This is a genomic window from Corynebacterium sp. KPL1986 (genome assembly GCF_000477975.1).
In the GTDB taxonomy this organism is placed as follows: Bacteria; Actinomycetota; Actinomycetes; order Mycobacteriales; family Mycobacteriaceae; genus Corynebacterium; species Corynebacterium accolens.
In genome coordinates, this window is record NZ_KI515719.1 from 2,168,995 (window position 1) to 2,225,622 (window position 56,628).

The window sequence follows — 56,628 nt, forward strand, 5'->3', positions numbered from 1 at the left end:
GGTTCAGTTCTCATTACCCCTGATAGACTTCGGAAAGCCCCTGGAAGAGGCCGCAAACAGCTGGGGTTCAGTTCTCATTACCCCTGATAGACTTCCCACACGCTCACGACGCCCATCACCCCAGCTGGGGTTCAGTTCTCATTACCCCTGATAGACTTCTCGTTCATCGTGTTCTGATTGTGAGACCGCTGGGGTTCAGTTCTCATTACCCCTGATAGACTTCGTGATAGCTTCCGGATTGGCTCCGGATCGCTGGGGTTCAGTTCTCATTACCCCTGATAGACTTCCCCCCGCGGTGGTGGGGCCACTATAGACGCTGGGGTTCAGTTCTCATTACCCCTGATAGACTTCCTCAACGCGGTCGACACTGCGCAAGGAAGCTGGGGTTCAGTTCTCATTACCCCTGATAGACTTCCGATGCTCGGTCGACACTGCGCAAGGAAGCTGGGGTTCAGTTCTCATTACCCCTGATAGACTTCAGATGCTGGGGCCGATGGCTAAGGAGGTGCTGGGGTTCAGTTCTCATTACCCCTGATAGACTTCAGATGCTGGGGCCGATGGCTAAGGAGGTGCTGGGGTTCAGTTCTCATTACCCCTGATAGACTTCAGTGCGGCCCAAAAAGGCCGTTTAACTGGAGTTTATTGGTGATCCTGCTTCAAAAAATTACGAGTTGGGACGGTTTTTCCTCTACTCCAGCGGGCTCTGCCTTAGAAAATCTGATGGCTTTTGCCCACTGATTATCAGTGACGGAAATTATCCTGATGTCGCCACCTTCTGGGAGAGCTGTCTTTATTTGTTTGACGGTCGAAGCGATTCTAGAAGACAGTGGGAAGTACTGGACATAAACGCTTAGTTGAGACCTGCAGAATCCGAGATCTAAGAGATGGTTTCGGAATTTGTTCGCTTCACTAGTTTGTTTCTTAGATTTAACAGGCAGATCGAACATCACCACACACCACATTGGTTCACTATCCTTCGCTGGCATCGAGGATTCCTTCCCAACGGGGTACGCTTAGATCACGAACTGCTCCCTCGACATACAGGCCATAGTGCTGGCCAAATTCATTAAAAACGGTGCTTAATGATTTTCCATCAGCTTCGAAGGCCCAAGTTAGAGCAGTGGAAATTGCTGTCTTTTGAGAAGCAGCTAATTCATCTCCATAGTTGATGGTTGTGAATACGATCTGGTCCACCATGGGGCGGAAGGGTTCCATGAGATCGTCCACAAGAGCCCAGTTATTTCCACGGCCATGATGAAACACACCGAGTGTTCCAGAGAGTCCAGCACCGGCGATGGCACGAATCCCATAGCCACGCAAAAGCGTGTAGCCGTAATCCAATGCGGAATTCCAACCAGGATCGCCGGCACCGGGTAAGCGCGAGAATGCTTGGTCATGCGATAAGCAGGACCAGTATTTTCGGGCTGCTTGAGCCTCCCGATTCTCGGGATCCCCGGACTTTACAGTGCGAGATAGTTTAACCAGTTCATTGGCACCGTTCTTTTGTAGAGCTTTCAATACGGACGCCTGACCGTGGATTTTGGCAGCGACTATCCGAGTCCAGGCCTGTTTCTTTTTAGGAACAGAGAGCTGCGCTTGTGCTTGCTGTCGTGCACCCAACCGTGAGTGCTGATTCCATGGGTAGGCCCCAGACACTGGAACGCCCCGCCAATCGCAAACTAATAATGCGATGTCATAGTCACCAAACTTCTGAAGCACGGCACCACTGATTGAGCTCTTGGATCCGATCAGAACTACTGCAATTTGGGATAGGGGTATAGCGACATCGTCGGCATCGACCTTGCTGATGACGAGTTGGCCCCGAGAATATCGAAGTGAACCGTGAAGATTTAGACAGTCTATTACTCGCCATCCAGCATTCATTTTCTTACTCCGCCTTCCACGAGATTGGAAGGTGCGCATTGCTGGTGAGCCTTGCTCTGCCCAAAGCATCACGCCTTACCACCGTAACGTGTCCCTCACCAAAGAGCTTATTTATAGCAGGCAGCCAACCTGGTCGGTCAATAATCTTCTTAGCACCTATCGAAGTATCTTCACGCAGACCTTCTGCGCTCATTTGGAGTGGTCGGAGCCTTAACGTGGATGGGGAGTAAAATCCGTCCAACCGCCAACGTCGGACTTGACCGAGCTCGCTTTGCATCTCCGCGATTTGGCCGGTATTGAAGTTAGACGTATCAATGACCAGCTCGTCATCGGTGACGAGCCAACCTAGGTACTCTGCTGTATTTTCTGCCAGTGCCTTTCGCAGCTTTGGTTCTGCTTGTCGGACAGACATGGTTTGCGGCTTGATTTCAACAGAAAACAGGTCTTCGTGACGGTGTCGAATGAGATCGGCGTTATAGACGCGAAGCATGCAGTAAACCGGCGCTTTCTTACCGGGAATCTTGTAAATGCGTGCATGGTGGAAGCGGCTCAGCTCGGCATAGCCGCCACGAACCTTGATGGCTCCCGCACCTACAGGGAAGACTTCAATGTCATCTTCTGCGTCATACCAAGTACCGTGAATGCGGATCCGTCGATCTGGGTTTTCTGGAAGTCCGTTATTTTCATCGAAGTCCGGTTCTCGGGTAAGCGCACACCACAAAGCTTCACTAGAGGCACGGTCGATATCGGTGACGGAGATGGCGTCGCCGACTCGGATGGTCTTCAATTCGCCAATGCTATCTTCGTGTGCACGCCCATTTCCTAGGCGTAAACGCAAGTTGGAGGTGACGGCGATGCGATCTTCATCCAGTGCCTTTTGCAGCAGGACAGCCAGTTTTTGCATTTTGGGAAGCCAAGCATTCCACGCAGCGCGGTGCTCTGCATCGGATCCGGTGAATTCTTTCCATTGTTCGGCAGCCTGTAGAAGCTGAGCTTCACGCTTTTTATTGGAACGAATGGCTAGAGTTTCCGCGACATAGTTTTGGGTAAACGCAACGACTGCCGCATCGACTGCATGGTGACGTCGGTCGAGTCGGGACTTTCCAGTTCCGTCAATAAACCGTAGCTTGTCGGAGATACCTGCAGCTCGGCGCGCTTCTGCAGTAAGCTCACCACGGTAGACGTTGACCACAGTATTTTCTTCCTGGAACCGTTGCGCCACTCGGCCGCGCAGCTCATTTGCCATCCACGCTACTGATTCCATGGAACGAGCATCTAAAGGTTCATCGACAACGGTGCGTTTTAACCGGTCGCAGACGTTCTTGCGGAATTTCTTGAAGTCTTTTGAAGTCATTCCGGAGTCTTCTGACCAGTGTCGTGTCCTATCAAGTGCCTCTTTGACGCTGACGCCTGGAATATTGGTTTGCGCAGCCCACACAGCAAAAGGAATGTTCTTTTTTGCCAAGTTGCAGCGATGACAGGTGGCAACCAAGTTGTCCCTGGTATTTGTAGAGCCTTCGCCCGCACGCGGAACAATATGGTCCATCTCGCAGGTTGTGTAGGTAATAGGAGAACCGCAGTACGCGCATTGGCAGTTCTGTCTTTGCACGGATTGGTAGCGCCACAAATCCGAACTGCGCAGTTTTCCGTCGATTCCTAGGTTTTCCTGCATTTGCTTGAAGAGCTCTCGGTTCCGCTTGTGGCGGGCGTTGTTAGCTCGGTCAATTTCATTGGCTTTGGATTTGCTAATGAAGCCATCGCGAACGTGCTCGATCACCACAGATTTGGGAGCGCCCCATTCATCTGCTGCAGCTTCTAACCACCGTGCCACTCCTTTAAGGACACGGTCTACGGCTGGATTGCCAACGGGTTCACCAATTCGAGGCGCGGGAGGTGCCCAGTCTTTGGGGATATCAAACTCAGCTAGGCGGGCTTCATAAAGATCCAAATTTTCGTCGAGCATTCGGCTAGTCAGACGCATCAAGGTGTCTTCGCTGTAGGCAGCACGCCCAATTGGGAGGTGAAGGGAATCTAGTTTCTCTTGTTCAGATTCATCTAAATTGGCGAAGAATGCTTGAGTTTGTGCTCCGGCTGGGGAGTCGAAGTCTTCCACCTCGGAGTTGGATAGGGCCTTCAGCATCGCAGCACGCTCATCGTCGTTGGCGCCTTCCCACCAGTGCACGAGGGGTTTTATCTTGCACCCCAGGATAGTTCTGTTGGTATCGTGCACCGGGGGTGCAGCTCCGGCGCGTTCACCATCATCGGTCATCGTGGCAGTGCCGTGGAGCTGGCCTCTGTCGATGTTTAAGACCTCGGCAACTTTGAGCCACGACGGCTCCTCTTTATGCGAGAGGTTGATCAGGTAGTTAAAGACGATGAGTTTTTCGTCTCGGTCGAGAGGAGTAGAAACACCGTCGCGGTAGATACGCAGGTTTCCAGCCAAAGCGACGATTCGGTATTGCTGAAAAGCGTCCGAAGCTTTTAGAGCACGGGGTAGCTTTGGTTGCAGCGGGTCTTTTCCTACGCGCCCAATTTGTGCGCCCTTGGGAGATTCTGCGGCGAAAACAAGATCCAAAATCTGCTTTCGGAGGGCGTCATCAATTTTCTGCACTCGGCAGATTTCGTTGATTTCACGAGCGTGATCAATCTGATGAAGACGAGCCGAGATTACTGCTTGGTTAACCTGCTCCTGTGGTTTCTTTTCATCCTTTTTCTTCCCGCCACCGCGCAGCCTGTCCTTGCCAAACTGCGCAAAGGAAATTAGCTGGCCAACGGTAACGGTTTCCGGAATCTTGTGGCCAGTGGACTCCTCGAGTTCTTTGCGGATCTGTTCAAAGGCATCGCTCGGTTTGTCGGGAGAGTACAAGCTCGATACTTTCCAGTACGGATTCCGCCAGCCACGGTGGTTGGCTATATGGCGGAAAGCGATGGAGAGGTACATTCCTCGTTGGGCATCGTCGGAGATATATCCATTGACCAACGCAACGCGTGCGTTCCAGGGGAGATAGGGATCGGAGTAATGCTCAAAGGGGCGAGTTTCCCATCCTTGGGAGGTGAGAAACTTTTCCAGATTTATCATGCGGCGACGACGGCGACGATAAAGGCGACGAGTTCGTCGAGCTACGCCAGAAGAAGCAAGCCTCGTTACCGCCCGCTTTTGCTGGTCTGGATCTAGTCCAGAATCGTGAATAAGCGATACCGAGCTCAGGATATTGACTGGCTGGTCATTATCATCTACTTCAATGGCGGTGCATCCCAGAGAATAGGTGCCAACATCGATGCCAACGCGGTAGGAGAGGGACACGAGGAAAGTCCTTTCAGATATAAGAAAAGCCGAACCCGAAGGTTCGGCTGGAGCATTCAACGCCGGAAACGAGCCGACGCTTACTGAGGTTCAGTTCTCATATAAGAATATAACTTATTATCCGGAACATTTGTAGATCAGGCAGAATATATCCACCTATTGGGGGTAAATATTAACCCTGCTGAGTGGCTCCGATGAGCAACTGTGGCCATCCCAACTTAGGTAGGGGTAAATAATGCCGGATAGTATGGCTCTATGAACATAGATGACGTTCTCGACCGCGCCCACGTAGTCTCCCTCCCACTGGCCGTGAAGTTTCGCGGCATCACCACGCGGGAGGCACTGCTTATTGATGGGCCTGCCGGTTGGGGTGAATTTGCGCCGTTCCTGGAATACGGGCCCGCGGAATCAGCCGCGTGGCTGCGCGCCGGGTTGGAGGCTGCTTACGAGGGCTTTCCTAAACCCGTCCGCGAGTGGGTAGAGGTCAATGCCACCGTTCCCGCCGTTCCCGCCAGCGAGGTCCCGGCGATTGTGGATCGCTACCCCGGCTGCCGGACGTTCAAGATCAAGGTGGCGGAGAAGAGCCAGACGCTTGCCGATGACATCGCGCGCGTCCACGCCGTCCGCGAACACGTGAGCGCCCGGGGCGTTATCCCGGTGCTGCGCGTGGATGCCAATGGCGGCTGGAGCGTGGCAGAGGCGGTAGAGGCCGCCCAGGCGCTCATGCCTCTGGACTATATGGAACAACCCTGCGCCAGCGCGGAAGAACTGGTGGAGGTGCGCAGGCAGCTCATGCGCAATGGGCTTTTTGTGCGCGTGGCCGCGGATGAATCCATTCGCAAGGTTGAGGATCCGTACCGCGTGGCGGATCTGCAGGCAGCCGATGTGGCGGTGGTCAAACCCGCGCCGCTGGGCGGGGTGCGCCGCGTCCTCGACGTGGCACAGCACCTGCGCGAACGGCACATGGATATTACGGTGGCCTCGGCGCTGGATACTTCCATTGGCATCAATATGGGCTTGGCTGCGGTGGCGGCGTTGCCACAAATCTACGACGACGAAGATATCGACGTCACCCCGGCCGCAGCGGGCCTTGCCACGGGCAGCCTCTTCGAAGAAGATGTCACCGCGCCCCGCCAGCTACACGAAGGCCACCTGCGCGCCGAGATCCTCGCCCCAGAACCGGACCGCCTGTCCGCCTTGGCCGCCCCGGCTAGCCGCCGCGAGTGGTGGTTCGAGCGCCTGCGGGAATCGTGGCAATTCCTGTAGTTGCTCCTAAAGCATAAGAAAAGCGCCTGGCACTTGCCAGGCGCTTTTATCTATCTAAACCTTAGACCAACTCGTGGGTGAGGTTGGCCGGGCGGGTGTAGGTATTAACAACCGGGGACCACTTGATGGCGTCGTCCACGATCTTCTGCAGGGTTTCCTGGTCGGCGTCGCCGTCGATGTTGACCTTAACGTTGACGTCGGAAACGCCTGGGCGCTTGTCCTCGCTCAAGTCACCAACGCCCCAGGTTGGGGAGAGGTCGATGTCACCGACGATGTCGAGCTCCAGCTTGGTCAGGGTAACGCCGCGGTGCTGAGCGATGGCTTGGATACCAACGTTAATGCAGGCGCCAAGACCAGCCTGGGCGACCTCGGTGGGGTTGGGGGCGGAGTCATCGCCAAGCAGCGGCAAAGGCTCGCCCACCTTGATGGTGTGGTCGCGCACGGTGGTGTTATTGCGGAAGAAACCGTCAGCCTCGGTGTGGGTGCGGACGTGCTTCTTGGCACCCTCAGGGTTGTCGATGTTCTTCTGTGCTAGGTCGTTGAGCTTCTCGCCATCAATGGGCTCGAGAGCGTCGCCTTCGTTGTGGTTTGGGGTGAGATCAGACATTAAATTGCTCCTTGTATCAGATGTTTATTAACTGATGGCGCCATGGTAACGCGAAGGCAAATATAAATCTAGAACAAGGGGTCTATTTTGTAGAGAATGCCAGGTCTAGAGTGAATATAAATGTGTGCACCGCATTTGCTGACCTGTGAATTTAGAAATTGACACCGTAGTGCGCCTAGCCTAGGTTTGTTCTGAACAAACCACTTGGTCTAGTTAAGAAAGAACGCATGGTTCACGATCTGAAGCTGTCGCGACGGCAGATACTGCGCAGTGCAGTAGCAATGGGCGGAGTAGCAGTGGGCTCGCAGGTGCTCTCTGCGTGTTCCTCGCCGCGACAGGAGGACAAGGCTCAGTCCGGGACATCCGGGCGGGGCGGGGAAACCCTCACCATCGGATTCGTGCCCATCGCGTGCGCGTCCCCGCTGGTCGCCGCCGACGGGCTGGGCGCCTTTGCAAAGCAGGGCCTCAACGTTGAGCTGCGCAAATTCGCGGGATGGGCAGATCTCTGGACCGCCTATGCCACCGGCGCCTTAGACGTGGCGCACATGCTCTCGCCCATGCCGCTGGCCATCGATGCCGGTGCCACCAATGCCTCCCGGCCCACCGAGTTGGCCTTTACGCAAAACACCAATGGGCAGGCACTGACCTTGTCCACTTCCCACCTGGATACCGTGTCGCGGCCCGCGGATCTGAAGGGCATGGTCCTGGGCATACCTTTTGAATACTCCGTGCATGCCCTCTTGCTGCGCGATTACCTCGTGGCCGGCGGGGTCGATCCGGTCTCCGATGTGGAGCTGCGCCTCTTGCGCCCGGCCGATATGGTGGCGCAACTTTCGGTAGGCACCATCGACGGCTTCATTGGCCCAGAACCTTTCAATCAGCGCGCCCTGACTACCGGATCGGGCCGGGCCTTTGTGCCCACCCGCCAGATGTGGGATAACCACCCGTGTTGCTCGGTGGCCGTGGCAAAGGAAGTGGACCGGGGCGTGCGCGACCGCGTAGTCGCGGCGCTGCACGAAGGCGCGCAGTACGTCGATAGCCCGCACCACGTCCACGATTCGGCCTCCATGCTGGCCAAGGAGAAGTACCTGAACCAGAAGGAAGAGCTGATCTCGCGGGCGTTGGCCGGAAATTACACCACCTGGGACGGCAAAGAACTGGTGGATCCACAGATGATTAAGTTCGGCGGCAGCACCTCTGCCACCGCAATTACGTGGATGGCCGCCCAAATGGCCCGCTGGGATCTGGGCGGAAAGGCAATGCCGATGGATGATCAAGCGCTCATAGACGTCACAAAATCCGTCTTGCCGCGCGAGGCCGATCTCACTACGGACCCAGTGGAAATCAACGGCCATACCTTCGATCCCCTGCACCCCACCACCGGATACCAGCGTTAAGGACCCCCACGCTTATGACCACACTGAAAAATCACAGCACTAGCACCAGCACAGCGCACTCCACTGGCACTCACACCGCAGCGCTCCATTCGGGCCGCACCGCCAGCCGGAAGAAGCGGCGGGAGAGCCCGTGGAAGGCAATAGGCCTGGGTATTGCGCTTTTCATTGCCTTCATCGCCATCTGGCAGGCGGTCGCAGCTGCGGGCTGGCTTTCAGATATCGCCCCCACTCCCGCGCGCACCTGGGATAGGGCTGTAGAGATCCTTTCTGATCCCTTCTACCGGGATGGGTCGGCCTCGGTGGGCATCTTTTGGCACATGGTGGCCTCCCTGCGCCGTGTGCTCATCGGGTTTGCCATCGCCATGGTGATAGCCATTCCGCTGGGCTTTTGGCTGGGGTCCTCGGCTACCTTCCGCCGCGCGACCGATCCCTTTGTCCAGATCCTGCGCCCCGTATCCCCGCTGGCATGGCTGCCACTAGGCCTGGCACTGCTTCGCGATGCCGAGAATACCGCCGTCTTCGTCATCATCCTCTCCGCCCTGTGGCCGACGCTGCTTAATACCATCGAGGCGGTTCGCGGGATTCACCCCACGTATAAGAACTTGGCGGCCACGCTCGGCACGAACCGGATGCAACAGCTCCTCTACATCGTCGGGCCGGCGGCGCTGCCAGGGATTATCACCGGCATGCGGCAATCGCTATCGACCGCCTGGTTAGTCATCGTGGCTGCGGAAATGCTCGTCGGCGGCCAAGGCGTCGGTTTCTTTGTCTGGAATATGTGGAACCGCCTCGATATTGACGCCATCGTCGTGGTCATCGTGCTTATTGGTGTCATCGGATTGGTCCTGGATTACCTCGTTGCTTCCCTGCAGAAAGTGGTGCGCTATGACTAATGCCCATATCGAATTTGCTGGTATTACCAAAAGCTACGGCCCAACCAAGATCATTGGGGATACCTCAGTTTCCATTGGGGAGGGCGAATTCGTATCCCTGCTGGGGCCATCGGGTTCGGGCAAATCCACCATGCTGAATATGATCGCGGGCCTCGCATTTCCCTCTACCGGCGAGGTGCGCGCGCGAGGCGAGGCCGTGACCGGCCCAGGTCCAGACCGCGGCGTGGTATTTCAAAATCACGCGCTCCTGCCGTGGATGACGGCGCGTGGGAATATCGAATTCGGGCTGCGTTCGGCTCGCCCGGAGCTATCCAAAGCAGAGCGCGCCCAGATTGCGCAGGACTTCCTCGACGAGGTCAGCCTAGGCCATGCGGCCGACCGCCGCCCATCGCGGCTATCCGGTGGCATGCAGCAGCGCGTCGGGTTGGCGCGCGCCTTTGCCATCGGCTCGGATATTCTTTTGCTCGATGAGCCCTTCGGCGCGCTCGATGCGCTTACCCGCCGCCAGCTGCAGTCGCTGCTGCTAAACGTATGGGAAGAAAACCGCCGCACGGTGGTCATGGTCACCCACGACGTGGATGAGGCGGTGCTGCTCTCGGACCGCATCTTGGTGATGTCGCCGGGGCCAGAGGCCACCATCATCGAGGACATCGAGGTGGGGTTGCCCCGCCCGCGCAGCGGCAGCGAAGACTCCGCGGTGGTGGAGCGGAAAAATGAGCTGCGCGAGCGGCTGCTCGGGCTGCTCGAAAACGGCTAGAGCGAGAGGATGTTCCTATATAGGTTGTCAACTTCGTGGGTGGGCTTGCTGGGGGTGTGTTGACTTTAGGTTGCTGCGGCGTTGAGTCTTTTGCCTTCTTTGCGTTTTCGTTCATAGAATTGCCGGGAACGCTCGTGGAATCTGATCGATGCAAAAGACGATTGCCATAGGGCGTTCTTTAATTTTTTGTTGCCAGCCCGATTGGGCGAATTCGGCATAAGGGCCTGACCCCCGAAATGTGGACACGTCGGGGGTAGCTATGCTGCTTTAGTTAGTGTAGCTGAAGTCTCGGCTTCAAAGACATCAGGAGCTACAAGATTGCACCAGGAGTGGCGCCTTCGGGTGTTGTAGCCCATGCACCACCGAAAGACTTCCTGGCGGCAGCTGATTGGACTTTCAAAGAGTTTCCTATCACGCAGTACTTCCCGCTTTAAGGTGGCGTTAAATGATTCTGCCAGGGCATTATCGGCACTCGTTCCAACCGCGCCCATGGACTGGCGTACACCTAACGATGAGCAGTAGTTTCTAAATGCTTGTGTGAAGTGTCCTAGGTTTTGTTCCGTTTGAGTAGATGGGAAAATCTGGAACGTGCCGAGAAAATTTGACCAGGATGCAAAGGATCGTGTGGTCCGTCTCGTGGAAGATCGCATCGTGGCGGAAAATATGTCGATGCACCCCGCGTGCCAGGCAGTAGCTCCAAAGCTGGGGGTTTCATGGCACACAGCTCGTCAATGGACTTAAGCCTGCTCGCCGTGCAGGAAGAACCCCAGAACCTGTGCCTGAAGATGTGGCTGCCGAAAACGCGAGGCTACGTCGTGAAAATCAAGAGCTACGCGATACTAATGAGTTGTTGAAGGCTGCCTCGGCTTTTTTCGCGTCGGAACTCGACCCGAAACGTTAAGAAATGATCCGGTTCATCGATGAAAACCGGAATCGTTTCACTGCCCGAGTTCATCTGCAAGACGTTGAAAAATAACCGGGCTGGTGGGTTTATCACCTCGCGTGGGTATCGCCAGTCCAAGGCTCGCGGGTTAAGTGCTCGTCGCCTTCGTGATACTGTTCTGGTTGAACGCATTAGTGCTGTTCATCGGGATAATTACGGTGTCTACGGTGTGCGGAAAATGTGGCATGCGCTTTACCGTGAAGGAATCGATATCGGTCGTGAACACGCTACCCGGCTGATGCGCCTGGCTGGCGTTTCTGGCAAAGGCAAAGGCGGATCACCAATCACAACCCGAAAAGCTAACGTGCCTGATTTGCGCCCGGACTTGGTCGAGCGTGAATTCAAAGCCCGGGGCCCGAACAAGCTGTGGGTGGCCGACATTACCTACGTGCGCACGAAGAAAGGCTTTGTGTATGCCGCGTTTGTCACCGACGTTTACTCCCGGCGGATCGTTGGGTGGGCGCTGTCAGATTCGATGCGGACCGAAGCTTTGCCGCTGCAAGCACTCAACCAAGCGATTGTGAGCGCGAGGGAAACAACAGGTCTCATTCACCATTCGGATCACGGATCGCAGTATGTCAGCGTTGTCTACAACCAGCGACTTGCCCAACACGGGATCACTGCTTCCACCGGAACTGTCGGCGACTCCTATGACAATGCTCTGGCTGAAAACGTTAACGGCTCCTACAAGAACGAGCTAGTCCATACCCGCAGGTGGAATGATGTTGTCGAGGTAGAAATTGCGACATTCGAGTGGGGTGTCATGGTGGAACGAGGTAAGGCTCCACCAAAGCTTGGGATACCGAACCCCGGTCGAGGTCGAAACCGAGTTTTGGAAGCAGAACCCGCCACAGGCAATAATAGAAATCAAGGCAAATGCCTAGGAACAAAACTCGGGGCACTTCATCGCTGCTCTCCGCCCAACTTTGCAACAACACCTATTAAGTTAACTTTACGGATTTTGAGGGTAAGGTTTTATGATCCAGTCCAATAAACCAGTTGTAGGGGCGGTTATCGTAGCCCTAGCTGTCCTATGGCAAGGAATCGGCACTGCGATAGTCGGAGCCCAAGTAGACCCAGAGCTATCTACTTTTACTACGTTTTCAGCGTTTCTTATCGCGGCGATTATCTCCACAGTGGTCTATTTAGCGTTTTATCGTAGAAAATACCGAGCTACGGAAACACCGCATCCCCCCATGAAAATGACAACTGCAGCAAGCCTCAATCTGTTTACTGCGGGCGCTTTCTGCTTATTCTATGTTTCCACTACTTTGATGCAGCCCACTGCAGCAAGTGTCATCGAAACAGGAGTCGGCCCTTTTATTGTCGCAGTAATAATGACTTGGTCGGCCAGAAGGCTCAGCAGTTCATTGGTGTCAACAACTGCAGTAGTGGTTCTGGCTCTATGTTTTTTCTTCCTAGGAACGGGAAGCAGTTCACCCCAGTCTTATCTGGGTTTCGCTCTAGCTGTAGGCGCAGGAATTTCTGCGGTAGGAGTGCTTTACTCCTCGCGCTGGGCTACTGAACAAGGGAACAGCGTTCTCACGATTGCAGCAGTGAGGTTTCACTTAGCTTGGATTATTAGCGGTCTCGTGGCTTTCTTTTCCGTGGAAGCGGAGATGCTTCGAGGCTCTACCCTGTCAATCGTCCTGCTATCGGTGATGTGCATTACTTTTCCTATCCTGCTCTTGCAGTGGGGAATTACCTTAGCGCCGCCTTTCATCTCGGCACTGATCATCGCGGCCCTTCCGGCCGTGGTGATGGCTACCGAGGTGGCATTGGGCTCTCAAGTCGAACCAATTCAGTTAACTTTGTTGATGCTCATTGTGGCAATAACCATAAGCCAAGCAATGTGGGGAACACGGAAAAATGAAAATATTAGTAGTTGATGATTCTTCAAGTGGCGCCGATCTGGTGGCAACCCTGCGCCAAAAAAAGGGACGTAGAGGTTGCTACTGCTAACCCGCCGTATGCCATCTCAGCTAACGAAGACGGGAGCATTTCCGATCCATGGGCCCTGGCCCTACTCCGGGAATGTAGCCAAGAAAAATTTGACCTTGTTGTGCCGGGAAGCGAATCAGGAGTATCCATAGCTGAGTGGGTTTCAGCTGAGTTAGGACGGTAGAGAGAAGATCTGGCACCGTCGCCATAAGCAAGGAATGATTGAAGTTGCTCACCAATATGGACTGCGTGCCCCAAGGTCTGTTACCCTATCCCCCGCTTCTGCACAAGACAGCCTTTATCTAGACCCGTCCCTGGTCAAGGATTGTGTTGTCAAGCCTGTGGGAAGCGGGGGCAGTGACCATGTCTATTTCTGCAAAACAGAACCCGAGACTCTTCAAGCGATTACTACCATTCAAAATTCTACGACTTTGCTAGGAGAAAAATCACCCTCCGTGGTTCTTCAGGAGTACGTAGACGGACCTCAATATTTTGTGAACACGGTGACAGCCGAAGGGCGTCATATTGTGACCGAAGTTTTCCGATACGGACTTACGGAGGAATCTGGAGCTCCCCACATATATTCAGCTATCACAGTAGGACCGGAGGACAACCACTATTCCGGTGCCGTAGAATATACCTTATCGCTCCTTGACGCTCTGGAAGTAAACTTCGGAGCCTCCCACGTGGAACTGAGGTGGTCTAAGGGGCAGTGGGTACTTATTGAATACAACGGTCGCTGTATGGGCCCCGAAGTACCCGACGAGGTCTATTTCCCGACTCGCGGTTTCAGCCAGATCAGCGTTCTCGCCACGATGCTAGTGGATGGTTTACAAGCTGCCGAACAGGAAGTACTCGCCGGAAATCTTGACGGGTGTGTCGCCTGGCTCATGCCTATCCCGCAGTCAAACGGTGTGCTTCAACAGTGCCACTGGGATCTTGTCCAAACTCGCCCGACCGTTCAGAGAATCTCGCGGCGACCAAAGATCGGCACTTATATCGATAACTCGAATCGCGTAACAACTGGTGCGTTTGGCATGGTTCTTCTTGGCTCTTCTGACCGTGCTGCTGTTGAGACCGATCTTCAATCTCTTGAGTCTTTCGACGCCCATGGTGATCTGTTTACTGTTGCCCCCGGAAAGGATGCGTGATGACGACCCGAATTGCTGTTATCGGCGCAGGGGTCGCTGCTGCAGCGGTCGCACGACGGGTATCTTCTACTTTCCCGCATATTGAACTCACTATCTTTGACGCGACACCTCCTCAGAAGCACCTTGCTTTTGGCCATGTTGATAAACGCTTGCTATGTAACACAAGTACTTCAGTAATGTCGCTGGATGTCGAGGAACCACATGATTTTGCGGAGTTCCTGGGATAGAATAAACAAGAGTCCAGTTCTGTATTCTCTTCAAGAAAAAAGTACGGATCTTACTTGCAACAGGCTCTACCCTCTGAGAGCGGCAGCTGCGATGGCCGTCTTCAGTACGTACTCGATTCGGTCATTTGTGTAGAAGATTCTGCAGCCCCTGTCCTCATTCATACTGCGCGTCACGGGCTCTTTAAAGCCGATTTCGTCATCATCACAGGTGGCCGAAAACAGCACGGGTCCCTTCATCTTGCCAGTCATACCGTGATACGGTCCCAGTTTTCCCAGCCCCTATGACCCCAGTTTTTCACACTGGCTAGAAAACCATCCCACTTCCCGCATCGGTATTTTAGGTACTGGCCTCTCTGCCGTGGACGCCGCACGATTAGCGTTATTTGAGGGGGTGGAGGCAGTTATGCTTAGCCCCAGCGGCCAGCTTCCCGGGGTACGTACTTCGCTTCAGTTAAACGCCCCAAAGGAAATGCCAGCAGAGGAGTTCCGTGCACACTCCCGCAGCGTAGAGGATTTTAGACAATACGCCATTCAGCACGCCACCTCCCTCGGCTGGTATCCGGGACGTCTTAGGGAGCCCCTCCCCAGGAATGGCACTGATCGTTTTCTGCTGGACTATGAATTAGCTGAAAATGGTTATTCTGTGTGGGAAAAAATGATCGGTCGCATGGTGGACCTAGCCAATCAGACCTGGTCACCTCTAAAAGTCTCCCTAAGGCAGACTCTCCTCAATGGGATATCAGATTGGATACATCGTTACGTGACCGCCATGCCTGTGCAAGGCGCGAAAAACCTACGAGAAGGTTTTCACGCAGGGAGCCTTGTCCTAGCTCGTGGCCAGGGATCAGGGGAACAAGCTCGAAACGCTGTGGACCTAAAAGATGCTTCGGGTAATTCTCACCGAGTCGAAGCGGTAGTTTGCGCCTGTGGCTATGAGGACCCCGGATGGATCAAATACAACAAAGGAATTTTCCCTGGTCAAATAAAGCCAAACGCTTCTCGCTGGGTCGGTGCCCCTTTAAATAATGGTTGGGGCACTGCGCAGGCCGGTAACAGAGTTCTATTTGCGGGGGAAGCAGCAGCACCGACCACCGCCATTCCAAGCTACGCCCGCACTTCAATCATGCAAGCCAATTTTGCCCTTGATTGGATTAACTCCCACGCATAGGTTGATGCCCCGGGGAGATCGGTCACATCCTCGGGGTGAAAACTGCCTATTAGCAGGCTCCGTGCCTTTCCCGAAAGACAAAGGTGCTGTTGCAAAGTTGGGGCAGTAGGAAGAGCGAGGTGAAATAATCACAGCCATGGGTATCTTCTCCGGTCGTCATTTCCCCGTGACATCATTCTGTGGGCAGTGCGGTGGTACTGCCGCTACGGGGTGAGCTACCGCGATCTGGAGGAAATGATGACCGAGCGGAGCGTGCCGGTCGATCACACCAGGATCTACCGCTGGGTCCAGAAATGCGCGCCTGAGCTGGACAAGCAAACACGGTGGTACCGGCAGGTACCTGACTGGCAAGCTAGTTCCTGGCGGGTGGATGAGACCTATGTCCGGGTCGGCGGCAGGTGGTGCTACCTCTATCGGGCGATCACCGCCGGTGGCCAGACCTTGGACTTTTACCTCTCTCCGAAGCGGAACGTGGCCGCAGCGAAGCGTTTCCTGGCCAAGGCCCTCAGATCCAATGCGTCAGCCGGGTACACCCTATTAATAAAACGGAAGACTCCGTGCTAAACGGAACTTACTGCGCTTTATTGGGTCAAGATCCGGATTCTCATTCCGAAATTATTGCCCCCCACATTGAGTGCTTAATAAGCAACCTCTTAAAAAGTGGAACACAATTACTGGACATTAGGGTACAGCGCGACAAACTGGAAACCGCTAGTAAGAAACGCGCAAAAGCTGCGAGGAGTGTCCGGCTGACTATCGCGGGTGTTTATTCAAGCAGAAGCGGAGATAGGTAGGTGGCTGACTATTCAGAGCGAGATGAAAGAGTTTGGAGTATTGAGGCAGACTATTAATCGCGCGTTAAAGGCAGCGGGGATCTCCCCTAGGGGACGCAGGCGAAAGCCGGACTAAACGTATCAGGACGTTATTCGAGGAGCTTGCTGTAGCGCGGGCGAGCTTTCATCACATGGATTAACAGTTCGTCCCCATCGGAGGCAACAACAACGACGGTTTCCAGCAGTCGAGCATGGGTATCAAAACCGAGGCGGAGTTCCCTCCACTGGCCAGGGTTATCATCAAGAGGCTCTATCCACAGCGGATAGGAAGCTGCATGGATTCCATCGGCTTCTGCGATACCGTGCTTAGTGGCAGATTTGGCTGCTTTCATGCCGCCGTGAGCGTGCTGATTGCTTGACGAACAAGCTCAGATCGGGTGAGATTCTTTTCCGTAGCTAGGCGATCTAGAGCGCAAAGTTCATCGACAGTGAGACGTACAGCAACGACCTGAGCAGGCTCCGCCCCGCGACCGGGGCGTCCGCGTCCGCGCTTTTTCAACACTTCTGGATCGTAGCCTTCTTCCGCTTCGGAAACCCACGTGTCGAGTTGATCTTGAGTGATGTTCACAGGCATGAAAATATCGTATAACGAAAATTGTTTACTGTCGATACATTCCGCATTAACACCCGGCGGGAATCAAACTCCCACAGGAGCGACGTAAGGGGGCAATCCCGGAGCAGGGGTCATGCCATAAGCAATATACGGTTCCCTGCCGCCAGGCAGTTAGATAAAACTCTTTAAGCGCTGTCTTGAAGCGTACTAGAGACAGAAGCCCATTACGTTGTTAGCAGTTCCGCCTGAAGGAGCCCAGGATTCGTACTCCTAGCCCCATGCTGGGGCAGGTTATGTTTAGCTGCGTTCCTTCTGCCTTGGGGCAGTGGAACTAGTCGCTGGCTTCGGTATGGCTTATTTTCGTCCCTGTCTGAAAATGATCCGGGGGGTGGTGCCGCCGAAAGCAGTGACATACTCCAGACTGCTAATAGGAACCTGACCCGCACAGAATGTGCGAGGTCTCAAAGTAATGTGGATGCCAGCGTGAAGTATGTCCGACCACCAGCGATGAAATAAGTCCCATACTCATTCAACTCGCTAGGAGGTCTGGCATGACCTACGACTATGTCATCGGCATGGATGTTGGCAAATACTTCCACCACGCTTGTGTCTTAGATATCGACGGCGCCCAGGTGCTATCTAAGCGCATCAACCAAAACGAAAAATCCCTGCGCACACTCTTTTCAAATTTCTACTCTGGTAACAACAAGGTCCTTGTCGTTGTTGACCAGCCAAATAACATTGGTCGACTAACTGTCGCGGTAGCCCAAGACCTTGGAATTGATGTGCGCTACCTTCCTGGTTTGGCTATGCGTCAACTCTCACGCATCCACGCTGGTAATGCCAAAACTGATATCCGGGACGCCTATATCATCGCCCACGCTGCAAAGAACCTTCCGGAATCCCTCCGCAGCGTCGACCGCGTCCAAGAAGCCTTCCTCCAATTGAAGGTCCTCAACGGTATCGACGAAGACCTAGCACGCTCCTACACCAGGCTCATCAACCAGATTCGAAGTGCGCTAGTAGGCTGCTACCCGCAATTCGAACAAGCCCTTCGCGGTCAGATAATCCACCGCAAGTGGGTTCTGCACCTACTTGCACGCTACGGCGGGCCCACCAAGATAAAACGCTTAGGTAAGGCCAAGGCAGCTGCCTTTGCTCGACGATATAAGGCACGCAAACCCGAACCTGTCCTCGATGCCATATTCGCTGCCATCTCTGAGCAAACAGTCACTATTGCAGGTGCACACTATGCCGAAATGGGCGTAGCAATGTCGGCGAAGGACGCGCTTTTAAAGCTCGAGCACCGCCAACAAATCGAGCAGGAAGTCATCAAGCTCATCAACGACATCCCCCACACTCAAATCCTGCTATCCATGCCGGGAATCGGACCAAAGACGGCAGCACAAATTCTCATGACCGCAGGCGACATGTCCGACTTTCCGTCAGTTGGGCGCCTAGCCTCTTACGCTGGTTTATCGCCCCGAACGAATCAATCCGGAACCTCGATCATGTCGAACTCACTGAACCGAGCCGGCAATAAAAAATTAAAGAACGCCCTATGGCAATCAGCTTTTGCATCCATCAGATTCCACGAGCGTTCCCGGCAATTCTATGAACGAAAGCGCCGTGAAGGCAAGCGACATAACGCCGCAGTAGTAGCACTAGCCTGCAGACGACTCAACGTCCTCTACGCCATGATGCGCAACCACGAGTGCTACCACGATCCCGCACCATCACAGGAAGACCTAGCAGCCTAGACACTAAGAGCAAAGATAGCCGACCGGGTAAAATCCCAGTCGGCTAGCTGTCATGCCCGAAAACAACACGGCCAAACAACCCCGGCTGAAAAATCAACCCCGGCTAATCCACCCGCGAGGTTGACAAACTATATAGGAACACCCCCTATTTGACGTGTTAAGTCTGATAAAAATCCGGTTCGCCTACTCGGATGAGTGACGAACCGGAGCGAATGTAATATTCTACTTATTTGAAAACAAAACTCGAAGGCCTTTTCCTTGGAGCTTTGGATTATCTTCCATTCGCTTTTTTAGACCAAGGGCATAGCCAATGCTGCCCCCAGCAAAAACTACAATTGCGATGATCCACAGTGGCATGAGGTTCTCCTTTTAGCAGTGGGTAGATACCCATGTCCAGAATACGGTTTCACCTGCAAATGCTAGTCCAGCAATCGCGGGGTTGACAGCTGCTAGAGCTAGTACTTTGCCCCAAGATGCAGCATGTCCTGCACCGACTAGGCCAACAACGTAAGGGCGTACCTGTTCTTTGGAGATGCGCTCTTCCATGGAAGCCTGTAGGCCGGCGATCTGTTCTGGGCTTGCTTCATTAAGACGAGCTCGAAGTGCTTGTGCGCTTTCCTCTGCGGTGATTGTTTTGGCTGAACCGTCAGGGTAAGTAGTAGTCACTTCTCCGGTGTCATTATTGATGGTTGCGGTAACTTCACCGTATTCATCAACTGACAGTGTTTGAGTTGTGAGTCCATGAAGCTCGCCGCCGAGGAAAGCGGGAGTTTCGGCAGGATTTTGACTTACTGCACGTGTTTCTGTGAACGTTTGTGATGGTGGGGCTTGGACTGCCATCGCTGGTGTTTGAGCTGTCGACATAGATACAGCAATAAAAGCTGCCGCTAGGCCTTTCGCTACTTTATGCATTTTATACTCCTTGGGGAAAGATGATGTCGCTGTTTCCAGCACTTTTAGGATAGCGCGCTTTACACCTGGATACATAGATTAATGCCTATGTTAATTATCATAGTTTTGAAATTAATGAGTCAGGCTTGTGAAGAACAAGGTACACCCTATTGTTACGCCGGTTTGGGGCAGAATGTTTGCTGTAAAATAGGGCCACTTCGGCCATTGTTTTACACTTGCATAGTGGGATCTAGACTTTAGATTTGCAGAAAGTAGTGAGTGTGATGTCGGCGAGTAAAGATTCCGGTTCATGTGGGCAGCGGGTGGGCTATATCTATGTCTCGACGGGACCTGACCCCATTTGGTGGACACCTGATTGGGGTTGCCCGCAAATCGTGGACACGTAGTGGAGCTACCTAGTGGTTAGGCAGCGATTTTTTCTTCGTTTCTGGTTTGGGTGATGTGGTTTTCGAAGTCGACGGGGCTGACCATCCCGAGAGCGGAATGCCGGCGTCGACGGTTGTAGACGACTTCAATCCAGTAGGCAACGGCCTTGCGGGCGACATCGCGGGTTGGCCAGCGCTTCCGGTCGTAGAACTCGGTTTTCAGCGTCGACCAGAACGACTCGGCCATCGCGTTATCGAAACACACTCCGGTACGCCCTACAGATTGAGCAATGCCCAGGTTGCGGCACACCTCCCAGAGCTTCTCGCTGGTAAATTGCGTCCCACGGTCGGCGTGAAACACCAGCCCGTCAGGAACGTCACCGCGCAGTGTATGCGCCATCCGTAGGGCTCGTTCGACCAGGGAAGTATCTTGCACGCTATCCATAGCCCAGCCCAGTACCCTGCGGGAATGACCATCGCGGACCGCACATAAGTACAACCAGCCCTCGCCGGTGCGCAGGTAAGTAATATCTGACATCCACACCCGGTTAAGTTCACCGGTATCAAACATGCGCTTGACCAGGTCAGGAAGACTTGACTTACGCTTAGCTTGGATCGTTGTCACCGGCACAAAAGCACGCGGTGAAATCCCTTCAATTCCCATCAGACGCATCCGCTTAGCCACAGTCTTGCGATTTACACTGATCTGGTAGCGCTCGGTGAGTTCTGCGGTAATCCGCGGGGCACCATAGACCTCGTCGGAGTCTTTCCAGATCTGATGAATCTTGCGATCGACATCATCGTAAAAAGATGTCCGATCATCTTTACCGGATAAGCGTTTCTGCTGCATATGGGCCCATTTGTAGTATCCAGACCGAGATACCTTCAAAAGGCGTGCCATGCGCTTGATACTGAAATTAGCCTTGCTCTGGCTGCATCAATTCGAACTTTTCTGATCGCGTTGCTGTGCGGCGAAGAAGGCTGTCGCTTTTGACAAAAACTCGTTATCCATCTTGGCTTCTGCCAGCTCACGACGCAGACGAGCATTCTCAGCACGAAGATCCGCCTCACTTAGCCCATCGAAGGATCCTCGGCGTTGACGCTCATTTTTCACCCACCGACCTAAAAGGCCAGGTGCGACACCAATCTCCTTAGCCACATGAGCAATCGGGCGTTCTGACTCGATTACCAGGTTCGCGGCTTCACGCCGGTACTCCGGCGTGTATTTCTGGCGTTGTTGACTCACAATGAACATCCTCTCTTACGGACACAAAATCCGCACTAATCGGGTGTCCACCACATGGGGGTCAGGTCCGAACGCAGATAAACATAACCTGCCCCAGCATGGGGCTAGGAGTATGAATCCTGGGCTCCTCCGAACGGAACTGCTAACAGCGTAATGGGCAGGCGGTTGCCTGCCCCTCGCTGCTAGCTACGCTTGCCCCGCGAAGGCTACCTGGGCCGCGTGCACGGCGGCCTTATCGGCTTCCTGGATGAACCACGAATCCGTGCCGGGAATCGGCGGGGCCAGGGTGGTATCTGGGTACTCGGCGTGGGCGGGGATTCCTACGAGGTGTAGGCGCTCATCCACGGTGCCGTCGGCGTTGTGGACCTGGCGGGTATCGGGGTCCTCGGCAGGCGAGCCGGTAGGTACCTCGATGCCATCGCGCGCGGTTTCCGTAAATGCGCGCACACGCCCGGATTCCACGAGGGAGTGCATAAAGGAATCGTGCGGGGTGCGGCGGATATCGGGCTTGTGCACCCAGGCATCGAGAAGCGTCGTGCCCGGAATGCGCTTGCCGCCAGAGGCGCTGGAGCTGATGGTCCATTCGCCGGTGTCGGCATTCGTACCCAAGACGGGATTGCCGCCGACGAAGCTGACAATGCCGGCATCGACAAGCGCCAGCAATTGCTGCGTGCGGAAGGGCGGCGGGCCGGAGCATGTGGTCTGACCCAAGGAAATGGCCTTATCGAACATGTGGTGGCGCGACTCCAGGGTATAGCGGCCCTCGGCGCCCAGGACCTGGGTGGGTTTGCGGGAGAAACCGACCGACCACAAAGCGGCGCGCACCGGGCTATCCGGGCCCTTCTGGGCCTCTGCCAGGTCCTCGCACAGGCTCTGTGCGATGTGCTCGGTGAGCTCTTGTTGGCTGGAAAAGTCCTCCGTGAGCAGGTGCATCCAGCGCAGTAGGCTGAAATCCTTGGTGGTGTGGCGGTGAATGACCTCATCGAGCTGGGCCAGGCCGTTATAGGCCACACCAGCATCTACCGGGGTGGCATCGAGGTCAGTGATGATCTCCTCGCGGGAGGTGCGCAGGCTCTCCGGCTCGACGCGGGCGAGGGTATCGATATAGGCCTGGTAAGCATCGCGGGCGACCGCAGGCCACACCTCGGTGTCATAGTTAATGGAGCGCGCGCCCGTGCGGTGGGATAGCTCGGCGACTACCTTCTTCAAGCGCGGGATTTCCGCGGCCGGCGGCAGGGAGCCTTCATCGGATTGCGGTAGGAAGGGGTACCCGCGCCGGGAAGCAGCCGCAAAGGTGGGCTCGGTGCCGGTGGCCTCATAGCGCATGCCCCAAGGCTTGGAGGAATCCTCGACGAACTTCCCGCCGCGGCCCACGGTAGACAGGATGAGGATATCGAAAAAGCCCATGCCAAGCCCGCGCACGAGGACCTTTTCATTGTCCTTGATGGAGTCAACGCCCTGGTCAATGGGGTTATCTGCGCGGATCCAGCGCAGGCTGGGGTTTTCTTCCAAGGTCTTTAAGATCCACCGCTCGTTTTCGGTATAGCCCTGGTTCTGCCAGCCGGTGACCGCCAAGGTGGAGCCGGCCTCAACGGTGGTGTCGTTATTAAGGTGCAAAATATCCGCGCCATCGCGGGATTCAATATCCACCACGCGGGCGTGGTGTTGCTTGACCTCTACCCATTCCGGTACGTCCTGCAAGACGGAGTGGAAAACCCACAGGATGTAGTGACCGTAGAGAGCGCGCGGCAGATAGGATTCGGGGCGCAATTTCTCCAGCTCTGCACGGCCGAATTCCTCAAGCGCCTGTGGATCGAGCGGGTGGGTAGCGGCGTAATCGCGGGCGCCGGCGGGCACGTTGGCATCGCCAAGCGTCAGGCGGATCCACTCGTAGATGGTGGGGCCTTCAACCACTGGGGCCTCCACGGTGGAGCCGGGTTCAGAAAACAGCGTCATGCCGTGTGCGAAGGTATTCATGCACAGGTACTTGGGCTGGTTGATATCCCAAATCTTGCCGCCGCCGTGCTGGGCATCATCGATGAGATGAAGCGTCAGCTTTTCTGGCGGGTGAGACACAGTATTGAGTTGTGCCACGAGGCGCTCGAGGACGGAAATGCCGCGGGGGCCAAGTCCAATCAGCGCGATGGATGAAGTGTTATCGGTCAACGCGGAGCCCTACCTTCTAGCTTATAGACCAAGCGGAATCGTCATAATAGACAATGAAGTCTATCAGTTGGGGCGCTGGCTAAATATGCACCGCCTGTGGCTCGGTGGCGGCAGGGCGCGCTCGCCAGCCGGAACACTCCGGGCGGGCGTGAAATTAATTTTTGGCAGGCGGAGCGGTAGACAGATCGGTAGGCAATGCGCGGCGGGGGTGGCGGGCCGAAGCGTTGCCTTAGGAAGCTGGTGCGCGGGTAGGATTGTGGTCATGACAATCAAGGTTCGCGATGCCCACTTACACAACCTGCGCAACGTCGATGTGGATATGCCGCGCGGCCAACTCGTGGCGGTGACGGGAGTCTCCGGTTCCGGAAAGTCCTCCCTGGCCTTTGGCACCATCCACGGGGAAGGGCAGCGCCGCTACCTGGAATCGGTGGCGCCGTTTGCGCGCCGGCTCATTAGCTCCGCGGTGGACCCACAGGTAAGCCAGGTGGAGGGCTTGCCGCCCACGGTGGCGCTGCAGCAATCCACCTCTGGCGGCGGGGCGCGCTCCACGGTGGGCACGGTCTCCGCGCTATCTAATAGCGTGCGCTTATTGTACTCGCGCGCCGGGGATAACCCTGAGGGCCTTTACTCTGATGCCTTTTCCCCAAATACCCCAGAGGGCATGTGCCCGCAGTGCCAAGGCGCGGGCGTGGTGCACGAGCCCACCGAGCAATCGATGGTGCCCGATCCCACCTTGTCCATTGAGGAAGGCGCCATTAAGGCCTGGCCCGGTGCGTGGGCGGGCAAGAATTTTCACGATATCCTCATGAACTTGGGCTATGACCTGGATTCGCCCTGGCAAGACCTGCCGCAGGAAGATCGCGACTGGATCCTATTTACAGAAGAACGCCCCGTGGTTACCGTAAAACCGCTGCGCGGCGCGGACCAGATTCAGCGCAATTATGAGGGCACGTGGCGCTCGGTGGCCAGCTACCTCACCAAGACGCTGCAGGAGACCCAATCGGAATCGCTGCGCAAGCGCACGTTGTCCTTCATGGAATCCCGCGAGTGCGATACCTGCCACGGCCGGCGGTTGAACCCGCGGGCGCTCAAGGTGACGTATGCGGGAATGAGCATCGACAAGCTGGGCGCGCTGCCGCTGGACCAGGTCTATGAGGTGCTCAGCGCGCAGGAGCCGGAGGAGAATTCCGCGGAGGATCTACTGCTCAAGCAGGTCCTGCCGGCGCTTACCTCCGCCCTGGAGCTGGGGCTGGCGCACCTGAGCCTGGACCGGCCCACCCAGAGCCTCTCGGCGGGTGAATTGCAGCGCATCCGGCTCGCCGCCCAGCTGCGTTCCGGCCTCTTCGGCGTGGCGTATGTGCTGGACGAGCCGTCTGCTGGCCTGCACCCCGATGAGCGCGGGGCGGTGCTGGACATGTGCCGCCGGTTTATTGACGCCGGCAATTCGGTGCTGCTGGTAGAACACGATATGGATCTGGTGGCCCAGGCGGATTGGCTCGTGGACGTTGGCCCCTACGCCGGCGAGGGCGGCGGCAAGGTGGTCTATTCCGGTCCGGTCGAGGACTACGACGCCGATACCCCCACCGCCCGCGCCTTGGCGCAGCGTGAGCTCGCGCTTGCCGATGCCCCCCGTACCCCCTCCAACCACCTCCGCCTGCGCGGCATTTCCGCGCGCAGCATCGACGAGCTCGATGTGGACTTTGGCCTGGGGCAATTTACCGCTGTTGCCGGGGTCTCGGGTTCCGGCAAGTCGACGCTGGTAAGCACCGTGCTGGCAGAAACCCTCAAGGAATCCGCCACCGCCGTGGCGGATGAGGATAAAGATGATGCAGACGAGGGCGGCCACGAGTTCTCGCTTGCCGGGGTAGAGGGCCTGGATAAGGTCTCCCGTCTGGTGCAGATTTCCCAAAAGCCCATTGGCCGCACCCCGCGGTCCACGCTGGCCACCTATACCGGCCTTTTCGATAACGTGCGCAAGCTCTTTGCCTCCACCCCGGAGGCCAAGGAGCGCAAGTGGACGGTCTCGCGCTTTTCCTACAACGTCAAGCAGGGCCAGTGCCCCACCTGTGGTGGCGCAGGAAAAATCGAAGTAGAACTGGTCTTTTTGCCGGGTTCCTATACCACCTGCCCGCAATGCGGCGGTGCCCGCTTCAACGATGAGACCCTCGAGGTGACCTGGCACGGGCGCAGCATCGCAGAGGTGCTGGAGCTTACCGTGGATGAGGCCGCAGAGTTCTTTGCTGAGGAACCAAAGATCCATCGCGCCATCGCCACGCTGCAGGCCGTGGGCTTGGGCTACCTCCGCTTAGGGCAGGGCGCACCGGAGCTTTCCGGTGGCGAGGCGCAGCGCATCAAGCTCGCCACGGAATTGCAGCGCTCCCGCAACTCGCGGCGCGGGCACACGGTCTACATGCTGGATGAGCCCACCACCGGCCTGCACCCGGCCGATATTGCCCTGCTCAATGCGGAGCTGCACAAGCTTGTCGATGCCGGGCATACCGTGATCGTCATCGAACACGATCTCAACGTTCTGGCCAGCGCGGACCGCATCATTGAGATGGGCCCTGGCGCCGGTGCAGACGGCGGGCAGATCATCGCTGATGCCACCCCAAGCCAGCTGGCTGCTGAAGATACCGCGACCGGTAGGGCGCTGCGGGCGCGCCAACCTCAGGGCTAGCACCCTCTCCCTCGGTTCGGCGCTGGCATCGGGGAGATTCCCTGGGATCTCACAGGAAAATGATGTACATCTGGTAGGCATGACAAATAATGGCTTTGGTGAAAACGGTTCCAATGGCCGAAAAGGCTCTCATGATGATGGCCGCGGCACTGACGAGACCCGCCAGTGGTCTGGCCCGGCCGAGGATGCCACGCGCCAGATAGGCCGCGTCCCAGATAATGCGGCCGGTAACGCCCGCAACCAGCGACCACAGCAGTATTTCCCGGGCGCGCAGCAGCCGCAGAATGAGACGCGGCAATTCGACGCGAACGCCGATTACCAGCAGAATTACCAACAAAACTACCAGCAGCCCGGCGGGCAATATGGCCAGCAGCAGTACGGCCAACAACAGTATGGCCAGCAACAATACGCCCAGCAGCAGTATGAGCCGGTGCCGTCGGACTATGACCCGGACCAGCGCGGCAGGGGAAAGAAAAACGGCGGGATGGCCGGGGTCTTTGCCGCCATCGCCGTGGTTGCCATCTTGGCGGCGGGCGCCCTGTTTTTCTTGTGGCGCAATGCCGCGAGCGATGCCGATAAGCCCGCGCCAGAACCGGTGACGGAAACCACGACCACGCAGGTGCCCACCACGGTGACTGAAACCGAGGATGCGGGCCCCGGCATCTCTGAGCGCTTGCGCAATCTGCCAAAGCTGCAGGACGAACTCCCTGAAGATATTCCTACCGAGCTGCCACCGGAAATCCAGGACCGCCTGGAAGAAGGCGATGACCTCGACGTGGAGCGCCTCTTGCGGGATCTCTTTGGCAATAGCGGCAACCAGCAGCAGGGCTAGGCAGTAGTAGCGGCGGCTTGGCACGGCGGCTCGGCGGCGCGGCAGGGCGCGGCGCGATTGCCGATTCCCAGCCGCTGCGCCGCAATAGGTAAAATCTGGCAGCATGAATGAATCGATGCAGCTGGCTGAACAGGTGGCCGCCCAATTGGCGCGCCACCTTACTGATGTGGTGCTGTGCCCGGGATCCCGCAACGCACCGCTGTCCCTTGCGCTCTTGGCGCGCGAGGATATCCGGGTGCATACGCGCATTGATGAGCGCGGCGCTGCGTTTACCGCCTTAGGCATGGCGCGCGTGCAACACCGCCACGTCGGGGTGGTGATGACTTCCGGCACGGCCGTGGCCAATACGCTGCCCGCGGTGGTTGAGGCGCACTATTCGCATACCCCGCTGGTCATAATCAGCGCGGACCGCCCGGAGCGGTTGATCGGCACCGGCGCCTCCCAAACCATCGTGCAAGATGGCATCTTTGGCGTCTATGCGGATACCACCCAGGTCAACGCGGAAGAGGATATCGCCGCCCTTGCGGAGCGGTTTGAGCGCGACCTCCAGGTGCATATCAATATTGCCTTTGACGCACCCCTGGTAGGAGATAGCCTGCCGGAGCGGGTAGGCGGCGATGGCACCCGCGCGGCCACCCCGCGGTTTTATGACCACGGCGAGGTCGCTGTGGACTTGAGTAAAAATACCCTCGTCATCGCCGGCGATGAGGCCTGGGAGGTCGAGGGCTTAGAAGACGTACCGACCATCGCGGAGCCCTCCGCGCCGGGACCGTTCCACCCCGTGCACCCGGCCGCGGCGCACATTTTCCGCAAGGCGCAGGTCTCTGCGAATGACTACGTGGTCAATACCAAGGTTGAGCAGGTCATCGTGGTGGGCCACCCCACGCTGCACCGCGGCGTGCTCGCGCTGATGAATGACCCGGATATCGACCTGGTGGTGCTCTCGCGCACGGCGGACTTTACCAACCAGCGCGGGGATAACGCGCGCCTTGGCACCACCGTCAAGGTCACCGGGGAGCCAAGCCGCGAGTGGCTCAAGATTTGCGAGGGCGCGACCGACATGGCCAGCGAGGCCGTGCGCGCAACATTGGAGGAAGAAGAGCTCGGGTTTACCGGACTGCACGTAGCGGCGGCGGTAGGCGATACGCTTGCGGTCAATGACGCGGTGGTCCTCGGCGCCTCGAATCCGGTGCGCGATGCCTCCTTCATCGGTATGCCCTTTGACGGCGTGGATACCTACGCCCCGCGCGGGGTGGCCGGCATCGATGGCACAGTGTCCCAAGCCATTGGCGTCGCCCTGGCCACGCAATCGCTGGATCCCACCAATTGGCGCGCCCCACGCGTGATGGCCCTGGTAGGGGATGTGACATTCCTGCACGATGCCAATGGGCTGTTGATCCCGGAGGACCAGCCGCGGCCGGAGAACCTCACCATCGTGGTGGCCAATGACAATGGCGGCGGCATCTTCGAGACCCTGGAGCAAGGCGCGCCCGCGCTTCGCGATGCCTTCGAGCCGGCCTTTGGAACGCCGCATGGGGTGGGCATCGGCAAGCTGGCAGAAGCCTATGGTGCAGACTACCGCCTGGTGACCACCCCGCAGGAGCTGCTGGATACCCTGGCAGAGCTCAAGGAATACTCCACGGGCATTACCATCGTGGAAGCGCAGACCACCCGTGCCACGCGCCGGGCGCTGCAGGATAAGCTCACGCAGAAGGTGGGCCAGTAAGTGTCCCCGCGCTATAGGCCCGCGGTTTTTCGGCGCCGGCTGCACCAGCTCGTGCTGGCCGTCTATGTGGCGCTGATCGTGGGCTCGGTGGGCCTGGTGGTAGGGCCCTTCCTCAATGACCGCGCCATTTCCGCGCAGCCTAGCCGGGCCTTAGCAACGGTCAAGGACGTCGGCGCGCTGCGCACCACCGTGGATTTTCAAGATAGCGACGGGATCTATCATTCCCCGCGGCAAGGATTGCTCTATCCCACGGACCTGGGCGAGGGCCAGCAGGTATGGGTGCAATACGCCGAGGATAACCCGGATTTGGTGAAGGTAGAAGGCCGCGAGTGGACCTTGGCGGTCATACCGGCACTGTCCGTGGCGGTTGTGTCTACGCTTGCCGCCGTGGGTTTGTGGCGGCTTATTACCGTGACCACCCGCCGGGCTGAAAATCGCGCTGAAAAATAATTTACCCAGATTTTTCATTGGATTCACCAAAGGCCAAGAAAAATAGGCCATTATGGTGGCATGCGAGTTGCAATCGTGGCCGAATCGTTCCTCCCCAATGTCAATGGCGTGACAAACTCGGTGCTGCGCGTTTTGGAGCACCTGCACGAAACCGGACACGACGCGATTGTCATCGCTCCCGGTGCCCGCGAGGGGCAAGAAGAAATCCCCGATTACTTGGGCTTTCCCATCTACCGCGTGCCCACCGTGCGCGTGCCGCTGGTGGATTCGCTGCCGGTGGGCGTGCCGACCACGGCCGTGGATGACGCGTTGCGGAAGTTCAAGCCCGATATTATCCACTTGGCTAGCCCATTCGTGCTGGGTGCGGCGGGCGCATTTTCGGCCCGCCAGCAGCGCATTCCGGCAGTGGCGCTTTACCAAACCGATGTCGCAGGCTTCGCCACCAAGTACCATGCCTCCGCCTTGGCCTACGCCGTGTGGGAGTGGCTGCGCACGATCCACAACTCTTGCCAGATGACCTTGGCGCCATCCTCGCTGACCATCCGGGATTTGGAAAAGCACCACATCAAGCACGTGCGCCACTGGGGCCGCGGCGTCAATGCCGAGCTTTTCCATCCCCAAAAGCGCTCTGCTAGCCTGCGCCGCAGCTGGGACCGGAGCGGAAAGAAAAACATCGTCGGCTTCGTCGGCCGCTTAGCCGCGGAAAAGGGCGTGCACCGGTTGTCCGCCCTCAATGGCCGCGAGGATATTCAGCTGGTTATTGTTGGTGACGGCCCAGAGCGCCCTCTGCTGGAGGCACAGCTTCCTAGTGCCGTGTTTACCGGCGCGCTCAGCGGTGAGGAGCTGGCGCAGGCCTATGCCTCGCTCGATGTTTTTGTGCACGCCGGCGAATTTGAAACCTTCTGCCAGTCCATCCAGGAGGCCCAGGCCTCTGGCGTGCCCACCATCGGCCCGCGGGCAGGCGGGCCCGTGGACCTTATCCAGGAAGGCTATAACGGCCTGCTTTTAGACGTAGATAGCTTTGTTGAGGACCTGCCCAATGCCGTCGATGCGCTCCTCAACCCGGAGATACATGTGGAGTTGCGGGATAATGCCCGCGCCTCCATTTCTTCGAAGACGTGGACCGCGCTGTGCGAGCAGCTGGTGGGTTATTACGAAGAGGTGTTAGAAGATACCCGCCGGGTGCCGCTGACCATTTTGGGGCAGCGCCCGGAGCTGCCGCGGTGGGCGGCTCGTGCCCTTGGGGCGCGCGTAGCCTAGACTAGGCATTTGTGTCTAAGGCAGATCTGGATAAAAAGCCCTTCGACGTCGCGCGCATGTTTGACGCCGTCGGCGAAAAATACGACCTCACCAATACCGTCTTGTCCTTTGGGCAGGACAAGCGCTGGCGCAAGCGCACCCGCGAGCGCCTTAACCTGCAGCCGGGGGAAAAGGTCCTCGACCTCGCGGCCGGGACCGCGGTGTCTACAGAAGAGCTGTCCAAATCCGGTGCGTGGTGCGTAGCCTGCGACTTTTCGCGCGGCATGCTCGCCGCCGGAAGCGAGCGCGACGTGCCCAAGGTGGCCGGCGATGGCATGAAACTGCCCTTTGCGGATAATACGTTTGACGCCGTCACCATTTCCTATGGCCTGCGCAATATCCACGATTACGAGCTGGGGCTGCGGGAAATGGCGCGCGTGACCAAACCGGGCGGGCGCCTGGCGGTGGCGGAATTTTCCACCCCCATCGTCCCGGTATTTGGCACCGTGTACAAGGAATACCTCATGCGCCTGCTGCCCCCAGTAGCGCGCGTGGTTTCCTCCAACCCGGATGCCTATATTTACCTCGCGGAATCCATCCGCGCTTGGCCTGGACAAGAGGAGCTGGCGGCGGCCATCAACCGCAATGGCTGGGCCAACGCGGGCTGGCAAAACCTCACCCTGGGCATCGTCGCCTTGCACTCGGCAACGAAGCCGCTTGCCGATGCCCCACAGTAAACCTCTTGCAGCCCTCCTAGACCGCCGCGGTGGAGGCCCACAGGGGCGTATCGCGCCGGACGGCCCCTACGGTGCGGCCGGCCGTGCGCCACAGGCGGGCGATAAGGTCGCGGTCCTCCTCCGTGATGAGGTTGCCCATGAGGCGGGCCGCCGCGGGCATCAGCAAGCGGCCCACCGGCCCGCGCAGCGCCAATGGCCCCGCCACGGGCAGGAATTGCGGGTAGGTCAACAGGCGGGCGGCCGTGTGCGCGAGCAGGAAGGATTCGCCGTAGTGCTCGCGCAGGGTGGCCGGCCACGCGAGGGTGAAATCCTTCGGGCCGAGCATGGCTACTGCGAGCGCTGCCGTCTCGAGGCCGTAGTCGATGCCCTCGCCGTTTAAGGGGTTGACGCAGGCGGCGGCATCGCCAATGAGCATCCAGTTGGCCCCCGCTACATCAGAGACCGCCCCACCCATGGGCAGCAGGGCAGAGGTGACGTGTTCGATGTCCCCAAGGCCCCACTCCGCGCGCTGCTGGGCGGCGTAGAACTCTAGCAACTTTTTGGTATTAATCTTGGCCGGCCGCTGCGCGGTCGATAGCGCGCCGACGCCGATATTGACCTGCCCTAGCTCTGCACCCAACGGGAAAATCCACCCGTAGCCGGGCTGGACTGCATCATCTTCATCTTTTAATTCCACGTGCGAGTGCATCCACGGCTCGGTTGCTTGAGGGGAGGCGGCATAGGAGCGCGCGGCGATGCCATAGACCTCGTCCCGGTGCCAGGTGCGGCCCAGTTGCTTGCCAAAGGTAGAACGCACGCCATCAGCCACGATGAGCCATTTCGGCCGAATAATCTGCTTGCCAATGCGAAACGAGGTCACGCGGTTGCCCTCTATGACCGGGGCGCTCGCGGGGGTACCAGAGATAAGCGTGGCCCCGGCGGCGGTGGCGGCCTCTACCAGCTGCGCATCGAGCCTAAAGCGCGGCAGGGCGGTGCCCACCTGGGAAGGATAGGTCTGCGGCCACGGGGCGGTGACGTCCCCGCCGTAGCCGTGCAATTTAAGTCCGCGGTTGCGGTAGGCGGCGTTAACCGTGATGCCGAGCTTGTCTAGCTGGTGCATTGCCCGTGGGGTGAGGCCATCGCCGCAGGTTTTATCGCGGGGGAAGGTGGCTGAATCAATGAGGACAGTCTCATAGCCAGCGCGGGCGGCGTGGATGGCCGCGGCACTTCCTGCGGGTCCTGCACCGATGATGGCGACTTCGACAGGGCGGGGGGAATCGATCTGTTCCGACATAGGGACTATCATTGCACTAGTTCAACCCCTCAAGTGTGTTAAGGGGGCTGGTTTGGACTACGGTAGATAAACGATTATCTCTGGCTTTTAATTGCAAGGAACGCTATTTAATGACTCACGGCCACTCGCATGCCACTCACGTGGATCTTGGTGATCCACAGCTTAATGAACGCATTGGCGCGGGCATGGAAGCAGTAGAAGAAAAGCTGCGCAGTGAAACTGACCGCGGCCAGGACTTCTTGAAGGACAAGGTAAGCCATCTGTCCAAGGCAGGCGGCAAGCGCTTTCGCCCGATGATGGCCCTGCTTGCCTCTGAGTACGGCACCAAACCGGGCTGTGAAGAGGTTATTAAGTCCGCCACCGTTGTGGAGATGGTGCACGTTGCTACCCTGTACCACGATGATGTGATGGATGAGGCGGACCGCCGCCGCGGCGTGGAATCCGCCAACTCTCGGTGGAATAACTCCGTAGCCATCCTTGCCGGCGATGCCCTTTTGGCGCACGCCTCCCGCCTGATGAGCCAACTAGATACCCATACCGTGGGTCACTTTGCGGATACCTTTGAAGAGCTGGTGACCGGCCAGATGCGCGAGACCATCGGTGCCGGCGAAGCCAACCCCGTGGACCACTACATGGCCGTTATTCAGGAAAAGACCGCGGTGCTTATCGCCTCTGCCGGCTACCTCGGCGCGTATCACTCGGGCGCCTCGGCCGACCACGCTGCGGCCCTGTATCGCATCGGCGGCGCCATCGGCATGATCTTCCAGATCGTGGACGATGTCATTGATATCTTCTCCGACCCGAAGGACTCCGGAAAGACCCCGGGAACCGACCTGCGCGAGGGTGTCTTTACCCTCCCCGTCCTCTACGCCTTGGAAGAAGACGGGGAGGTGGGAGACCAGCTGCGTGAGCTGCTGACAGGCCCCCTAGAAACCGATGCTGAGGTCGAGCGTGCCATCGAGCTCCTGCGCCAGTCTGGCGGCCGTCAGAGGGCGCTAGAGGACATTAACGCCTACCTGCGCACCGTAGAAGAACAGCTTTCCGTGTTGCCGGAAAATTCCGCTAGCCAAGCGCTGCGCCAGCTCGCGGATTACACCGTTCGCCGCGTGGGCTAGCTGCTTGTTGGTGTCCCCTCCTACACACCCCATTTCTCCCCGCTGCGCTGGCGATTTGGAGGTAGGTGGGTGCTTCATAGTAAAGTACATACACGCACCACAGAGTGCATGCCAGGTTGCCCGAGCGGCCAAAGGGAGCGGACTGTAAATCCGCCGGCATTGCCTTCAGAAGTTCGAATCTTCTACCTGGCACAACACAGAGCCCCACAAGCACAAGCTTGTGGGGCTTCGTCGTGGTTAGCGCGATGGAGTGACTCCATCGGCTTGGGCCAAACGACAAAAGGGAATATTCCAGTTATGTCTTGCGAAGGGCAATCGAATTTTTTATCATTTACCTGAGTTTCTTCCTATTTGGGAATTTAGAAGGAGGTTTTCCTTATCAATGAAACTGATAAGAGTGGATACTCCGCTGAAGTAGTAAATAGTATTGATCGTAAAGAAGCAGACACGGTGTTTGTAGAAAGCCCGAATAGCGGAGAAGAAGCTCTGCTCACTTCAAAGACTCTCAACACTGGAGGGAAAGTAAACATCGAATACTCGGTTGGGGGGCGACCAGATCACTGCAAAGTACTCGACGAATGTTGATCCAGAGTTGGTTGGCGTAACTCTCATTCAGGCTCGGTCTGCTGCTGGGTGTGCGGGGGCTGTCCTTCTAGGGGGCGCAGCAACTGTGGGATCCGCACTCGAAGTCGCGTCCGCGCCGCTCACAGTCCCTATTGGGCCTACGATGGCTGCGGCTACCATGGCAACCGGATCTGGTCCTATCGTAATAGCCGCTGACCGGTGCGGATAAATATAAGTAACACGAAAAAGTAAGGGATAAAAATGGGTCTTGGACGTAGAATGCTGATCATTGCGTTGAGTACAAACGTTGCAATGATGTGCTTTGTGAGTGCTGTTCTAGAGATAGTTCTGCCGAATGATATACCGCAGTGGATCATCTTTGGAAATATTGTTGTATTCGTGGCATGTGTCTACTACACATACAAAGCAGTGACGGTATGGCCGGATAATGAGGAAAAATGATGTATTAATCCTCAATGGTTTAACATGGAAAAGGGCTTGGACTAAAAATTATGAGTCTCAAGAAATGATTAGCCGTGATTCGTTAGCGGAATATAAAGCTCTGAGTCTTCCTTTTTGTCTGCTTTCATCCTTGTCAATTCCATAAAATGCTGAGGAACGTTGTTGCTAGCTTTCCCGAGCCACTCGATTTTATCTCCTGAGTCGTAGTCCAAATCCCCGGCGAAGTACTCGCCAGCAAGTTTATCTGCCCAACCTTTTGCAGCGGTATCTTCCTCCGAAGAGACACCTCCAGTACTCGGTATCGGGGGCAATTCCATACCAAGATACGCAATCCCTCGGGTGGATTTTACAGAAAATACGCAGTAGACGAACCGGGACGTTCTCCAGGCTGCTCTAAGCTCGACAGCCTCGGGGGGAAATTACGTTTTTTTCGGCGAAATATCTTTTCAAAAGAGAATTCATATAGCCCCCGAAAGCTGATGAGCTCCACTCAGTTTTCATACTCCACACTCCACTTTTCAATGAGTGGCAAGATTTTTGCCCTGCACCATTTCGCAGCATCTTACATCAAAGAAATAACTGGGGTTTATTCCCAGACTTGGGCTCTGGCTTTTGTTATCTCCTAGGGCGCGCGTGTCAAGTTGTGTGTGAGGTTGGGTTTACAGGTATTTGTCGAAGCAGTTGGTAAAGTCCACGGCCATTTGGTTGATGGTTTGTTTCCAGCCGGATACGGTCAAGTCCTCTCTCCCCGCGGAGGACCACCTATCCTCACAAAAGGTCGCAACAGGACCAATAGCGCCAGTTCAGCCCCTCTAACGAGGCAAAATCAACAACATATTCTGTCATTAAGTCCTAATCTGGAACGATAACTGTGCGCCCTTGGCGTCCAGCTCTGGTGACCTCGACGGGTAAGCCATAAAGTTGTTCAATCAACTCTGCGGTAACGATGTCTTCAGGGTTGCCATGGTCCACCAGCTCACCACCTTGCATGGCAACTATGTGGTCTGCGAATCGTATCGCTTGCTGGAGGTCATGTACTACGGCAATGACTGTTTTGTGCTCGTTTTCGCTGAGGTTTCTCACCACAGTGAGCAAGTCATGCTGATAGCCCAAATCCAAAAAGGTTGTGGGCTCATCTAGTAAGAGCACCGGGGTGTCTTGGGCTAGTGCCATAGCCAACCAAGCGCGTTGGCGTTGACCGCCTGATAATTCATTCATTCTGCGGTCAGCCAGTGAATCCAGTTCCACCGTCGATATTGCTTGGGATACCTTGTCGAAGTCCTGGCTGCTGCGTTGTCCCAACGTTCCCAGGTGTGCGAACCGGCCACGCGCTACCAGTTCCGTCACGGTGAGATGCTCAGGGGCTATTGCATCTTGGGCCATGAGTGCGATGCGCCGCGATAATTCCTTGCGGCCGAAAGAATCAATCTCTTTGTTTTCTAAGGAAATAGTGCCTGCTTCTGTGGGCAATACTCGCGCCATAGCGCGCAGAAGCGTGGATTTGCCACAGCCATTGGGGCCAATAATGCACGTAAACTTTCCGCGTGGGAAGTCCACGCTTACGTTGTTTACGGCGGTGAAGTCACCGTAAGTGATGGTAGCGCCCTGTACTGCTACCGCGATGTCTCCATCGCTGTCTGAATCTGGGAAAGCCATTATGGGAAAAGTCCTTTCAAAATTACCTGCGGTAGGTGCGGTGCGCGAAGAGCATGAGGATGATCAGATACGTGCCGCCCAAGGTGACGGTTACGACGCCAACCGGAAGCATGGTGGGGTGGAAAAGCTGTTGCCCTATGATGTCGCAGACCAATAGCAAGGTGGCGCCGATAAGTGCAGCAGCAGGGAGGCTGACTCGTTGGCCACCGGTAAGGAACCTTGTCAGGTGTGGTGCCGCTAAGGCTACGAAAGAAATCGGACCGGCCAGCGCGGTGCACAGTGCTGTTAAAAGGGCAGAGAGGAACACTAGAACAAGGCGGGTGCGGGTTACATTTAGGCCGAGGGAGTAGGCGGTGTCATCGGCAAGCTCTAGGGCCTCGCAACGCGACCTCAACGTGAAAGCTAGCACGATGATTAGTGCCAGCACGATGGCCGCTGGGCCGACAAAAATCCATTCAATGCCGTTGAGCGAACCAGCAGCCCACGTGGCCGCAGCCATGGCCGTGTCCAAATCTGCGCTCAAGATGAGGTAACGGTTGACCGCGGAGAGCGTAAGGGAGACTCCGATACCGACCAGGATGAGTCGCATGCCGCTTACCTGTCTGCGCAGGGCCAGGACGACGATGATCAGCGCGGTGATCCCGCCTCCGATCACCGCTCCTAATGCGACGTTAATAAAACTGCTAAACCCTAAGTAGCTCACCACGATCACCCCGGTATAGGCACCGGTGTTAAAACCAATGATGTCGGGCGAACCCAGTGGGTTGCGGGTTACGGTCTGAAAAAGTGTGCCGGCGATAGCGAGGCCAGCCCCTACCACGATGGCAGCGGTGACTCTGGGCAAGCGCCATTCGTAGATTACGGTGGTGCCGAAGCCGGAGTCGGGGTGAATAAGCGCCTGCCAGGCCGACACGCGATCTAGTCCTGCGCCAGGGTACGTCAGCGCTACGACGGCAGCGAGAAGGACAGCGGCGATGCCCACAAAAAGCACAATTGTTTCGCGGCGGCGGTATCGCGCAGCGATGGTGCGTACCGAGGTGGTAGCGGTCCTCGTGGCGTCTAGTTCTGTGGGCCTCATAGAACCACCTGCTTGCGTTGTGCAAGGAAAATGAGGAAAGGAGCACCGATTATCGCGACGGTTACTCCGGCGGGTAATTCGCCGGGCAAGATAAGCCGCCCGATGATGTCGGCGAAGAGAAGCAGATTTGGACCGATTAACCCACTAATCCAAATCTGATCGCGCTCATTGGTGATGCCCACTTGGCGGACCAAGTGGGGGACAAGCATGCCGACAAATGCTAATACGCCGACTGCGGCAGTGGTTGTTGCGGCGAGCAAAGATACAACAAAGAGGGCCAGCGCGCGGGTTTGGGCTACGTTGATGCCAAGTGCTTCTGCAGCGTGTTCACCTAGCGGCAGGACGGTCAGGCGGGGTGCTAGGAAAAGCAGCATCACTGCGGCGATAGCCAATCCACACCCCATGAGATAAAGCGGGGTGGTAGCGGCTATATCCATGCTGCCCACCATCCACGCCTTGATTCGGGCGAAGGCTTGCGGATCTAGGAGCGACATGCCTTCAGAAAGGCCTTCGAACACAGCGCTTAACGCCACGCCGGCAAGGACGATACGGAGCGGATCAATGGCTCCAGACACGTCACGTCCTAGGCGCGCAACTAATAGCATGGTGCCACTCGCGCCGATCAAGGCGGCGGCGGTAAAAGCTATGGGCGAAGATAGTCCGAACACGCTAAGTGCGAGCGCGGCCGCAAAGGCGGCGCCGGCGTTCATACCGAATACTCCGGTATCTGCCAGCGGGTTTCGGGTGATGATTTGGAGAATGCAGCCGGCGACCGCGAGCCCAGTACCCGCAAGGATGGCGGCGACGGTGCGTGGGATTCGTCGCTCGTAGAGGATATCTCCAGCCGTGCTGCTGCCGGGGCCACCGCGGAGGCCTGCGACTATTTCAGAGGGACTAAAAGACTGCGCGCCGATGAATAGGCTGAGCACAATCAGAAGCACCATTAGCAGAAGTGCAAGTGCAAGGAAGGCACCGACCCGCCACCTGCGGTGACGAGCATTCGGTACACCCATTGGGGGGAGTGTTGATTTGGTATGCGTCATATTATTTTCAACAAATAAGTAAGTTAGCTTAGGCTAACCATTATGTCAGAAATAGTGTTCAACAAAAAGCGCCTGCTATCAAGCATGGCTGCCGCCGTCGCCATTGCCTTATCACTGTCTGCCTGCAGTGCCGCCGAAAATGACGACTCCAAGGGCGGTCCGGGCAATGAAAGCGTCTCCCATAGTGGTGAGCGCTTTGGTACCGCAGATGAAGAAACCGCCAAGTTGGGAACTGACGCTGAGCCGGGCCAATTCCCGCGCACCATCAAGCACGCCAATGGTGAAACTGAGGTTAAAGAGAAGCCAGAGCGCGTAGTGGTGCTGGATATGGGTGAGCTCGACTCTGTGCTGTCCTTGGGGATTAAGCCGGTAGGCATGGTTACCTCTAAGGGTGCGAATCCAGTGCCGGATTACTTGGCTGACAAGGTGAAAGACGTACCTTCGGTTGGCACCATTCAAGAGGTGAACGTCGAAAAAATCGCGGAGCTAAAGCCTGATCTCATTGTGGGCAGCCAGCTGCGCGTGGACGATCTCTACGGGCAGCTTTCCGATATCGCGCCGACCGTGTTGGCTATTCGCCCAGGATATCCATGGAAGGAAGACTTCCGGCTGATCGGTGACGCGCTCGGTGAAGAGGAGAAAACCGTCGATATCCTCAACGACTATGCGGATACCTTGGCTCAAATCAAGGAGAAAATGCCGAAGGACACGACGGTCTCCATGCTTCGATTCATGCCAGACAAGATCCGCCTGTACGCCAATAAGTCCCTTATCGGTGTCATTCTGCGCGATGCAGGACTGGCTCGCCCAGAAAACCAGGACATTGATGAGCTGGCAGCGGAGATTTCTCCAGAGTCCATTTCTGAAGCAGACGGAGATTACCTGTTTTACTCCAGCTATGGTGATCCATCGGCCACTGGTGAGGATAAAATTGTCGAATCCGAACAATTTAAGAATCTATCAGCGGTGAAGGATGGCAAGGCCTTCCGTGTCAGCGATGACCTCTGGTTCTTGGGCCTTGGCCCAACGGGTGCGAAAAAGATCGCGGAAGAACTAGTCGAATACTTGGATGTTAAGTAATCGACCTGATGGCACCAGGGCTCGCCCAGGTTGGGCGTTTCCCGCGTAGGGAAAGAAGAGCCCTTGTGCTCTAGACCGCCTTATAAAGCCGTATGGGCCAGCAGATTCGCACTATGGTGGCGAAATCCTGCTGGCCCATAAAACTGTCTTCAGTAAGCGGGCGGATTAGAGCCCGAAGTAATCGCGCAGATCGGCCGCGATGGCATCGAGGCGACCGGCGTCGGGGGACTCTAGGTAGCACTTGAGCTTGGGCTCGGTGCCGGAGGGACGAACGATGACGCGGTCATCATTCTCGGTGAAGAACTTCGAGCCTTGTGCGAACTTTTCCACCTTGGATACCGGGGAGCCAGCGAGCTCGGTCGGTGGGGTGGTAGAGACCTTGTCCATTGCTTGGGTAATCAGGCTCAAGTCCTCGACGCGGAAGGTCAGCGGCTGGGTGTGGAGGGCGCCAACCATGGCGTAGATATCATCCAAGCGGTCCAGGAGGCTGCTTCCGGCTGCCTTGCATTCGGCGGCGAGGCTGGCGAGCACCACGGAGGTAGAGATGCCGTCCTTATCGCGCACAGCGTTGGGATCGGGGCAGAAGCCAATGGCTTCTTCGTAGCCGAAGGCCAGCTCCGGGGTGCGGGCGATCCACTTGAAACCGGTCAGGGTTTCCTCGTGGCCGAGGCCGTAGTGCGCGGCGATGCGCCCGAGCAGGCGGGACGATACGAGGGAGTTGGCGAAGTTACCGGTAGCGCCGCGGCGGGCGAGGTAATCACCAAGCAAGGCACCGGTTTCATCGCCACTGAGCTGGCGCCAGGTGCCATCGGTAGGCACAGCGGCTGCGCAGCGATCGGCGTCGGGGTCGTAAGCGATAAGGATATCGGCACCGATTTTCTCGGCATGCTGGATGCCAAGGTCTAGGGCGCCGGGCTCTTCCGGGTTGGGGAAAGAAACCGTGGGGAAATCTGGGTCAGGAGCGGCCTGTTCTGGCACCAGCGAGACGGTAAATCCGCAGCGAGACAGCAGTTCCTTACCCAGCTCGGCGCCCACGCCGTGCATGGCGGTCAGCGCAATGGTGATATCGGTATTGTCACCGACCAACGCGGCGGTGCGGTCGAGGTACTCCGCGCGGGTATCGACGTCCTCGATGTGATCGGAGGTGAGCGGGACCTCGTCGGCATAGGGGGCCTTAGCAATGGCGGCGGCGATTTCCTTATCGGCTGGGGAAATAAGTTGCACGCCCTCGTCCGGGCCGGTGGCAACGCGGCCACCCAGGTACACCTTGTAGCCATTATCGGCAGGCGGGTTGTGGGAGGCGGTAACCATAATGCCGGCGTCCGCGCCCAGGGAACGGACCGTGAAAGCGGTCAGCGGGGTTGGGTTCTGTGCAGGCAGGACCAGGGCCTTGCCACCGGCGGCGGAGATAACCTGCGCGGCATCGCGCTGGAACTGTGCGGAGCCGTGGCGGGCATCGCAGCCGATGACCACGACCGGGGTATTGACTTGCTGCTTGAGCCAGGTAATAAGCCCGTAGGTGGTGCGGATGACCACGGCGCGGTTCATACGGGATTCGCCCGCGCCCACGGCAGCGCGCAGGCCCGCGGTACCAAAGTTCAGGGGACCCGCGAAGGCGGCGGCGAGTTCTTCGGAGTTATTTTCTTCAATCCAAGTCAGCACTTGGCGGGCGGTGTCCGCATCCGGATCGTGTTCGGCCCAGGTGCGGGCGTACTCGATATCGAAGGTCTTATCCACAGACATGGCTTAAAGCTCCTCGAGGATCTTGGCGGAGGAGGACAGCCCCAGGCGGCTGGCGCCGGCCTCGATCATGGCGAGGGCATCCTCGGCGGTGCGAATGCCACCAGAAGCCTTCACGCCCAGCTTGTCGCCCACGGTCTCGCGCATGAGCTTGACCGCGTGGGTGGAGGCACCGCCGGCGGGGTGGAAACCGGTGGAGGTCTTGACAAAGTCCGCCTGAGCGGCAGCGGCAGCCTGGCAGGCGAGGACAATGGCGGCATCGGAAAGCGCGGCAGACTCGATGATGACCTTGAGCACCTTGCCTGGGATGGCATCGCGCACGGCCTGGATTTCTGCCTGCAGCTCCTCGGCGCGGCCCTCGATGGCCAGCGGGATATTGATGACCATGTCTACTTCTTCGGCGCCATCGGCAACCGCGCGGGCGGCCTCAGCGGCCTTGATTTCCGGCTTGACGGCGCCGGAGGGAAAGCCCACGACCGTGGCGACGTGGAGGGACTCTGGGGTCTCGAGCGGCAGGGCGGAAGGGGAGACGCACACGGCGTAGGTGCCAAGCTCGGTGGCCTCTTCTACCAGGGCGCGGAATTGCTCCGGGGTGGCCTCCGGCTTGAGCAGGGTGTGGTCGATATAGGAAGCAACGTCAGTGCGAGAAGTCATGATTTTCTCCTTTAAGAAATAGCAGCGGATTCTTTACGGGCCATCTTGAGGTCAGAGACCACATAGAGGCCAGAGCCGATGGCGGCGATGAAGGTGAGGACCAACAGCGTGGTGGTGTAGCTGGTGGATTCCTGCAGCTTGGCGGTATAGGCAATGCCCAGGGGCACGGCGATATTGATGGTGAGGTTGTAGAAACCAATGGCGATGCCAGACTTGGCTGCGCTGATATTGCGCAAAGCGGTATTGACCAGAGGGGCGTACATCAGGGCAAAGCCGCTGGCAAAGGCCACGATGGCGATGATGAGCACGGAAACGTGAACCTGCGCGAAGAACGCAGCGAACAAGAGTGCGCCGGCAACCATGCCAAAGGCGGTGTAAATGGTGGCGCGAGAGGACATGACCTTGCCAATCTTGCCGGAGAAGATGCCGACGAGGATGGCACAGATATAGCCGGGAACCATCAAGAGCGAGGCCTGATCCAGGCTCATGCCGTGCATGTCATGGGCTGCGAAGGGCAGCAAGAAGATGAAGCCCAGCTGCGTGGAATAGACAAAGAGCACCATGACGATGGTCCACACATAGCGGCCGTTGGTGAAGAACTCCGGGGTGACCACGGGGTTCTTCGCGTTCTTGATGTGCACGATGAAAGCGGCAACACCAACGATGGCAAGGATAAGCCAGTACCACGTGTATTCCTGCATAAACAAGATAAGGGCGCTGGCGAAGAGGGCAACGTAGAACAGGCCTAGCGCGTCCAAGTGGCTCTCCACGGCCTCATCTTCCGGCACATTCTTAATGATGGGTGGAATGGTCAGCAGGAGGATGAGCGGGATGAGGAACATTGCCGTCCAGGACACGTGGGTGGAGATGAACCCAGAGGTTAGCGCGCCAATGAGCAAGCCGGCCTGGAAGGCGGCGGTGGAAAATCCGAGGTAGGTCTTTTGATCATCCTCGCTCAAGTGCTTGGTTACGTAGATGACGTATAGCGTCTCAGCGGCGGCCAAACCGGTGGTCTGAATCAGGCGGCCGGTTAATACCATGGCCCACGAACCGGAGAAGACGAAGGCCAGGATGGAACCCACGGCCACAAAAACGATGCCGGTAAGCATCAATTTCCGGATAGAGATGGAGTCCGCCAAGGCGGCGTAGACGACGGCGCCGATACCAATGATCACGCCGGCCAGGGAGGCCTGCAGTGACGCGGTCTTATCGGAAATTTCGAGCGCTTCCGCGATCGGCATGGTCATCGTCTTGAAACCATTGTCAATGATGAGGGAGAAGACGAAGACGAACAGCAGGATGGGGACGGCGGCCTTGGGGTTTACCTGGGTGCGCTCACCCGGGGTGGCCTTAACTTTTTTCAGCATGGCGGCGGGGTCCTTATTAATCCAGCGCGTTGAGTGGCAGAGCGAGCTCCACCATGGTGCGGAAGGCGGTCTGGCGGTCTTCAGCGGAAAGCTGCTTGCCGGTGACGATGTTGTCGGAGACGGTAAACAGGCCCAAGGCATCAACGCCGGCCTCGGCGGCGGTGGCATAGAGCGCTGCGGATTCCATCTCCACGCCGAGCACGCCCATGTGTGCCCAGCGGTCATTGACGGTCTGGTCCATGTTGTAGAAGATGTCCGAGCTCAGGATATTGCCCACGTGGATGTGCTGGTCCTGCTTCTCGGATTCATCGACCAACGCCTTGAGCAGCTTCCACGATGCGGTGGGGGCGTAGGTACCTGGCAGGTCATACTGAGACAGGAAGTTGGAATCGGTGGAGGCAGAGGAGGCAACGATGACATCGTGCAATTCGATGTCCTCTTGCATCGCGCCGATGGAGCCGACGCGGATGAGCTTTTTCGCACCGAACTTGTGGATGAGCTCCCAGGAGTAAATGCCGATGGACGGGATGCCCATGCCGGTGCCCATGACGGATACCTGCTTGCCGTTATAGGTGCCGGTAAAGCCCAGCATATTGCGGATCTCGTTGAATTGGACGGTGTCTTCGAGGAAGTTATCAGCAATGAACTTCGCGCGCAGTGGGTCACCGGGCAGCAGGATGGTCTCTGCGATTGGTGCGCCGTGCGGGTTGATGTGCGGGGTGGAAATGTCGGTGGCGGACATTGACGTGCTCCTCCATGTGAACTTCGGGTGTGTACATGGGTTAGTCTAGTCCGCCCGGAACCAATGTCAATGGGATGGTTAACAAATGTTCCCTCAGTGTGACGCGTTTTATGTTAATTATGCTCCAATAGCCTGTGAGCTGTGGATTGATCGGTTACAAGGTGGGTGGCCAAGCCCATCTCAAGGGCTACGTTGATGGCGCGGGTTTTGGTGTGTCCGCCGGCCACGAGTACGCGAGTGGGGCGTTGGGTTAAATCGTCCAAGCCGATGCCGACGGTGCGCGCATCCACGGCGGGGGAGGCGATGGCGCCCTCGGCGGTATAAAAGCGGGAACAGACATCGCCTACGGCATTGGTGAGAAGTTCCTCACTTTCTTCCTCGGTGAGATAGCCCAGGTTCAGCGCCAGGGACTCCTTTTCGATGGCCCCCGCGGTAAATACCGCCACGTCCACGGACGCCCCCATATCGAGGATTGTGGAAATGTGCCGGTCGCGGACGACCCACTCCTTGGCCTCGACGGAATCAAAGATGACCGGGAGGGGGAGTAGGTGTGCCTCGGCATTAAAGGCCTGGGTAAATGCCTGCATAGTCTGCAGATCCTTGGTGGAGCGCTCCGAGTGGGAGTGTCCACCTTTGAGCTGGACGATGTCCACGCCCTCTAGCGGACGCTTGCGTAAATGGGAGGCCACCGCGGACATGGTCTCGCCCCAGGAAAGGCCTACCGAGGTGTGATCGGTAATGAGCTCTTCCAGTAGGGCGGCGCCAGCGCTGCCTAGATCAGCGAGCAGGGATCCGCCGGGAGGGGTGGCGGTGACGCGGGCATCGGCAAGCGAAAAGCGCTCGCAGAGCGCAGAAACCAGCTCATCGGACTGCTCGCGGGGATCGGTAATACTCACGGTGACAAAGCCGCGCTCGGCGGCGTGGGTGAGCAATTTGGAGACCGTCGGCCGGGAAATTCCCAGGTGCGCCGCCACCTCCGCCTGCGAAAAACTGGAGTTGTAGTAGAGCTTCGCGGCGTCGAGAGAAAGACAGTCTTTATGATCCAGCATGTCTTTCATTCAAGCACACCGGGCGGGCAGGACCACCATCGTCTAAGCCCCAGAAATTTGCTCACTTATGGGCGCTGACGTGGCGATTTGTGCAAAGTGGAGGTGGCAGGTTACATTATTGAAGTCCGCAACGGAGAGCACAACGAAATATTGACGTGCTTGATGCTGGGATATGCCCCCTTAGCTCAGTCGGCAGAGCGTTTCCATGGTAAGGAAAAGGTCGACAGTTCGATTCTGTCAGGGGGCTCCATTCATGTCTGGAGGAAATATCTTCCTGCAGGATGAAGGTGTTCACCATGGCGGTGTAGCTCAGTGGTAGAGCAAGCGACTCATAATCGCTGTGTCGCGAGTTCAATTCTCGCCATCGCTACCGGGAAAGAAAAGCGCCACTGCGGCGCTTTTTTACTACCGTGCCTATGGCCTTAACGGAGCACTGGTTTCCGTGCGGAATTAGGGATCTGGTAAGGTCATCGGCGCGTGACGTTCAAGCGTCACGGATAACAAAATAGGGGCGTGGCGCAATTGGTAGCGCAACGGTCTCCAAAACCGTAGGTTGCAGGTTCGAGTCCTGTCGCCCCTGCAAGAATCCCCGTCACCAGGTTTTCCAGGTGGCGGGGATATTTTTGTCACAGATGTGGCGTACCCGCCTGGCGTGCTTTCCTGCCCGTGCAGCTTTTGCTAGGGTTGACAAAGTTATGTCTGGGCGGAGATTCATGCCTAGAAAAAGAATTCATTTCCCAAGGAGGGTTAGCTGTGAGCGATGAGCAGCAGCCGAACGGCTCGGCGGCCCCGCGTCCCACCGGTAAGCGTCAGCTTTCTGGTGCGGCTTCCACGACCTCCACGGACTCGGCGAAGAAGAACGTTGTCCGCGTTGAGGATAAAAACCGCACCGACAGCCCGGGTGGCGGCATCGCCGCATTCCCCGGGGAGGTTGTCTCTGAAATGAAGAAGGTGGTCTGGCCCACTCGTGGGGAGATGCTGCAGTACACCCTCATTACGTTCGCCTTCTTGATTGTCATGACCGCGCTGGTTTGGGGCGTTGATACCCTGGCTGGCCTCGGAGTTGAGAAGATTCTGACTAATTAGCTAGAATGACCCCATAATCTTTTATCCCGCTGTTTCCGCACTCCGGAACGGCGGGATACTTTTTGCCCACACGCGCCGCGGGTAGGCTGGTTCTACAACACGCGCCGATGACATTTTGGAGTACCACTCATGAGCGACGAGAATAACGTCGAAAACCCAGGAACCTCCCTAGAGGAGGCCATGCAGTCCAACGTGCAGGAGCAGGCTGCAGAGCACGCCAGCGCAGTCGAGGACGCCCAAGAGGAGGCCGCAGCGCCGGCTGAGGATGGCACCAACAACGCAGACGCTGCGCTTGCCGATGCCCCCGCGGCAGAAGCCGAGTCCGCCGCGGAGTCCGCAGAGGCTGCCCCAGCGGAGTCCGCCGAAACCGAGGAAGAGGCCGAGGACGCCGCTTACCGCAAGCGCCTGCGCGACTTCACCCGCGAGCTGAAGAAGCAGCCGGGCCAGTGGTACATCATCCAGTGCTACTCCGGCTACGAGAACAAGGTGCGCACCAACCTCGACATGCGTGCCCAGACCCTTGAGGTGGAAGACTCCATCTTTGAGGTCGTCGTCCCCATCGAGCAGATCATGGAAAACAAGGACGGCAAGAAGAAGATTGTTAAGCGCAAGCTGCTGCCGGGCTACGTCCTGGTGCGCGCCGAGCTTAACGATGCCGCCTGGTCCGTCATCCGCGAAACCCCCGGCGTGACCTCCTTCGTGGGCAATGAAGGCAACGCGACGCCGGTCAAGACCCGCGATGTGGCTAAGTTCCTCATGCCGAATGAAGCGCCCGCCACCAAGGGCGAGGCCGCCCCGAACGAGCAAGAGGGCGAGCAGGTCGTCGAAATGCCAGAGAAGGAAGTGGCCAAGAAATACGCCCACGACTTCGAGGTGGGCGAGGCCGTTACCATCCTGTCCGGCCCGCTGGCTGCCGTATCTGCCACCATTTCCGAAATCGACCCGGAAACCGGCAAGATGCAGGGCTTGGTCTCCATCTTCGGCCGCGAAACCCCAGTGGAGTTGTCGCCGACGGAAATCGAGCGCATTTCTTAAAAAATGATTTTGTGCAGGGCGCACGGTGTTCTAGACTGGAACGCCGTGCGCCTTTTGCGTGCGCACGCGTAAATCGTTTCATCCTCCGGTGGCCCACTGAGGTGAGCATCCGGACGGGCCGCGTTATTCATCGTGACGCAGGTCCGGTACCACAGGAAAGAGGTAATTCGATGGCTCCTAAGAAGAAGGTATCTGGCTTCATCAAGCTGCAGATCGAGGCTGGCGCCGCTAACCCGGCACCGCCAGTTGGCCCGGCACTGGGTGCCCACGGCGTCAACATCATGGAATTCTGCAAGGCTTATAACGCCGCTACCGAAAACCAGCGTGGCAACGTGGTCCCTGTTGAGATCACCGTCTACGAAGACCGCTCCTTCGACTTCAAGCTGAAGACCCCGCCGGCAGCCAAGCTGCTGCTGAAGGCCGCAGGCGTCCAGAAGGGCTCCGGTGTCCCACACACCGATAAGGTCGGCACCGTCACCTGGGATCAGTGCAAGGAAATTGCACAGACCAAGTTCGAGGACCTCAACGCCCGCGATATCGAGGCCGGCGCACACATCATCGCTGGTACCGCCCGCTCCATGGGCCTTAACATCGATGGCGCACCGGAGAAGTAAAAACTTTATGTGGTAGGGCCAGCTTCGGCCCGTCAAATACCACGCCAATCCAGAAAAGGAATTGTTAAATGAGCACCAAGTCTAAGGCTTATAAGGCCGCTGCGGAACTAGTAGATAAGTCCCGCCTGTACCGTCCGATCGAGGCCGCAAAGCTGGCCAAGGAGACCTCCTCCAAGAACTTCGACGCCACCGTTGATGTCGTCTTCCGCCTGGGCGTTGACCCACGCAAGGCTGACCAGCTGGTGCGCGGTACTGTCTCCCTGCCTAACGGCACCGGTAAGGACGTTCGCGTTGCCGTCTTCGCTGAGGGCGAGAAGGCAACCGCAGCACAGGAAGCTGGCGCTGACATCGTCGGTACCTCCGAGCTGATCGAGCAGATCAACGAGGGCAACCTGGACTTCGACGTTGCCATCGCTACCCCGGACCAGATGGCCAAGGTTGGCCGCGTCGCCCGCGTCTTGGGTCCACGTGGTCTCATGCCTAACCCGAAGACCGGCACCGTGACCAACGACGTTGCTAAGGCAATTGGCGAGGTCAAGGGCGGTAAGATTTCCTTCCGCGTGGACAAGGCTGCAAACCTGCACGCCATCCTTGGTAAGGCCTCCTTCGATGCTGAGAAGCTCGCTGAGAACTACGGCGCCCTCATGGATGAAATCCAGCGCCTGAAGCCTGCTTCCGCAAAGGGCATCTACGTCAAGCGCGCTACCATCTCCACCACCTCCGGCCCAGGCATTCCTGTGGACGGCTCCGTGCAGAAGGGCTACACCGACTAAGACGGTGATAGCGCATTGCGCGTGAACGAAGACCCCGAGGATTTTCCTTGGGGTCTTTTTGCATCTAACATCAGGCCCTACGGTGTAAACGAAGGGCCTAGGTATTGGGCGTTAGTCTGCGTCTTTGATCTCGGCGTAGGCCTCGAGGGCCGCCTGGCGCGACTGCCTGAGGTCCACGATGGGCGGGGCCGATAGTGTGGGTGCCCACTGGCGTATATACGCGCCATCCGGGTCGAAGCGCTGAGCCTGGGTTTCCGGGTTGAAGATGCGGAAGAAGGGTGCGGCATCGTCGCCGCAGCCGGCCACCCATTGCCAGTTAAACGGATTGGAGGCGGCATCGGCATCCACCAGGGTGTCCCAAAACCATTCCTCGCCTAGGCGCCAATGGACGCCCAGGTTCTTGGTAAGAAACGAACCCACCACCATGCGCACGCGGTTGTGCATGTAGCCGGTGTGCCAGAGCTCGCGCATACCGGCATCGACAAGCGGGATGCCCGTCGTACCCTCCTGCCAATCCTTTAGCCGCGGGTCATTCCAGGACCAGTCGAAGCGGTTGAATTTTTGCCGCACGTTGCGGGTGGCCAGATCGGGCAGGTGGTAGAGCCGGTGCCAGGCAAAGTCGCGCCACAGCAACTCGGACTGAAATTTCTCCGCGTCGGGTTCCTCGGCGGCGGCCACCCAGACCTCGCGCGGGGATACCTCGCCAAAGCGCAAGTGCGGCGAGAGCAGGGACGTGGCGTTGCGCGCGGGTATATCGCGCTCCTCGGCGTAGTGAGCTAAGTCGAGCTGGGCTAGGCGTTCGCGCGCACCGGCCTCTCCGGGAGTCCAATACTGGGCGAGCGACGCAGCCCACTGCGGTTCATCGGCGCTGGGGTTGGGCCAACTGCTGCTTGCCGATGTCCCCATCTCCCGCCCCGCCAGCAATTCCGGTACTGGCAGCGGTTCCTCATCAGCAAGCTGGGACCGCGCGGCGGCCGCGAAGGGAGTAAAGACTTTATAAGGGTTGCCCTGGGCGTTGGTGACCTCCCATGGCTCCACGAGGGTGAAACCGGGGCAGGAGATGGCGTTAATTCCGGCATCGGCAAGCGTTGCTTTGACCCTGGCATCGACTTCGCGCAGTGGGCCGTGGTAGCGGCGGGTCCAGGTGACGGTATCGGCGCCAACCTTGCGGGCGATGCGGGGAATGACGGTGCGGGCATCGCCGGTAGCGCGCAGAAGCTTCACCCCACGGGAGGCAAGCTCCTGCGCTAGGGCGTGGAGCGAACGCTCCCGCCACCAGTGAGTGGCGCCACCGAGCGGCCGGGTGCTGGGGTAGGCGGGCTCATCGAGGACAACGGCCACTAACTCTGGCTTTGAACCGTTTTTATCGGTGGCGGACTCCGCGGCGCGGGTAAGGGCCTGGTTATCGGATAAGCGCAGGTCATCGCGAAACCACATGAGGGAAGTCATACTAGATAGCCTACGCGGCTGGGCAATTTGGGAATACGAGGAAAGCACGGTAGTATCTCTTGTGAAGTTTGAACGGCCTTGTGGCCGAGTCAAAGTTCACCGAAGACCGTTGGTCATCCACTAAGGATTGAAAGTTCTCCACCCTGGAGGCGGCCCACGCAGGAGACACTTTGCGCATTTCGCGGCATTTCTCATGTCGCACGCCCTGTGCTCTTGCACGGGGCTTTTCTTTTTGGAAGGCCCCAGCGGAAAATAAAAGAGATGTTTTGGAAGGAGGCGAGAGACAATGGCAAACCCAAAGAACACTGCAGACTTGGCAGAGCTGAAGGAGAAGCTGGCCGATTCTAGCTCCGTCGTTTTGACTGAGTACCGCGGCCTGACCGTATCCCAGCTGCAGGAGCTGCGTAACAACCTGGGCTTTGACGTTGACTACTCCGTCGCCAAGAACACCCTCTTCAAGATCGCTGCCAACGAAGCTGGCATCGAAGGTCTTGATGATTTGCTGACTGGCCCGACCGCAATTGCGTTCATCAAGGGCGAGGCAGTAGATGCTGCGAAGATCATCACCAAGTTTGCTGATGACAACAAGGCACTCGTCATCAAGGGTGGCTACATGGACGGCGACGCATTGTCTGCGGAGCAGGTTCAGGCCATCGCCAAGCTGGACAACCGCGAGACCACCCTCGCAAAGCTGGCTGGCGCTATGAAGGGTTCTATGGCGAAGGCAGCCGCTGTCTTCAACGCTCCTGCAACCAAGGCGGTTCGCACCGTTGTTGCTCTGCAGGACAAGAAGGAAGCAGAAGCTTAAGTCGTCACAACAGACGCACACATAAAACACCGTGCTTGCTACCTCATCACCGGAGAACAAGCACACAACACAGAAAGGACTTGCCATCATGGCTAAGCTCACCAAGGACGAGCTCATTGAAGCTTTCAAGGAAATGACCCTCATCGAACTGTCTGAGTTCGTTAAGGAATTCGAGGACGTCTTCGACGTTGAGGCTGCTGCACCGGTTGCCGCTGCTGCACCGGGCGCTCCGGCTGAGGGCGGCGCTTCCGCTGCTGAGGAGCAGACCGAGTTCGACGTCGTTCTGACCGACGCTGGCGCTAAGAAGATCGGCGTTATTAAGGCTGTCCGCGAGCTTGTCTCCGGCCTGGGCCTGAAGGAAGCTAAGGAAATGGTTGAGGGTGCACCTAAGGCCATCATCGAAGGCGCTTCCAAGGACGACGCTGAGGCTGCTAAGACCAAGCTGGAAGAGGCTGGCGCTTCCGTCGAGCTCAAGTAATTTAACTGAGCTTCACGCTTTCGAAGCCCCCACTCTTACCGCGCTAAATGCGGTGGGAGATGGGGGCTTCTCCCGTTTTGCGGGTCCCTTGAGTTTAGTGGGGGAGCCCAAAATAAACGAGAACACCGAGGGGACATTGGAAAGGGATCGAAAGGAACTCACCGCTTGATTTTGCCGGTGACAACGATTCAATCCCAGTGTAATTCCAGGATTCCGGACTTGATCGTCTGGCTGCGGCCTACCGGATTGAAGTGGTCTACAACCATCGGGGCCGACGCTGAAACACTGGGTATGGTCTATCCCTTCGACTTCGAAACCTACTTCGGCCCAACCGTTAACAATAAAGAATTAGCTGCCCAACCAATAGGTAGCTCTACGATGCACCCGCGATTTGTAGGAAACCTGAAGTTTAGCCGATGTACCTGTAGTTTGTATTCGAAACTGGTTCGATACGTGCGACTCCAATATACACACTTGGTATAAAATGCGGAAGAGCTTCTAAGAGTGATCCATGAATTAATCTAAATATAGTTATATTTAAAGAATATTTATCAAAGTTCTTGTCTTGGTAATGCGAGAGTGCTATACATCTTATATGCAGTAGCGCAATGCTGAGATGTCGTGTTTCCTTTTATGGGAATCCACGCGAGGTGTCTTGGAATGGAAGTTCAGTAATCAAATATTTAGATAAAATATAAAGGAACTGGATAGTGAGGGATCCGGTCAGCTGGTCTTAGCGGGATTTATAAGAGCGGATTTCAAATGAAGGTTCAGATTAAATGTAGGCCCGAATTTTGGATATCGCTGAATGTGATATCTGATGCTTTTGCAACTTCACTTTTTACTGCTGGTATCGGGTATTATACCGCAGAAATATCGTTCCTAAGTGCAAGTGATAGTATGCGCGCTGTAGGGCTAGGTATATCACTGGGAACGATTACGTCGTTAGTGATGGCAAGAATGGCAGACCTGTTCGGTGCCGTGAGGCTGTTGGCCGGAGTCCAGGTTTTGCAAATTCTGTGTTACGCCTATTTAGGCTTCGCTCCAAAAAATGCAGGAAGCATCTTTGGGTGTATCCTCCTCCTATTCTTCCTAGGTAGGCTTGTCTCTCCTCTGCGCGGGACGCTTCCCCCTTTGTACCTCAGTAGGGAAAAGTTACTTGAATTTAAGGCGAAGCTGCGGACCATGACTCTAACAGTCGTCTTCCTGGGGGCTATAACAGTTTCCCTTGGGGCTCTGGCGCAGCTTCGGATGGAATTTCTGATAGCTTGCAGTGGCATTGTCGCGTACAGCCTCTGTGCTGCTTCGACTTTTAGGCTCTCGGAAATCCCAGATACCGAAGGGGAAACGAAAAGGCTAAGTTCGATGTGGAAAGCACTTTCGTTTAACGATTGGAAGTTGTGGTTAGCTCTCCTTGTATCGTTCTCTGTCGTCGCTGTAAGTGGTTCAATTGCTCCCTACGCTATTAGCCTATGGGGAAATAAAGCGTCTTGGCTTCTCGGCTTCTCCTCAATTATTGGAATCTTAATAAATAACGTGATCCATAAAATGATTTCCAATACCGACGGAGTGTTTAATAAGTTGACGAATAGGGCTCGTATTGCCATAGCGATCGGAATCGGCATAATTGCTTTCTCGATCTTGTCAACCGCTATTTTGTTCTCCATAGCACTGATTCCATTTTTCCTCGTCATGGTGATTGTTATCGTCCTAGTTCACACAGGGCAGACGATTGCAACTGTAGTTGCTTGGGATACGCAATATAACGCAGGATCGGACGACAATAGAGCGTTGATAGTAGCAATATTTTCCCTATCATCCTCTTTTGGTGCCGGGTTAGCGCAGTTATTTGCGGCTAATATATACGGTGTAATCAACCGGTAGTCATCGTATTGCTCCCGCAGGGCAAACTTGAACTTTTGCTTTGTCGTACCCTTTCCGGACAACTAAAATTGGGTTCGCAACGGAGCCTTTGTCTCCGTCGGAAAACGTAGTCCAACGGAGTACTTCAATGGACGGACCCACCCATCGTTGTGTATGGGTAAGGCCCTCCACAAGAGCTCGAGATAACGAACTCCTGTTGAAGTGGACAGAAGATTCTGGAAATGGAAGTCAAGACAGGGTCTCGATACGAAACTTAGGGCGCTTCGCATCGGCAGGATGTGCTCTAGAATTGTGATGTCTAGTGACTTTTTGGACGTTTGCGGCGGTGGAATAGCCGGATGGCTATTCCATTGAGAGTGTCCGATTCTTTGTGTGTGGGGGCTTGGTTTACAAGTATTCCGCGAATCGGTTGGGGTAGGCCACGGCTAGTTGGTTGATGGCTTGTTTCCACCCGGTGGCTTTCGCTCCTTCAATACAGCCGTTGCCTTCAATGTCGCGTTTTGTTTTCTTCGCTCGCTGGGCAGCGCGCTTGTCTTCGATGTCGCAGATCATCAGCCACAGCGTCTTTAGTGCGGCAGTATCGTTCGGGAGTTGACCCCGGTTACGGGTAGCTTTACGCAGTTGGGCGTTGAGCGATTCGATCGAGTTGGTGGTGTAGAGCACTCGCCGCGCCGCTGGTGGGAACTGCAGAAACGGCACGAACCGCTCCCATGCGCCCCGCCAGACTTTGACCGACTGGGGGTATTTCCGGCCAAGTTCACTGGCCTCGAAGGCATCCAGGCTGGCACGTGCAGTGTCCTCGTTAGCGGCTGTGTAGACCTCACGCAGTGTGCGGGAGACTGATTTGCGGTCCTGGTAGGACACCCACCGGTTCGCAGCCCGAATCAGGTGCACAATACAGGTCTGCACCATGGAATTCGGCCAGGTTGCCTCCACGGCTTCCGGCAGGCCTTTGAGCCCGTCGCAGCACACGATGAACACGTCTTGGACACCGCGGTTAGCCAGATCCGCGCACACCGATGCCCAAAATGCGGCGCCTTCATTGTCCGCGATCCACAATCCCAGGATGTGCTTGATGCCGTCCATGTCGACACCAACCGCCATGTAGCAGGACTTGTTGACCACGCGGTGGCCATCGCGGATTTTAACGCGTAGCGCGTCGAGGAAGATCACCGGATAGAACTCGTCGAGCTGGCGGTTTTGCCAGATCATGACCTCTTCCAAGACCGCGTCGGTAATGGTGCTGATCGTATCCGGGCTCATATCCACACCGAGGGTGGTTGCGAGATGGTGGCACATATCGCGCACGGTTATCCCGCCGGCGTACAGCGAGATAATCATGTCGTCGAGCTCTGTGAGCCGACGTGTGCCCTTGGGCATCATCCGGGGAGTAAACGTGCCGGCGCGATCCCTGGGCACGGTCACTTCCACCGCGCCGTAGCCAGAGTTGACGGTTTTGGTGTACGACCCGTTGCGGTGATTGCTGCTCTGTGCGGTTTCCACCTGGGCTTTGGCCTTGCGTTCGGAATGGCTATAGCCCAAATGCGCATCCATCTCTGCCTGCAGACCAGCGTTAATCGAAGCCTGCAACAGGCCTTTGACCAGCTCGCTGGCGTCATCGGTGGACATCGACAGCACGCCAATCAAGCTGGCGAGCTTAAGGATTTTCCATCAGCTTCTCACTGATGTCGTTGACCCTCGCCGGGTCATGGTTTTTCTTCGGTGACACAGTAGTCATTATCTGTGAAACTCCTTCTAGATCAGAGCCTCACACACAAACTTCCTGACGCCCTCGGCCGAGATGGCTTTCGCCGCGATGAGTTCTTCGATGACCTTGCGTGTTGCCGGGCCGACTTTCCTGACACTCTCCCTCGGCACCTAGCACATCAGCATGCCCCCCGGCGGTATTTCAGGTCCGAGGCTGCGTTATGCCTCCGGATAAGTGAAATAATCCTAATACCAGCACGCCAGACCGGCTAAACATATAACTTCACCAACACATCCTGTCGTTTAGGCCCCCGAAGGAGCTGTTGGCGTTGACTTTATCGACTACCACTGAAGCACGCACTCATGTTGATGTTGTTCCCGTTCCGCATCCCGGAGAAATTCTTCTCCTAGAATTCCTCAAACCCTGCGGAATTACCCAGTATCGCCTGGCCAACGACATTGGCACTACCCGCTCTCAAGTCTGCAAAATCACCCGCGGTGCGCTCGGTATCAGCGCCGATATGGCCTTGCGCTGGTCGTCCTACTTTGGGAATTCCGCGGAGTTCTGGCTCGGACTCAAGAGGAATACGATCTGTGGAAAACTCGCCAGACCACTGATGTCAGCGCCATCGTTCCGTGGAATCACAAAGAAGAAGCCGAGTCTCATTCATAGGAACAGTTGACTTGCGCTCATGAGTGGCTAGGGGAATTCCCTTTCTCCCTCGCGTCTGCTTGCGCAAGGACGCGATCGGCTCGGCGCACAAAGATAAGGGCGGGCCCGATAGCGAGGAGCCCGGCGAGCGCATTGGCCCACAAACCAGTGGTCAAGGTCCAGCGATGAGACAATGCGGCCAGCGGGGTCGACCACACACTAGAGAGTGAAACGACGGTGCTCATTTGGATATTGGTGACTCGGCCAAAAGTTTCTTCTGCCAGAAGCCTGTGGAGTGCGGCATAGGTTACCGCGCCGGCGGCTGGGGCTGTAAGAACAGACAGCCCTAAGGGGATGATCATCAACAGGCTGGGGCTGAGCAGGGCACCACAGGCGATTGATGCAGCAACCCAGGCGCATGTGCCTACCTGAAGGGTGGCGAAGGAGAACTTCTTCTGCAACCAACCCGTCGACAAAGCCCCCACAATCCCGATGAGGCCTATGGACGTGCGGGCTAGTCCCGTTACCCATCCAGGGTTATTCCCCTCCTCCAGTATGAGGACCGCCATGAACAGCGAGCCGTTAATTGCGCAGTTCGACAGTGTTTGCATGGCAATGAGCCCGCGAAGTAGTGGCGCGCGAGCCACGATGGCTAAGCCTTCCTTCGTCGTGCGTAGGAGCTTGTTCCCTGCCTTCTTTGTGGGGTCTAGGCGAGCCCTGATGAAGAGGAAGAAGACAATGGTGAGGATATTTGCCAGACCGACAAACACGAAGGGCAGTGCCACATTGACTTCTAGAAGCGCGCCGCCCACAGTGGGGCCGATGAGTCCCGCAAATTGCAGACGTGCTTGGATGAGCCCTTGTTTGGCGGCGAGCTGTTCTTCCTCAACGAGCTGGGGCAGGCAAGGGTCGGAGCAAGCTTGACCTATCCGGTAAAAGAACATCATGCTCCCGAGAAGCGCACCGAAGACCATGGGGGAGAAACTTCCGGATAGGATGAGACTCGCTAACGCGAGGTTGAGTACCCCGGCCAGAGCGTTGGTCACAATGATGAGTGGCTTGCGGCGCCACATATCCGCAAGAGAGCCGCCGATGATTCCGCCTGCCAGTGCAGCTATTCCGGTGATGGTTCCATACAGGCCGGCAAGGGTAAGGCTATCGCTCAAGCGTAGAGTGACCACCGGAATAGCAAGCCCGGCTCCTACCCCGGCTATCTGAGCCACGAGGTCAGACCACAGGAATAGTCTAAAATCACTTGGGTTGGTGCGATCAACTTCATTTATAT

General features: G+C 57.0%; 47 protein-coding genes, 4 tRNA genes, 5 pseudogenes and 1 CRISPR repeat array. Of the genes and pseudogenes, 31 read left to right on the plus strand and 25 right to left on the minus strand.

Annotation, left to right across the window (positions count from 1 at the left end; all coding sequences use genetic code 11):
- Positions 1-607: direct repeats of the CRISPR family, unit length 31 nt; unit sequence GGTTCAGTTCTCATTACCCCTGATAGACTTC.
- A 49-nt stretch (positions 608-656) separates the two neighbouring features.
- The 3 genes from cas2 to cas9 are packed head-to-tail and all read right to left on the minus strand — an operon-like array spanning position 657 to position 5,188.
- Positions 657-986 carry a CRISPR-associated endonuclease Cas2 gene (gene cas2 / locus HMPREF1287_RS10020; protein WP_034653398.1) on the minus strand — a complete coding sequence of 110 codons (330 nt, stop codon included), beginning with the start codon at positions 984-986 and terminating at the stop codon, positions 657-659.
- Positions 970-1,884 carry a type II CRISPR-associated endonuclease Cas1 gene (gene cas1 / locus HMPREF1287_RS10025; protein WP_023016676.1) on the minus strand — a complete coding sequence of 305 codons (915 nt, stop codon included), beginning with the start codon at positions 1,882-1,884 and terminating at the stop codon, positions 970-972. Before cas1 ends, cas2 begins: the two co-directional genes overlap by 17 nt.
- A 4-nt stretch (positions 1,885-1,888) precedes the next feature.
- Positions 1,889-5,188: a type II CRISPR RNA-guided endonuclease Cas9 gene (gene cas9, locus HMPREF1287_RS10030; RefSeq protein WP_005276774.1), complete on the minus strand. Its 3,300-nt coding sequence runs from the start codon at positions 5,186-5,188 to the stop codon at positions 1,889-1,891.
- A 255-nt stretch (positions 5,189-5,443) separates the two neighbouring features.
- Between cas9 and HMPREF1287_RS10035 the strand changes: the two genes are divergently transcribed.
- Positions 5,444-6,454, plus strand: coding sequence for an o-succinylbenzoate synthase (locus HMPREF1287_RS10035; protein WP_023016677.1), 1,011 nt, complete (start codon positions 5,444-5,446; stop codon positions 6,452-6,454).
- 61 nt (positions 6,455-6,515) lie between these two features.
- Here the strand turns inward: HMPREF1287_RS10035 and HMPREF1287_RS10040 are convergent, their stop codons facing one another.
- Entirely contained in the window at positions 6,516-7,061 is a 546-nt protein-coding gene (locus HMPREF1287_RS10040; RefSeq protein WP_023016678.1) for an OsmC family protein, read from the minus strand.
- Positions 7,062-7,288: 227 nt separating this feature from the next.
- Between HMPREF1287_RS10040 and HMPREF1287_RS10045 the strand changes: the two genes are divergently transcribed.
- From HMPREF1287_RS10045 to HMPREF1287_RS10055, 3 genes are read left to right on the plus strand one after another with little or no spacing between them, the layout of a single operon-like run.
- A complete protein-coding gene (locus HMPREF1287_RS10045; RefSeq protein ID WP_023016679.1) occupies positions 7,289-8,458 on the plus strand; it encodes an ABC transporter substrate-binding protein in 1,170 nt (389 codons plus the stop codon).
- Between the two features lie 14 nt (positions 8,459-8,472).
- On the plus strand, positions 8,473-9,351 hold the full coding sequence (locus HMPREF1287_RS10050) for an ABC transporter permease (RefSeq protein WP_023016680.1): 879 nt from the start codon (positions 8,473-8,475) through the stop codon (positions 9,349-9,351).
- On the plus strand, positions 9,344-10,108 hold the full coding sequence (locus tag HMPREF1287_RS10055) for an ABC transporter ATP-binding protein (protein WP_023016681.1): 765 nt from the start codon (positions 9,344-9,346) through the stop codon (positions 10,106-10,108). Before HMPREF1287_RS10050 ends, HMPREF1287_RS10055 begins: the two co-directional genes overlap by 8 nt.
- A 74-nt stretch (positions 10,109-10,182) precedes the next feature.
- Here HMPREF1287_RS10055 and HMPREF1287_RS12530 read toward each other — a convergent pair.
- Both HMPREF1287_RS12530 and HMPREF1287_RS12635 read right to left on the minus strand, forming a co-directional pair.
- A pseudogene (locus HMPREF1287_RS12530) lies at positions 10,183-10,338 on the minus strand (IS110 family transposase); the annotation flags it as partial.
- Positions 10,339-10,365: 27 nt separating this feature from the next.
- A pseudogene (locus HMPREF1287_RS12635) lies at positions 10,366-10,647 on the minus strand (integrase core domain-containing protein); the annotation flags it as partial.
- 381 nt (positions 10,648-11,028) lie between these two features.
- Between HMPREF1287_RS12635 and HMPREF1287_RS12535 the strand changes: the two are divergent.
- From HMPREF1287_RS12535 to HMPREF1287_RS10090, 6 genes and pseudogenes are all read left to right on the plus strand, one after another.
- Positions 11,029-12,045, plus strand: a complete 1,017-nt coding sequence (locus HMPREF1287_RS12535) for an IS3 family transposase (RefSeq protein ID WP_023019846.1) — start codon at positions 11,029-11,031, stop codon at positions 12,043-12,045.
- Positions 12,029-12,940 carry a hypothetical protein gene (locus tag HMPREF1287_RS12740; protein ID WP_023016684.1) on the plus strand — a complete coding sequence of 304 codons (912 nt, stop codon included), beginning with the start codon at positions 12,029-12,031 and terminating at the stop codon, positions 12,938-12,940. The genes HMPREF1287_RS12535 and HMPREF1287_RS12740 overlap by 17 nt, the downstream gene beginning before the upstream one ends.
- A 270-nt stretch (positions 12,941-13,210) precedes the next feature.
- Positions 13,211-14,143: an ATP-grasp domain-containing protein gene (locus tag HMPREF1287_RS10075; RefSeq protein WP_023016685.1), complete on the plus strand. Its 933-nt coding sequence runs from the start codon at positions 13,211-13,213 to the stop codon at positions 14,141-14,143.
- Positions 14,143-14,370, plus strand: a complete 228-nt coding sequence (locus HMPREF1287_RS12340) for an FAD/NAD(P)-binding protein (protein WP_084519512.1) — start codon at positions 14,143-14,145, stop codon at positions 14,368-14,370. Before HMPREF1287_RS10075 ends, HMPREF1287_RS12340 begins: the two co-directional genes overlap by 1 nt.
- Before the next feature lie 403 nt (positions 14,371-14,773).
- A complete protein-coding gene (locus HMPREF1287_RS10085; protein WP_023016686.1) occupies positions 14,774-15,538 on the plus strand; it encodes a hypothetical protein in 765 nt (254 codons plus the stop codon).
- Between the two features lie 136 nt (positions 15,539-15,674).
- Positions 15,675-16,066, plus strand: a pseudogene (locus HMPREF1287_RS10090) (IS6 family transposase); the annotation flags it as partial.
- Between the two features lie 394 nt (positions 16,067-16,460).
- On the opposite strand, the gene HMPREF1287_RS10095 reads toward HMPREF1287_RS10090, so the two are convergent.
- Together HMPREF1287_RS10095 and HMPREF1287_RS12345 are read right to left on the minus strand one after the other, a co-directional pair.
- On the minus strand, positions 16,461-16,703 hold the full coding sequence (locus HMPREF1287_RS10095; protein WP_023016688.1) for a hypothetical protein: 243 nt from the start codon (positions 16,701-16,703) through the stop codon (positions 16,461-16,463).
- Positions 16,700-16,945: a CopG family transcriptional regulator gene (locus tag HMPREF1287_RS12345; protein ID WP_023018175.1), complete on the minus strand. Its 246-nt coding sequence runs from the start codon at positions 16,943-16,945 to the stop codon at positions 16,700-16,702. Before HMPREF1287_RS12345 ends, HMPREF1287_RS10095 begins: the two co-directional genes overlap by 4 nt.
- 530 nt (positions 16,946-17,475) lie before the next feature.
- Here HMPREF1287_RS12345 and HMPREF1287_RS10100 point away from each other — a divergent pair.
- A complete protein-coding gene (locus HMPREF1287_RS10100; protein WP_023016689.1) occupies positions 17,476-18,684 on the plus strand; it encodes an IS110 family transposase in 1,209 nt (402 codons plus the stop codon).
- A 222-nt stretch (positions 18,685-18,906) separates the two neighbouring features.
- Here the strand turns inward: HMPREF1287_RS10100 and HMPREF1287_RS12795 are convergent, their stop codons facing one another.
- The 4 genes and pseudogenes from HMPREF1287_RS12795 to HMPREF1287_RS10115 all read right to left on the minus strand — a co-directional run bounded on the left by HMPREF1287_RS12795 (position 18,907) and on the right by HMPREF1287_RS10115 (position 23,373).
- Positions 18,907-19,041 (minus strand): hypothetical protein, encoded by a 135-nt coding sequence (locus tag HMPREF1287_RS12795; protein ID WP_023016690.1) that lies wholly within the window; start codon positions 19,039-19,041, stop codon positions 18,907-18,909.
- A 12-nt stretch (positions 19,042-19,053) separates the two neighbouring features.
- Positions 19,054-19,671, minus strand: coding sequence for a hypothetical protein (locus tag HMPREF1287_RS12540; protein WP_023016691.1), 618 nt, complete (start codon positions 19,669-19,671; stop codon positions 19,054-19,056).
- A 327-nt stretch (positions 19,672-19,998) separates the two neighbouring features.
- Positions 19,999-21,216: pseudogene (locus HMPREF1287_RS10105) on the minus strand (IS3 family transposase).
- A gap of 177 nt (positions 21,217-21,393) precedes the next feature.
- Positions 21,394-23,373 (minus strand): FAD/NAD(P)-binding domain-containing protein, encoded by a 1,980-nt coding sequence (locus HMPREF1287_RS10115; RefSeq protein ID WP_023016694.1) that lies wholly within the window; start codon positions 23,371-23,373, stop codon positions 21,394-21,396.
- Positions 23,374-23,635: 262 nt separating this feature from the next.
- Here HMPREF1287_RS10115 and HMPREF1287_RS10120 point away from each other — a divergent pair, with 262 nt between their 5' ends.
- The 6 genes from HMPREF1287_RS10120 to HMPREF1287_RS10145 all read left to right on the plus strand — a co-directional run bounded on the left by HMPREF1287_RS10120 (position 23,636) and on the right by HMPREF1287_RS10145 (position 31,034).
- Positions 23,636-26,050 carry an excinuclease ABC subunit UvrA gene (locus HMPREF1287_RS10120; RefSeq protein WP_023016695.1) on the plus strand — a complete coding sequence of 805 codons (2,415 nt, stop codon included), beginning with the start codon at positions 23,636-23,638 and terminating at the stop codon, positions 26,048-26,050.
- Positions 26,051-26,129: 79 nt separating this feature from the next.
- The gene (locus tag HMPREF1287_RS10125; protein WP_023016696.1) at positions 26,130-26,882 is read left to right on the plus strand and encodes a hypothetical protein; all 753 of its coding nucleotides are present in this window, start codon (positions 26,130-26,132) and stop codon (positions 26,880-26,882) included.
- 103 nt (positions 26,883-26,985) lie between these two features.
- The gene (menD, locus tag HMPREF1287_RS10130) at positions 26,986-28,608 is read left to right on the plus strand and encodes a 2-succinyl-5-enolpyruvyl-6-hydroxy-3-cyclohexene-1-carboxylic-acid synthase (protein ID WP_023016697.1); all 1,623 of its coding nucleotides are present in this window, start codon (positions 26,986-26,988) and stop codon (positions 28,606-28,608) included.
- Positions 28,609-29,058, plus strand: a complete 450-nt coding sequence (locus HMPREF1287_RS10135) for a DUF3592 domain-containing protein (RefSeq protein WP_005281108.1) — start codon at positions 28,609-28,611, stop codon at positions 29,056-29,058.
- Positions 29,059-29,118: 60 nt separating this feature from the next.
- A complete protein-coding gene (locus tag HMPREF1287_RS10140; protein WP_023016698.1) occupies positions 29,119-30,318 on the plus strand; it encodes a glycosyltransferase family 1 protein in 1,200 nt (399 codons plus the stop codon).
- An 11-nt stretch (positions 30,319-30,329) separates the two neighbouring features.
- Entirely contained in the window at positions 30,330-31,034 is a 705-nt protein-coding gene (locus tag HMPREF1287_RS10145; RefSeq protein ID WP_023016699.1) for a demethylmenaquinone methyltransferase, read from the plus strand.
- A gap of 16 nt (positions 31,035-31,050) precedes the next feature.
- Here HMPREF1287_RS10145 and HMPREF1287_RS10150 read toward each other — a convergent pair whose 3' ends face one another.
- On the minus strand, positions 31,051-32,319 hold the full coding sequence (locus HMPREF1287_RS10150) for a geranylgeranyl reductase family protein (RefSeq protein WP_023016700.1): 1,269 nt from the start codon (positions 32,317-32,319) through the stop codon (positions 31,051-31,053).
- Between the two features lie 98 nt (positions 32,320-32,417).
- On the opposite strand from HMPREF1287_RS10150, the gene HMPREF1287_RS10155 reads away from it, so the two are divergent.
- Positions 32,418-33,422 carry a polyprenyl synthetase family protein gene (locus HMPREF1287_RS10155; RefSeq protein ID WP_023016701.1) on the plus strand — a complete coding sequence of 335 codons (1,005 nt, stop codon included), beginning with the start codon at positions 32,418-32,420 and terminating at the stop codon, positions 33,420-33,422.
- A gap of 110 nt (positions 33,423-33,532) precedes the next feature.
- Positions 33,533-33,614: transfer RNA gene (locus tag HMPREF1287_RS10160), tRNA-Tyr, on the plus strand.
- Between the two features lie 902 nt (positions 33,615-34,516).
- Here HMPREF1287_RS10160 and HMPREF1287_RS12745 read toward each other — a convergent pair.
- The 4 genes from HMPREF1287_RS12745 to HMPREF1287_RS10185 form a co-directional block, all read right to left on the minus strand.
- Positions 34,517-34,765, minus strand: coding sequence for a hypothetical protein (locus tag HMPREF1287_RS12745; protein WP_023016703.1), 249 nt, complete (start codon positions 34,763-34,765; stop codon positions 34,517-34,519).
- A 535-nt stretch (positions 34,766-35,300) separates the two neighbouring features.
- Positions 35,301-36,104: an ABC transporter ATP-binding protein gene (locus HMPREF1287_RS10175; RefSeq protein WP_023016704.1), complete on the minus strand. Its 804-nt coding sequence runs from the start codon at positions 36,102-36,104 to the stop codon at positions 35,301-35,303.
- Positions 36,105-36,126: 22 nt separating this feature from the next.
- On the minus strand, positions 36,127-37,182 hold the full coding sequence (locus HMPREF1287_RS10180) for an iron chelate uptake ABC transporter family permease subunit (protein WP_023016705.1): 1,056 nt from the start codon (positions 37,180-37,182) through the stop codon (positions 36,127-36,129).
- The gene (locus HMPREF1287_RS10185; protein WP_084519514.1) at positions 37,179-38,126 is read right to left on the minus strand and encodes an iron ABC transporter permease; all 948 of its coding nucleotides are present in this window, start codon (positions 38,124-38,126) and stop codon (positions 37,179-37,181) included. Before HMPREF1287_RS10185 ends, HMPREF1287_RS10180 begins: the two co-directional genes overlap by 4 nt.
- Positions 38,127-38,267: 141 nt before the next feature.
- Here HMPREF1287_RS10185 and HMPREF1287_RS10190 point away from each other — a divergent pair, with 141 nt between their 5' ends.
- Positions 38,268-39,305 carry an ABC transporter substrate-binding protein gene (locus tag HMPREF1287_RS10190; RefSeq protein ID WP_023016707.1) on the plus strand — a complete coding sequence of 346 codons (1,038 nt, stop codon included), beginning with the start codon at positions 38,268-38,270 and terminating at the stop codon, positions 39,303-39,305.
- A 165-nt stretch (positions 39,306-39,470) separates the two neighbouring features.
- Here the strand turns inward: HMPREF1287_RS10190 and HMPREF1287_RS10195 are convergent, their stop codons facing one another.
- From HMPREF1287_RS10195 to HMPREF1287_RS10215, 5 genes are all read right to left on the minus strand, one after another.
- Positions 39,471-41,048, minus strand: a complete 1,578-nt coding sequence (locus HMPREF1287_RS10195) for a phospho-sugar mutase (RefSeq protein ID WP_023016708.1) — start codon at positions 41,046-41,048, stop codon at positions 39,471-39,473.
- 3 nt (positions 41,049-41,051) lie between these two features.
- The gene (gene deoC, locus HMPREF1287_RS10200) at positions 41,052-41,699 is read right to left on the minus strand and encodes a deoxyribose-phosphate aldolase (RefSeq protein ID WP_023016709.1); all 648 of its coding nucleotides are present in this window, start codon (positions 41,697-41,699) and stop codon (positions 41,052-41,054) included.
- An 11-nt stretch (positions 41,700-41,710) separates the two neighbouring features.
- Positions 41,711-43,066, minus strand: coding sequence for an MFS transporter (locus HMPREF1287_RS10205; RefSeq protein WP_023016710.1), 1,356 nt, complete (start codon positions 43,064-43,066; stop codon positions 41,711-41,713).
- A gap of 16 nt (positions 43,067-43,082) precedes the next feature.
- On the minus strand, positions 43,083-43,808 hold the full coding sequence (gene deoD / locus HMPREF1287_RS10210) for a purine-nucleoside phosphorylase (protein WP_023016711.1): 726 nt from the start codon (positions 43,806-43,808) through the stop codon (positions 43,083-43,085).
- A 113-nt stretch (positions 43,809-43,921) separates the two neighbouring features.
- The gene (locus HMPREF1287_RS10215) at positions 43,922-44,857 is read right to left on the minus strand and encodes a sugar-binding transcriptional regulator (RefSeq protein ID WP_034653776.1); all 936 of its coding nucleotides are present in this window, start codon (positions 44,855-44,857) and stop codon (positions 43,922-43,924) included.
- A gap of 174 nt (positions 44,858-45,031) precedes the next feature.
- Here HMPREF1287_RS10215 and HMPREF1287_RS10220 point away from each other — a divergent pair.
- From HMPREF1287_RS10220 to rplA, 7 genes are all read left to right on the plus strand, one after another.
- A tRNA-Thr gene (locus HMPREF1287_RS10220) sits at positions 45,032-45,107 on the plus strand.
- Between the two features lie 48 nt (positions 45,108-45,155).
- Positions 45,156-45,227 (plus strand) — tRNA-Met (locus HMPREF1287_RS10225).
- A 137-nt stretch (positions 45,228-45,364) separates the two neighbouring features.
- Positions 45,365-45,437, plus strand: a tRNA-Trp gene (locus HMPREF1287_RS10230).
- Between the two features lie 173 nt (positions 45,438-45,610).
- The gene (gene secE / locus HMPREF1287_RS10235; RefSeq protein WP_023016713.1) at positions 45,611-45,943 is read left to right on the plus strand and encodes a preprotein translocase subunit SecE; all 333 of its coding nucleotides are present in this window, start codon (positions 45,611-45,613) and stop codon (positions 45,941-45,943) included.
- Positions 45,944-46,072: 129 nt separating this feature from the next.
- Complete coding sequence (nusG, locus tag HMPREF1287_RS10240) at positions 46,073-46,978, plus strand: transcription termination/antitermination protein NusG (RefSeq protein WP_005276843.1); 906 nt, start codon at positions 46,073-46,075, stop codon at positions 46,976-46,978.
- Between the two features lie 170 nt (positions 46,979-47,148).
- Entirely contained in the window at positions 47,149-47,592 is a 444-nt protein-coding gene (gene rplK, locus HMPREF1287_RS10245) for a 50S ribosomal protein L11 (RefSeq protein ID WP_023016714.1), read from the plus strand.
- A gap of 68 nt (positions 47,593-47,660) precedes the next feature.
- Positions 47,661-48,365 carry a 50S ribosomal protein L1 gene (gene rplA, locus HMPREF1287_RS10250; RefSeq protein ID WP_023016715.1) on the plus strand — a complete coding sequence of 235 codons (705 nt, stop codon included), beginning with the start codon at positions 47,661-47,663 and terminating at the stop codon, positions 48,363-48,365.
- A 111-nt stretch (positions 48,366-48,476) separates the two neighbouring features.
- Here the strand turns inward: rplA and HMPREF1287_RS10255 are convergent, their stop codons facing one another.
- Positions 48,477-49,814: a deoxyribodipyrimidine photo-lyase gene (locus HMPREF1287_RS10255; RefSeq protein WP_023016716.1), complete on the minus strand. Its 1,338-nt coding sequence runs from the start codon at positions 49,812-49,814 to the stop codon at positions 48,477-48,479.
- 286 nt (positions 49,815-50,100) lie between these two features.
- Between HMPREF1287_RS10255 and rplJ the strand changes: the two genes are divergently transcribed.
- The 3 genes from rplJ to HMPREF1287_RS10270 all read left to right on the plus strand — a co-directional run bounded on the left by rplJ (position 50,101) and on the right by HMPREF1287_RS10270 (position 52,984).
- Positions 50,101-50,622 (plus strand): 50S ribosomal protein L10, encoded by a 522-nt coding sequence (gene rplJ, locus HMPREF1287_RS10260; RefSeq protein ID WP_005276854.1) that lies wholly within the window; start codon positions 50,101-50,103, stop codon positions 50,620-50,622.
- An 88-nt stretch (positions 50,623-50,710) separates the two neighbouring features.
- A complete protein-coding gene (rplL, locus tag HMPREF1287_RS10265) occupies positions 50,711-51,100 on the plus strand; it encodes a 50S ribosomal protein L7/L12 (protein WP_005276856.1) in 390 nt (129 codons plus the stop codon).
- A gap of 762 nt (positions 51,101-51,862) precedes the next feature.
- Positions 51,863-52,984 carry a hypothetical protein gene (locus tag HMPREF1287_RS10270; protein WP_023016717.1) on the plus strand — a complete coding sequence of 374 codons (1,122 nt, stop codon included), beginning with the start codon at positions 51,863-51,865 and terminating at the stop codon, positions 52,982-52,984.
- 387 nt (positions 52,985-53,371) lie between these two features.
- On the opposite strand, the pseudogene HMPREF1287_RS10275 reads toward HMPREF1287_RS10270, so the two are convergent.
- Positions 53,372-54,722 (minus strand): annotated as a pseudogene (locus tag HMPREF1287_RS10275) (IS256 family transposase).
- Between the two features lie 298 nt (positions 54,723-55,020).
- Here HMPREF1287_RS10275 and HMPREF1287_RS12355 point away from each other — a divergent pair.
- Positions 55,021-55,374, plus strand: a complete 354-nt coding sequence (locus tag HMPREF1287_RS12355) for a HigA family addiction module antitoxin (RefSeq protein ID WP_232218867.1) — start codon at positions 55,021-55,023, stop codon at positions 55,372-55,374.
- Positions 55,375-55,381: 7 nt separating this feature from the next.
- Here HMPREF1287_RS12355 and HMPREF1287_RS10280 read toward each other — a convergent pair whose 3' ends face one another.
- Positions 55,382-56,566 carry an MFS transporter gene (locus tag HMPREF1287_RS10280; RefSeq protein ID WP_198010372.1) on the minus strand — a complete coding sequence of 395 codons (1,185 nt, stop codon included), beginning with the start codon at positions 56,564-56,566 and terminating at the stop codon, positions 55,382-55,384.
- Between the last annotated feature and the right edge of the window lie 62 nt (positions 56,567-56,628).

Coding starts and splice junctions, on each gene's coding strand:
- cas2 (WP_034653398.1), bottom strand. CDS start 986: ATGCCAGCGAAGGATAGTGAACCAATGTGGTGTGTGGTGATGTTCGAT.
- cas1 (WP_023016676.1), bottom strand. CDS start 1,884: ATGAATGCTGGATGGCGAGTAATAGACTGTCTAAATCTTCACGGTTCA.
- HMPREF1287_RS10035 (WP_023016677.1), top strand. CDS start 5,444: ATGAACATAGATGACGTTCTCGACCGCGCCCACGTAGTCTCCCTCCCA.
- HMPREF1287_RS10040 (WP_023016678.1), bottom strand. CDS start 7,061: ATGTCTGATCTCACCCCAAACCACAACGAAGGCGACGCTCTCGAGCCC.
- HMPREF1287_RS10045 (WP_023016679.1), top strand. CDS start 7,289: ATGGTTCACGATCTGAAGCTGTCGCGACGGCAGATACTGCGCAGTGCA.
- HMPREF1287_RS10050 (WP_023016680.1), top strand. CDS start 8,473: ATGACCACACTGAAAAATCACAGCACTAGCACCAGCACAGCGCACTCC.
- HMPREF1287_RS10055 (WP_023016681.1), top strand. CDS start 9,344: ATGACTAATGCCCATATCGAATTTGCTGGTATTACCAAAAGCTACGGC.
- HMPREF1287_RS12535 (WP_023019846.1), top strand. CDS start 11,029: ATGAAAACCGGAATCGTTTCACTGCCCGAGTTCATCTGCAAGACGTTG.
- HMPREF1287_RS12740 (WP_023016684.1), top strand. CDS start 12,029: ATGATCCAGTCCAATAAACCAGTTGTAGGGGCGGTTATCGTAGCCCTA.
- HMPREF1287_RS10075 (WP_023016685.1), top strand. CDS start 13,211: ATGATTGAAGTTGCTCACCAATATGGACTGCGTGCCCCAAGGTCTGTT.
- HMPREF1287_RS12340 (WP_084519512.1), top strand. CDS start 14,143: ATGACGACCCGAATTGCTGTTATCGGCGCAGGGGTCGCTGCTGCAGCG.
- HMPREF1287_RS10085 (WP_023016686.1), top strand. CDS start 14,774: ATGCTTAGCCCCAGCGGCCAGCTTCCCGGGGTACGTACTTCGCTTCAG.
- HMPREF1287_RS10095 (WP_023016688.1), bottom strand. CDS start 16,703: ATGAAAGCAGCCAAATCTGCCACTAAGCACGGTATCGCAGAAGCCGAT.
- HMPREF1287_RS12345 (WP_023018175.1), bottom strand. CDS start 16,945: ATGCCTGTGAACATCACTCAAGATCAACTCGACACGTGGGTTTCCGAA.
- HMPREF1287_RS10100 (WP_023016689.1), top strand. CDS start 17,476: ATGACCTACGACTATGTCATCGGCATGGATGTTGGCAAATACTTCCAC.
- HMPREF1287_RS12795 (WP_023016690.1), bottom strand. CDS start 19,041: ATGCCACTGTGGATCATCGCAATTGTAGTTTTTGCTGGGGGCAGCATT.
- HMPREF1287_RS12540 (WP_023016691.1), bottom strand. CDS start 19,671: ATGTATCCAGGTGTAAAGCGCGCTATCCTAAAAGTGCTGGAAACAGCG.
- HMPREF1287_RS10120 (WP_023016695.1), top strand. CDS start 23,636: ATGACAATCAAGGTTCGCGATGCCCACTTACACAACCTGCGCAACGTC.
- HMPREF1287_RS10125 (WP_023016696.1), top strand. CDS start 26,130: ATGACAAATAATGGCTTTGGTGAAAACGGTTCCAATGGCCGAAAAGGC.
- menD (WP_023016697.1), top strand. CDS start 26,986: ATGAATGAATCGATGCAGCTGGCTGAACAGGTGGCCGCCCAATTGGCG.
- HMPREF1287_RS10140 (WP_023016698.1), top strand. CDS start 29,119: ATGCGAGTTGCAATCGTGGCCGAATCGTTCCTCCCCAATGTCAATGGC.
- HMPREF1287_RS10150 (WP_023016700.1), bottom strand. CDS start 32,319: ATGATAGTCCCTATGTCGGAACAGATCGATTCCCCCCGCCCTGTCGAA.
- HMPREF1287_RS10155 (WP_023016701.1), top strand. CDS start 32,418: ATGACTCACGGCCACTCGCATGCCACTCACGTGGATCTTGGTGATCCA.
- HMPREF1287_RS12745 (WP_023016703.1), bottom strand. CDS start 34,765: ATGGAATTGCCCCCGATACCGAGTACTGGAGGTGTCTCTTCGGAGGAA.
- HMPREF1287_RS10175 (WP_023016704.1), bottom strand. CDS start 36,104: ATGGCTTTCCCAGATTCAGACAGCGATGGAGACATCGCGGTAGCAGTA.
- HMPREF1287_RS10180 (WP_023016705.1), bottom strand. CDS start 37,182: ATGAGGCCCACAGAACTAGACGCCACGAGGACCGCTACCACCTCGGTA.
- HMPREF1287_RS10185 (WP_084519514.1), bottom strand. CDS start 38,126: ATGGTGCTTCTGATTGTGCTCAGCCTATTCATCGGCGCGCAGTCTTTT.
- HMPREF1287_RS10190 (WP_023016707.1), top strand. CDS start 38,268: ATGTCAGAAATAGTGTTCAACAAAAAGCGCCTGCTATCAAGCATGGCT.
- HMPREF1287_RS10195 (WP_023016708.1), bottom strand. CDS start 41,048: ATGTCTGTGGATAAGACCTTCGATATCGAGTACGCCCGCACCTGGGCC.
- deoC (WP_023016709.1), bottom strand. CDS start 41,699: ATGACTTCTCGCACTGACGTTGCTTCCTATATCGACCACACCCTGCTC.
- HMPREF1287_RS10205 (WP_023016710.1), bottom strand. CDS start 43,066: ATGCTGAAAAAAGTTAAGGCCACCCCGGGTGAGCGCACCCAGGTAAAC.
- deoD (WP_023016711.1), bottom strand. CDS start 43,808: ATGTCCGCCACCGACATTTCCACCCCGCACATCAACCCGCACGGCGCA.
- HMPREF1287_RS10215 (WP_034653776.1), bottom strand. CDS start 44,857: ATGCTGGATCATAAAGACTGTCTTTCTCTCGACGCCGCGAAGCTCTAC.
- nusG (WP_005276843.1), top strand. CDS start 46,073: ATGAGCGACGAGAATAACGTCGAAAACCCAGGAACCTCCCTAGAGGAG.
- rplK (WP_023016714.1), top strand. CDS start 47,149: ATGGCTCCTAAGAAGAAGGTATCTGGCTTCATCAAGCTGCAGATCGAG.
- rplA (WP_023016715.1), top strand. CDS start 47,661: ATGAGCACCAAGTCTAAGGCTTATAAGGCCGCTGCGGAACTAGTAGAT.
- HMPREF1287_RS10255 (WP_023016716.1), bottom strand. CDS start 49,814: ATGACTTCCCTCATGTGGTTTCGCGATGACCTGCGCTTATCCGATAAC.
- rplJ (WP_005276854.1), top strand. CDS start 50,101: ATGGCAAACCCAAAGAACACTGCAGACTTGGCAGAGCTGAAGGAGAAG.
- rplL (WP_005276856.1), top strand. CDS start 50,711: ATGGCTAAGCTCACCAAGGACGAGCTCATTGAAGCTTTCAAGGAAATG.
- HMPREF1287_RS10270 (WP_023016717.1), top strand. CDS start 51,863: ATGAAGGTTCAGATTAAATGTAGGCCCGAATTTTGGATATCGCTGAAT.